The sequence below is a fragment of the Parvimonas oralis genome (genome assembly GCF_047608425.1).
GTDB lineage: Bacteria > Bacillota > Clostridia > Tissierellales > Peptoniphilaceae > Parvimonas.
On record NZ_JBLKRS010000006.1, the window covers coordinates 1 to 54,104 of the forward strand.

The 54,104-nt window shown below is 29.3% G+C and carries 48 protein-coding genes, 1 rRNA gene and 1 pseudogene; 5 read left to right on the top strand and 45 right to left on the bottom strand.

Features of this window, described 5'->3' with window-relative positions; all coding sequences use genetic code 11:
* The 6 genes and pseudogenes from ACMX2D_RS06415 to ACMX2D_RS06440 form a co-directional block, all read right to left on the bottom strand.
* Positions 1–2,987: Cna B-type domain-containing protein (locus ACMX2D_RS06415; RefSeq protein WP_414973198.1), on the bottom strand; the 2,987-nt coding region annotated here is incomplete at its 3' end.
* Positions 2,988–3,229: 242 nt separating this feature from the next.
* Positions 3,230–3,922: a cytochrome c biogenesis CcdA family protein gene (locus ACMX2D_RS06420; RefSeq protein ID WP_414973199.1), complete on the bottom strand. Its 693-nt coding sequence runs from the start codon at positions 3,920–3,922 to the stop codon at positions 3,230–3,232.
* Positions 3,912–4,217, bottom strand: a pseudogene (locus ACMX2D_RS06425) (thioredoxin domain-containing protein); the annotation flags it as partial. The gene ACMX2D_RS06420 and the pseudogene ACMX2D_RS06425, both read right to left, overlap by 11 nt.
* A gap of 12 nt (positions 4,218–4,229) precedes the next feature.
* A complete protein-coding gene (locus ACMX2D_RS06430) occupies positions 4,230–4,523 on the bottom strand; it encodes a hypothetical protein (protein WP_009447562.1) in 294 nt (97 codons plus the stop codon).
* A 1,141-nt stretch (positions 4,524–5,664) separates the two neighbouring features.
* Positions 5,665–6,450: a PfkB family carbohydrate kinase gene (locus tag ACMX2D_RS06435; RefSeq protein WP_414973200.1), complete on the bottom strand. Its 786-nt coding sequence runs from the start codon at positions 6,448–6,450 to the stop codon at positions 5,665–5,667.
* Positions 6,451–7,002, bottom strand: a complete 552-nt coding sequence (locus ACMX2D_RS06440) for an ECF transporter S component (RefSeq protein WP_414973202.1) — start codon at positions 7,000–7,002, stop codon at positions 6,451–6,453.
* 95 nt (positions 7,003–7,097) lie between these two features.
* On the opposite strand from ACMX2D_RS06440, the gene pdxR reads away from it, so the two are divergent.
* On the top strand, positions 7,098–8,420 hold the full coding sequence (gene pdxR / locus ACMX2D_RS06445; protein ID WP_414973203.1) for a MocR-like pyridoxine biosynthesis transcription factor PdxR: 1,323 nt from the start codon (positions 7,098–7,100) through the stop codon (positions 8,418–8,420).
* Between the two features lie 8 nt (positions 8,421–8,428).
* Positions 8,429–8,833, top strand: coding sequence for a GNAT family N-acetyltransferase (locus ACMX2D_RS06450; protein WP_414971781.1), 405 nt, complete (start codon positions 8,429–8,431; stop codon positions 8,831–8,833).
* Between the two features lie 72 nt (positions 8,834–8,905).
* Here ACMX2D_RS06450 and ACMX2D_RS06455 read toward each other — a convergent pair whose 3' ends face one another.
* The 36 genes from ACMX2D_RS06455 to ACMX2D_RS06630 form a co-directional block, all read right to left on the bottom strand.
* Positions 8,906–10,333 (bottom strand): carbohydrate-binding domain-containing protein, encoded by a 1,428-nt coding sequence (locus ACMX2D_RS06455; protein WP_414971779.1) that lies wholly within the window; start codon positions 10,331–10,333, stop codon positions 8,906–8,908.
* Positions 10,334–11,181: 848 nt separating this feature from the next.
* Positions 11,182–12,396 (bottom strand): sensor histidine kinase, encoded by a 1,215-nt coding sequence (locus ACMX2D_RS06460; RefSeq protein WP_414973204.1) that lies wholly within the window; start codon positions 12,394–12,396, stop codon positions 11,182–11,184.
* Positions 12,386–13,066: a response regulator transcription factor gene (locus ACMX2D_RS06465; RefSeq protein WP_009447592.1), complete on the bottom strand. Its 681-nt coding sequence runs from the start codon at positions 13,064–13,066 to the stop codon at positions 12,386–12,388. The genes ACMX2D_RS06460 and ACMX2D_RS06465 overlap by 11 nt, the downstream gene beginning before the upstream one ends.
* A gap of 190 nt (positions 13,067–13,256) precedes the next feature.
* Positions 13,257–14,126, bottom strand: a complete 870-nt coding sequence (rfbA, locus tag ACMX2D_RS06470) for a glucose-1-phosphate thymidylyltransferase RfbA (protein WP_414973206.1) — start codon at positions 14,124–14,126, stop codon at positions 13,257–13,259.
* Positions 14,127–14,148: 22 nt separating this feature from the next.
* A complete protein-coding gene (locus ACMX2D_RS06475) occupies positions 14,149–15,138 on the bottom strand; it encodes a hypothetical protein (protein WP_414973207.1) in 990 nt (329 codons plus the stop codon).
* A gap of 19 nt (positions 15,139–15,157) precedes the next feature.
* Positions 15,158–16,579 carry a lipopolysaccharide biosynthesis protein gene (locus tag ACMX2D_RS06480; protein WP_009447612.1) on the bottom strand — a complete coding sequence of 474 codons (1,422 nt, stop codon included), beginning with the start codon at positions 16,577–16,579 and terminating at the stop codon, positions 15,158–15,160.
* Between the two features lie 2 nt (positions 16,580–16,581).
* Positions 16,582–17,856 carry an O-antigen ligase family protein gene (locus ACMX2D_RS06485; RefSeq protein ID WP_414973209.1) on the bottom strand — a complete coding sequence of 425 codons (1,275 nt, stop codon included), beginning with the start codon at positions 17,854–17,856 and terminating at the stop codon, positions 16,582–16,584.
* 24 nt (positions 17,857–17,880) lie between these two features.
* On the bottom strand, positions 17,881–19,065 hold the full coding sequence (locus ACMX2D_RS06490) for a sugar-transfer associated ATP-grasp domain-containing protein (RefSeq protein ID WP_414973211.1): 1,185 nt from the start codon (positions 19,063–19,065) through the stop codon (positions 17,881–17,883).
* A 23-nt stretch (positions 19,066–19,088) separates the two neighbouring features.
* Positions 19,089–20,234 (bottom strand): tyramine oxidase subunit B, encoded by a 1,146-nt coding sequence (locus ACMX2D_RS06495; protein ID WP_414973212.1) that lies wholly within the window; start codon positions 20,232–20,234, stop codon positions 19,089–19,091.
* Complete coding sequence (locus ACMX2D_RS06500; RefSeq protein ID WP_414973213.1) at positions 20,227–21,531, bottom strand: ATP-grasp domain-containing protein; 1,305 nt, start codon at positions 21,529–21,531, stop codon at positions 20,227–20,229. The genes ACMX2D_RS06495 and ACMX2D_RS06500 overlap by 8 nt, the downstream gene beginning before the upstream one ends.
* Positions 21,532–21,544: 13 nt before the next feature.
* Complete coding sequence (locus tag ACMX2D_RS06505; RefSeq protein WP_414971764.1) at positions 21,545–22,384, bottom strand: sugar transferase; 840 nt, start codon at positions 22,382–22,384, stop codon at positions 21,545–21,547.
* A gap of 13 nt (positions 22,385–22,397) precedes the next feature.
* Positions 22,398–23,594, bottom strand: a complete 1,197-nt coding sequence (locus ACMX2D_RS06510) for an ATP-grasp domain-containing protein (RefSeq protein ID WP_414973215.1) — start codon at positions 23,592–23,594, stop codon at positions 22,398–22,400.
* Positions 23,595–23,616: 22 nt separating this feature from the next.
* On the bottom strand, positions 23,617–24,765 hold the full coding sequence (locus ACMX2D_RS06515; RefSeq protein WP_009447564.1) for an acyltransferase family protein: 1,149 nt from the start codon (positions 24,763–24,765) through the stop codon (positions 23,617–23,619).
* A complete protein-coding gene (locus ACMX2D_RS06520) occupies positions 24,758–25,864 on the bottom strand; it encodes a DegT/DnrJ/EryC1/StrS family aminotransferase (protein WP_009447641.1) in 1,107 nt (368 codons plus the stop codon). Before ACMX2D_RS06520 ends, ACMX2D_RS06515 begins: the two co-directional genes overlap by 8 nt.
* Before the next feature lie 37 nt (positions 25,865–25,901).
* Positions 25,902–26,495 (bottom strand): dTDP-4-dehydrorhamnose 3,5-epimerase, encoded by a 594-nt coding sequence (gene rfbC, locus ACMX2D_RS06525; RefSeq protein ID WP_009447609.1) that lies wholly within the window; start codon positions 26,493–26,495, stop codon positions 25,902–25,904.
* A complete protein-coding gene (gene rfbB / locus ACMX2D_RS06530; protein ID WP_414973216.1) occupies positions 26,495–27,514 on the bottom strand; it encodes a dTDP-glucose 4,6-dehydratase in 1,020 nt (339 codons plus the stop codon). Before rfbB ends, rfbC begins: the two co-directional genes overlap by 1 nt.
* 9 nt (positions 27,515–27,523) lie before the next feature.
* On the bottom strand, positions 27,524–28,207 hold the full coding sequence (locus tag ACMX2D_RS06535) for a polysaccharide biosynthesis tyrosine autokinase (RefSeq protein WP_414973218.1): 684 nt from the start codon (positions 28,205–28,207) through the stop codon (positions 27,524–27,526).
* On the bottom strand, positions 28,194–28,901 hold the full coding sequence (locus tag ACMX2D_RS06540) for a YveK family protein (RefSeq protein ID WP_414973219.1): 708 nt from the start codon (positions 28,899–28,901) through the stop codon (positions 28,194–28,196). The genes ACMX2D_RS06535 and ACMX2D_RS06540 overlap by 14 nt, the downstream gene beginning before the upstream one ends.
* Before the next feature lie 16 nt (positions 28,902–28,917).
* Entirely contained in the window at positions 28,918–30,387 is a 1,470-nt protein-coding gene (gene cpsA, locus ACMX2D_RS06545; protein ID WP_414971752.1) for an LCP family glycopolymer transferase CpsA, read from the bottom strand.
* 176 nt (positions 30,388–30,563) lie between these two features.
* Positions 30,564–31,292 (bottom strand): pyruvate formate-lyase-activating protein, encoded by a 729-nt coding sequence (pflA, locus tag ACMX2D_RS06550; protein ID WP_414971750.1) that lies wholly within the window; start codon positions 31,290–31,292, stop codon positions 30,564–30,566.
* A 73-nt stretch (positions 31,293–31,365) separates the two neighbouring features.
* Positions 31,366–33,612: a formate C-acetyltransferase gene (gene pflB, locus ACMX2D_RS06555; RefSeq protein ID WP_414973221.1), complete on the bottom strand. Its 2,247-nt coding sequence runs from the start codon at positions 33,610–33,612 to the stop codon at positions 31,366–31,368.
* Between the two features lie 425 nt (positions 33,613–34,037).
* Positions 34,038–35,411: an aminopeptidase gene (locus ACMX2D_RS06560; protein WP_414973223.1), complete on the bottom strand. Its 1,374-nt coding sequence runs from the start codon at positions 35,409–35,411 to the stop codon at positions 34,038–34,040.
* Between the two features lie 78 nt (positions 35,412–35,489).
* Entirely contained in the window at positions 35,490–36,752 is a 1,263-nt protein-coding gene (locus ACMX2D_RS06565) for a DUF4097 family beta strand repeat-containing protein (protein WP_414973224.1), read from the bottom strand.
* Positions 36,745–37,056 (bottom strand): PadR family transcriptional regulator, encoded by a 312-nt coding sequence (locus ACMX2D_RS06570; protein WP_004831954.1) that lies wholly within the window; start codon positions 37,054–37,056, stop codon positions 36,745–36,747. Before ACMX2D_RS06570 ends, ACMX2D_RS06565 begins: the two co-directional genes overlap by 8 nt.
* A 1,397-nt stretch (positions 37,057–38,453) precedes the next feature.
* Positions 38,454–39,065, bottom strand: a complete 612-nt coding sequence (locus ACMX2D_RS06575) for a class I SAM-dependent methyltransferase (RefSeq protein WP_414973226.1) — start codon at positions 39,063–39,065, stop codon at positions 38,454–38,456.
* Positions 39,066–39,190: 125 nt separating this feature from the next.
* Entirely contained in the window at positions 39,191–40,108 is a 918-nt protein-coding gene (locus ACMX2D_RS06580; protein WP_414973227.1) for a tRNA 2-thiocytidine biosynthesis TtcA family protein, read from the bottom strand.
* Positions 40,109–40,115: 7 nt separating this feature from the next.
* Positions 40,116–40,598, bottom strand: a complete 483-nt coding sequence (rlmH, locus tag ACMX2D_RS06585) for a 23S rRNA (pseudouridine(1915)-N(3))-methyltransferase RlmH (protein ID WP_414973229.1) — start codon at positions 40,596–40,598, stop codon at positions 40,116–40,118.
* A gap of 1 nt (position 40,599) precedes the next feature.
* Positions 40,600–41,388: an MBL fold metallo-hydrolase gene (locus ACMX2D_RS06590; protein ID WP_414973230.1), complete on the bottom strand. Its 789-nt coding sequence runs from the start codon at positions 41,386–41,388 to the stop codon at positions 40,600–40,602.
* 83 nt (positions 41,389–41,471) lie between these two features.
* Positions 41,472–42,545, bottom strand: coding sequence for an acyltransferase family protein (locus ACMX2D_RS06595; RefSeq protein ID WP_414973231.1), 1,074 nt, complete (start codon positions 42,543–42,545; stop codon positions 41,472–41,474).
* Between the two features lie 176 nt (positions 42,546–42,721).
* Positions 42,722–43,252 (bottom strand): C39 family peptidase, encoded by a 531-nt coding sequence (locus tag ACMX2D_RS06600; RefSeq protein ID WP_414973249.1) that lies wholly within the window; start codon positions 43,250–43,252, stop codon positions 42,722–42,724.
* 14 nt (positions 43,253–43,266) lie between these two features.
* Positions 43,267–43,431 carry a hypothetical protein gene (locus tag ACMX2D_RS06605; RefSeq protein ID WP_414973232.1) on the bottom strand — a complete coding sequence of 55 codons (165 nt, stop codon included), beginning with the start codon at positions 43,429–43,431 and terminating at the stop codon, positions 43,267–43,269.
* 351 nt (positions 43,432–43,782) lie between these two features.
* On the bottom strand, positions 43,783–45,951 hold the full coding sequence (locus ACMX2D_RS06610) for a hypothetical protein (RefSeq protein WP_414973234.1): 2,169 nt from the start codon (positions 45,949–45,951) through the stop codon (positions 43,783–43,785).
* A gap of 196 nt (positions 45,952–46,147) precedes the next feature.
* A complete protein-coding gene (locus ACMX2D_RS06615; RefSeq protein WP_414973236.1) occupies positions 46,148–46,372 on the bottom strand; it encodes a putative Se/S carrier protein in 225 nt (74 codons plus the stop codon).
* Positions 46,372–46,578, bottom strand: a complete 207-nt coding sequence (locus ACMX2D_RS06620) for a sulfurtransferase TusA family protein (protein ID WP_004831973.1) — start codon at positions 46,576–46,578, stop codon at positions 46,372–46,374. The genes ACMX2D_RS06615 and ACMX2D_RS06620 overlap by 1 nt, the downstream gene beginning before the upstream one ends.
* A gap of 17 nt (positions 46,579–46,595) precedes the next feature.
* Positions 46,596–47,699 (bottom strand): YedE family putative selenium transporter, encoded by a 1,104-nt coding sequence (gene yedE / locus ACMX2D_RS06625; RefSeq protein WP_414973238.1) that lies wholly within the window; start codon positions 47,697–47,699, stop codon positions 46,596–46,598.
* Between the two features lie 4 nt (positions 47,700–47,703).
* Positions 47,704–48,846: an aminotransferase class V-fold PLP-dependent enzyme gene (locus ACMX2D_RS06630; RefSeq protein ID WP_414973240.1), complete on the bottom strand. Its 1,143-nt coding sequence runs from the start codon at positions 48,844–48,846 to the stop codon at positions 47,704–47,706.
* Positions 48,847–49,561: 715 nt separating this feature from the next.
* On the opposite strand from ACMX2D_RS06630, the gene ACMX2D_RS06635 reads away from it, so the two are divergent.
* From ACMX2D_RS06635 to pcp, 3 genes are read left to right on the top strand one after another with little or no spacing between them, the layout of a single operon-like run.
* Positions 49,562–50,251 (top strand): DUF969 domain-containing protein, encoded by a 690-nt coding sequence (locus ACMX2D_RS06635; RefSeq protein ID WP_414973242.1) that lies wholly within the window; start codon positions 49,562–49,564, stop codon positions 50,249–50,251.
* Entirely contained in the window at positions 50,232–51,233 is a 1,002-nt protein-coding gene (locus ACMX2D_RS06640) for a DUF979 domain-containing protein (RefSeq protein WP_414973244.1), read from the top strand. Before ACMX2D_RS06635 ends, ACMX2D_RS06640 begins: the two co-directional genes overlap by 20 nt.
* 11 nt (positions 51,234–51,244) lie before the next feature.
* Positions 51,245–51,886, top strand: a complete 642-nt coding sequence (gene pcp, locus ACMX2D_RS06645; protein WP_414971727.1) for a pyroglutamyl-peptidase I — start codon at positions 51,245–51,247, stop codon at positions 51,884–51,886.
* A 181-nt stretch (positions 51,887–52,067) separates the two neighbouring features.
* Here the strand turns inward: pcp and ACMX2D_RS06650 are convergent, their stop codons facing one another.
* The 3 genes from ACMX2D_RS06650 to rrf form a co-directional block, all read right to left on the bottom strand.
* Positions 52,068–52,955 (bottom strand): GNAT family N-acetyltransferase, encoded by an 888-nt coding sequence (locus tag ACMX2D_RS06650; protein ID WP_414973246.1) that lies wholly within the window; start codon positions 52,953–52,955, stop codon positions 52,068–52,070.
* Positions 52,955–53,326, bottom strand: coding sequence for a nuclear transport factor 2 family protein (locus tag ACMX2D_RS06655; protein WP_414973248.1), 372 nt, complete (start codon positions 53,324–53,326; stop codon positions 52,955–52,957). The genes ACMX2D_RS06650 and ACMX2D_RS06655 overlap by 1 nt, the downstream gene beginning before the upstream one ends.
* Before the next feature lie 365 nt (positions 53,327–53,691).
* Positions 53,692–53,807 (bottom strand): 5S ribosomal RNA (rrf, locus tag ACMX2D_RS06660).
* Between the last annotated feature and the right edge of the window lie 297 nt (positions 53,808–54,104).

Below are 54,104 nucleotides of genomic sequence, written 5' to 3' on the forward strand. Positions count from 1 at the left end.
ATTGGTTTTCCACCTTCATATAATGGTAAGTCTGCAAACTCATATTTCCATTTGCCATCAGTATCCGGTGTAACATCTTTTCGTATTACTTCACTTGTTTTTCCATCTACCGTTTTCTTCAAGATTACAGTTATTTTTTCAGGTCTCTTTCCATCTTGGTTATCATTGTCATCCCAAGTCTTTTCTCCTGATACTTTTGTTTTTCCAGGTGTATATGAATTCTTGATATTAGTTCCATTTACACTTTTTGTATAGCCTGTTACTTCTTCTTCATCTATAGTGTATTTGATTTCTTTACCATTTTCATATTTTGGTAAATTCTTGAATTCATATGTCCACTTCTTATCAGGACCTTCTTTAACTTCTTTTCTTTGTACCTCTACAGGCTGTCCGTTTTCAACTTGTTTGATTAATTTAACTGTAATTGATGTTGGACGCTTTCCGTCTTGGTTGTTTGCATCATCCCAAGTTTTTTCACCTTTTACATCTATTGTCTCAGGTGTATGAGTATTAGTAAGATTATAACCGGATAATGCTCCTACATAACCTGCTACAGCTTCTTCTTCTATAGAATAAGTGATTTCTGTACCTTTTTCATATTTTGGTAAATTCTTGAATTCATAAGTCCACTTTTTGTCAGCACCTTCTCTGACTTCTTGTGTTTGTGCAACTACAGCTTCTGCATTTCCAACTTTTTTCATTAACTTAACAGTTATTTTTTCAGGTCTCTTTCCATCTTGGTTGTTATTATCATTCCAAGTCTTTTCACCTTTTACATCTACTGTCTCCGGTTTATGTGAATTCTTAATGTTGTTGCCTGTTATAGATTTGTCATAACCCGGTACATCTTCTTCATCTATAGTGTAAGTGATTTTTTTACCATTTTCATATTTTGGTAAATTTTTAAATTCATATGTCCACTTCTTATCAGGACCTTCTTTAACTTCTACTGTTTTTTCAACTACAGGATTTGCATCTCCAACTTTTTTCATTAACCTAACTTTTATTGTTGTTGGACGCTTTCCGTCTTGGTTGTCGTTATCATCCCAAGTCTTTTCTCCTGAGATATCTACAGTCTCCGGTTTATGTGTATTCTTAATGTTATTTCCTGTTATAGATTTGTCATAACCCGGTACAGCTTCTTCATCTATAGAATATGTGATTTCTTTACCATTTTCATATTTTGGTAAATCCTTAAATTCATATTTCCATTTATCATCTGCACCTTTTGTGACTTCTTGTCTTTGTGCTTCTACAGGTTCTGCATTACCAACTTTTTTCATTAACTTAACAGTTATTTTTGTTGGTCTCTTTCCGTCTTGGTTATTTGCATCATCCCAAGTCTTTTCCCCTAAAATATTTACTTTTTCAGGTTCTCGCGTATTTGTTACTTTGAACCCGTTTTCAGCTGAACCTGAAATAACACTAGTATAACCTTCTCCAACTGAAAGTTCCTTTATTGTGTATTTTATTTTCTTTCCGTCTTTGTATTCATCAAGATTGTCAAAACTACCCTTCCAGCCTTCTGATGCTTTTAAAGTAAGTTGTTTATCTGTTTCTTTATCATCTGCAAGTAACTTAACTGTTATTTCTTTTGGCCTTTTACCATCTTGGTCGTTTGCATCTTGCCAAGCTTTCTCAACATTAATTTTTACTTTTGATCTTTTATTCTTAACTGTATAGAATAGAGCTTCTCCTCCAACTATAGTTAAATCATACTCTTTTCCGTCAGGAATATAACCTGTAGGAGCTCCTATTTCTTTAATCTTATACTTACCGGGATCAAGTTTTGGAGAAACAGCTTCACCGTTAGCATCTGTAGTCAATTCAAAACTTGAACCGTCAGCAACTTTTGTAATTTTAAATTTCGCATTAGCTAATTTTTTTGTGTTATCTTCTTCATCAATTTTAATAATTTTGATTTTTTGATTTAAGTCACCTTGACCGCCACCACCGGCTTGTGCACTTAAAAAGTAACTGCTAGATGAACTACTCTCTTGAGTGCTTGTAAAACTACCTTTATTTTTCAATTTAAGCTGTGGAATATAAGTAGAATTATAGGTCATAATAAACTGTCTTCCGGATGTATTTCCAACAAGACCACTAAGATTAAATTCAAATTTAGTATCATTATCTAAAAATTTTATATAATTTTTTAGTTGCTCATAATTATAAGTTTTTATAAACTTCTTAATAGCACCATATTCATCAAACTCTACTTCATTTAAAACAAATGTCTCTTTCAAATAATGAATTCCCGGAGGAAGATTTCCGGAATCGACAAAGAGCTCATCTTTTACTAACACATTTGAGAAATTTCCTTTTTTATGGTTGATACGAAGAGTCCATTTTGCTTTGTTTACATCACCGGCTACTTTTTCTCCCCATTTAGTAAAAATTTCATTATTAAGTCCCGGTTTCGGTCCTATTGGAACTGTTATAGTAAAAGGAACCCCACCAATCGATACAGTAATTTGATTATCTTGTCCTGCATTTATATGATGATGTGCAAATGTAGCCTCTAAAAATAAATTTCCCTTTATATTTTCTCTATTTACTACATAGTCTGTAAAAGTAACTTTTACAGTGCCACCACCCGCTTGTCCGTTTGAATCAACATGTGCTTTAGCAATTACAGTATTTGTACCAGGTACATAAAGGTTGAAATCTACCGCTGATGCAGGTTCTGTAGGAAATTTAAACTGTTTAGGAAGTTGAATAGTAAAGTAATCCCCTGCTTTTAATGTCTTCTCATAAACACTTGCATCCCAATCCATTTCCAAACGGAACTTGCTCCAATAACCAAGCGGTTTCCCTGGTGGTATTGTATTACCATCTTTATCCTTAATTTCAAATCTAGTAATCTTTGTTTGTACACGGTCAACACCTTCTGCGAACAAATTTCCACTACTAAATATTGTTCCAAAAAATATTACACAGGCTAAAAATAAGGATAAAGCTCTGTGAATAATTTCTTTTTTTCTCATCTGATTTTTCCCTCCTATAAAATTTTGTAAATTTTAAAATTTTTAAAATATTTAAAATAATTAAAAACTCAGAAATTTTATTTTTTGTACTTTATTATACCATAATTATGACTAATTGTCCAATAATTTTATCAACAATAGTTTAATTTCCTTGAAAAATCTTTAATATTAGACCTTACATAAAAAAGAACCTATTTTATTATTAGGTTCTTCTATCTTTATATTTGTTTAAAATTTTCTTTTTAAAATCCAAGATATAGGAAATATAATCCTATAAGTAAAATTATTATTCCAAATGCAATTTTTACAATATCTGAAATTTTTCCATAAGATTTATTTGACATTACTTTTCCTACAAATCCCGTGCTTGTTCCTGCAATAATTACTAAAATACTGTTGCCTATTGAATAAAGTAAAAATAGTAATACTCCCCAAAGTAAACTTCCTTTTGAGGCAACAATTGCAAGTAATGCAACTAAAATCGGTGTTGAGCAGGGACTTGAAAACAGTCCTGCCATTATTCCGACAATTAAAGCTCCTATATATCCTGTCTTTTTGCTCTTATTAGTCAAGATTTTACTTGGGACTACATTTATTACTTCCCAAGTTTGTAATGCCATTAAAATCATTACTATTCCTAAAAATATATTCCAAAGTTGTCCTGATTGATTAAAAATTTTACTAAGTAGAGCGGCTAAAACTCCAAGCGTAGTATAAGTTATTGCCATTCCGATAGCAAAAACGACGGAAATTTTAAAAGCTCTTTTTGTATCATCTTCTTTAGTTCCTGTCATAAAACCTATGATTAAAGGAATAGAAGCCAGTGAACAAGGTGAAATTGAAGTTAGTACTCCCCCAAGTAATGCAAGAACAGGTGCAAAAATACTAAATGATTTTAAGCTTTCCCCAATTATGCTCTCTAAATTACTTAACATTCTTTAACATCTCCTCAATTACTTCTTTTAACTCATCATATTTAACCACACCTTCAGAACCACCAAATTTTAATTCACCGGACTTTTTATCTTCATAGGCAACATAGCTTATTTTTTTTGCCAGAGTTTCTGAAGCTTCAAAAGGAGTTCCATCTGCATTAAAGTAAAATAATGTAGGTGTTGCTCTTATAGGAAATTGTGAAGCAAATTCTCTTTGTTTTCTAATGTCAATAGTTTTTATGATTACCCTATCTTTATATTCTTCTCTCAGTTTTTCCAAAACCGGGTGCTGAACAGCACAAGCGCCTCAGCCGTTTTGGCTGAAATCCAAAACCATAACCTTTTTTTGACTTTTTAGACTTTCTAAAGTTAATTTTTCGTCTGAATTTGAATCTTTTGAAGATTCTTTATTCTTATTTGAGTCTTCTTTATTATTAGATTCTTTTTTTGAATCTGTATCTTTAGACTTGTTTTCAGTAATTGTATTATTTTTGGATTTTTCATTTTCATTATTTTTGGATTTTACATAAAAATTTTTAAAAATGAAAATTCCAAAAACTAATATTAAGACTGAACCCAGTGCAATAATTTTCTTTTTCATAGTTCTCTCTCCTTATAGATTTTGATAGAATTATACCCTACAATAAAAATAAATAATCATAATCAATAAGAAGTATGGTAAATAAATTTCTATTTTCTTTAAAATTAGTACATTTGACTGTAGAAATTTTATTGTTTTTTAGTCATTTTTTATTTTTAAAGTTTATTTCCTTTTAACATCTAGCCATTAAACAAAGATTCTTCTTTGATACGTCGTTTTGACTGAAGCGTTAGCGAGATGAATCTAGCCCTAACTTTGCTTGTTTACGAGCAATAGTAGGTCTGACGGAGTAATGTATGTTTAGATACAATTACTCTGAAAATCTTATTCTTTTGATTAAAGTGTAGTCAACTACAATCATTACATATATAATCACCGAGCTTTATGAGATCTCTCCACTTCATTCGTTTCACTCATTTCGGTCGAGATGACGTATTGGGGACATCTCTTCGCAAAGTACTATGACGTGAGTTATTTTGTTTTTTATATAATTTTAAAATACTATGATGTAGATTTTTATTTTTTCTAATATATTTATAAAGATAATTTGAAGTTTATTTACTGTTAACGTCTAGCTTTTGGACGAGAGTTATTATTTTATACGTCATTTCGACTGAAGCGTTAGCGAGATGAATCTAGCCCTAACTTTGCTTGTTTACGAGCAATAGTAGGTCTGACGGAGTCATTGTAGTATTGATACAATTACTCTGAAAATCTTATTCTTTTGATTAAAGTATAGTCAACTACAATCATTACATATATAATCACCGAGCTTTATGAGATCTCTCCACTTCATTCGTTTCACTCATTTCGGTCGAGATGACGTATTGGGGCCTTTTCTCTACATTGTGCTATGACGTGAAGTATTTTATTTTAATATAAAATTTTCAATAATTTTTTTGATACCTTTTATATTCTTCAAAACATTTCTTTTAAAATTTGAAGTTTGTTTACTTTTAACGTCTATCTACTAATTTAAAAAATTTTCCTTTATACGTCATCTCGACTGAAGCGTAGCGGAATGGAGAGATCTCATACTTTTGCTTGTAAACAAGCAAAAGTAAATGTATCTTAGATACGTACATTATAAAAATCTGATTCTTAATTGGACTTTAAAATTTTTTTCACAATAAAAAATAGGCTATTCGCCTATTTTAAAGTTTTCTAATTGTATTTCATTTAATCCATCTTGTTTTTCTTGTTTTATGATATTTTCAAATAATAGAGTTTGAATTTTTTGTATGGAGTTTTCTAATTTTTCTCCCTTTACTAACTCAGATGTTACAAGTGAAGAAAATACATCTCCCGTTCCACATATTTTTATATCTATTTTTTTGCTTTCAAACCATTTTATTGTATTTTCAGAAAAATATAAGGTATTTAGTAAATTATTTTTTTCAAAACTTTTTATTATGATTTGTTTTGTCCCCATTTCAAAAAGAATTTTCGCGATTTTTTCCACATCTTCTCTTTCAATTTCAGAAAATACTTTGTTGTAATCGGTAAGTAAAATCGCTTCTGTGAGATTTGGAGTCACAACATCTGCAAATTTTAAAAGTTCTTTGTAAAAAGTTATTTGTTCACTTTTAGTACCTGAATATTTTACTCCGTTATCTCCAAGTATCGGATCTAAAATAACTTTTCCTTTAAATTTTTGTAAAATTTCTTTTATAATTTCAAATGTTTCTTCATTGTCAATAAAACCTATATAAATAGCATCAACTTTTTTAATTTCAAAGATTTTTTTAGCAATTTCAGAAAAATTTGGCATAGCAAAACTTATATAATCTTTATAACTCATATTCGATGAAAATATTTTTGTTGGAAGCCCAAAAACCTCGTGACCATTTTGTGATAATACAGAAATATTTGCCTTTAATGCCATATTTCCAACAACACAGTAGTCATTAAAAACTAAAATTTTCATCTATCTTATAGCCTTTTTTAAAATTGGCTTTAAAGCCTTTACCAATAATACAGCAATTATTACACCTACAACCGCATTAGTTGTTGAAGCCCAAAGTCTTTGTACTCCTTTTGCAATTGCTCCCGCTTGAGGCAATCCCTTAACATATATATCTGTTATATAACTTTTTGTTAAATATAAAATTACATAAGTTACTGCTCCTATAATTGAACCGATTAAGTTTTTCTTAAAGTTTTCGGCATTTGCTCCATTAGAATAAGCGATTTTTCCACAGATAAAAGCCATTAAGAACTTGAATGTAAATGTAAATGGTGCAGATGGTAAATAAATAGGATTAATAAGGTCAAAAATTGCTGATCCCAAACCTGCTGAAAGTCCGCCTGCAAGAGGCCCTAATAGTAAACCACATAACAGACAAAATCCGTTTCCGATATGTACTCTAGTTGCACTTGCTCCAAGCGGTATTTGAATTTGAATTTGTGATGCAACAAAAACAACTGCCGCCATTACTCCTATTAAAGTTATTTTTTTAATACTTAATTTCCTTTCCATATAAATGCTCCTTTGATTAATTTAATTAAATATAGTATAATACATCTATTGATACTGTTTGTAGTGTCAAAATAATATTTTTTTATGGTGTCAGAATGTTAGTATTAAATAATGGCGTACTTTATATGCAAATTTACAAATATTTTAAAAACGAAATAATAAATGGAACTTACAAGGCAAATACAAAACTTCCGAGCAAGAGAAATTTGGCAAAGGAATATAAAATTTCCTTAAATACTGTGGATAATGCCTATTCAAAACTTTTAGAAGAAGGTTTTATCTATTCTAAAGAAAGACAAGGTTTTTTTGTTTCCGATGTTGGAGAACTTTATGTCCTAGATAACAAACCAATCCACATAACAAAGGAAGAAGAAAATATTGAATACGACTTTTCATACAGTGGTGTAAGTGAAGAATTTCCCTATAAGGTATTTAAAAAAATATCTTCAAATATTTTCGACAATAAGGATATTTTAGAGAAAGTTGATTATCAAGGATATCTTCCACTTCGAACACAGATATCGGAATATCTAAATAAGTCAAGAGGTTTTAAGGCAGAACCTTCACAAATTGTCATTTCAAGCGGATCCGAATATCTTTTTCAAATTATTTTTAAATTAATTTCAGGAAAATTCGGAATTGAAGACCCGGGATACAGTATGCTTTCCAATATAATGGATACAAATGATATAAAATATGAATTTATTCCGGTTGACGAAAATGGAATGGATTTAGAAAAATTAAAAAAGTCAAAATCGGATTTTTGTGTTATAACTCCTGCACATCAGTTTCCAACCGGAGTTATAATGAATATGCAAAGGCGTGTTGAGCTTTTGAATATGAAAAAGATAAAATATGTAATTGAGGACGACTACGACAGTGAATTTAAGTACTCAAAAAGACCTGTTCCTGCATTAAAATCAATTGATGTGAATGATAAGGTAATTTATATAGGCTCTTTTTCAAAGTCAATCTCTCCTAGTTTTAGAGTTAGTTTTATGGTTCTCCCTTTTAATTTGGTTGAAAAATACAATAAAATTTTTAAATTCTTTATCTGTCCTGTTTCAATTATGGTTCAAAAAATGCTTACCGCTTTTATAGAGACCGGAGAATTTGAAAAGCATCTAAACAGAATGAGAAAAATTTATTCTAAAAAAAGACAATTATTAATTGATATGTTAAGCGAAAGAAAAGATATCACAATAAGAGGGGCGGATGCCGGACTTCATATAGTTTTAGAATATCCTAAAAATTACTCGGAAGAATATATTGTAAAAAAAGCAAAAGAAAAAAAGATAAAAGTCTATGGACTTGGCTCTTATGGAACAAAAAGAGAAATTCCTTCTATTTTATTAGGTTTTGCAACACTTAGTGAAGAAAAACTGAAAGAAGGAGTAAAATTATTTTTAGAAATTTAGGAGGATATATGGAATTAAAAGAATTTAATTTTAATGAGTACTTTGATGATATAAAAAGAATCTTTAAATCTGCAAACTGGTCAGCATATCTAAAAGATGACGAAAAACTAAAAAGAGCTTTTGAAAATTCAATTTATCTTTTAGGTGCTTTCGATAACAGTAAATTAGTCGGCTTTATCCGTTGTGTAGGAGATGGCGAACATATACTTCTTATTCAAGACTTAATTGTAGATTCCAATTATTATAGACAGGGAATTGGAACAAAGCTGTTTAAGGCGGTTTCTGAAAAATATAAAGATGTTAGAACTTTTTGCCTTTTTACAGATATTCACGATATTAGAGATAATGAGTTTTATAAATCTGTGAAAATGGTAAAGATTGACAAAAAAGATATGCTTTCTTATATCAGATAATTTTTTCAATATAAAAGCTGTGATTTTCTCACAGCTTTTATATTCATCAGTTACTCTTTCCATCTATTTCAATTATTTTTCAACAAGTTCGGCAGATTTATAGTTAATTTTATCTAATAAAAGATCCAAAGTCTGTTCTCCTGCCACCAATTTATATTTTTTATATTCTTTAATATCTTTTGTACTTACTATAACGGACTTATATTCTGATTTTGGTTTATATTCCGCTAAAGTTTTTCCGTTTTCATCTAAAACTTTAAGATTTTCTTTAGTTTTTTTAGAAAAACTCATTAAAATACTTCCTTGAGTTGAAGAATCTCCAAAAGTCTTGGTCGTTGAACCATTACCAGTTGCGATAAATGTTCCTCCGGTTATTTTTGCAGAGCCTCCATAATTTATTGCTGATTTATCATCATTATTTGAGCTCTCAACAAAAGTTTCTCCTCCGGAAATGGAAATATCTCCTTTAGAGTTAAGTCCATTATTTTTAGAGTGAATACTAACCTTTCCTCCTACTATTCGTATAAAAAGAGAATCCATTTCGGTATTTTTCTCGCTACTTGTAATTATGCCATCATCTTTCGAAACAACCCTTGTGTTTCCGCCTCTTATGTCTATATTTTCGCTTTCAATACCATTTTCTTCACTCTTAATATTTATTTTCCCATTATTTATTGTAACATTTGAGTTTGAATTTATACCGTCTTTACCCGCTGAAATATCTAATTTTCCATTTGCAATAAATACTGTGCCTTTTTTTTCATTACCTCGCACTTTTAAGCCTGTACCTTTTTCTCCCGCTTTGATATCGTATTTACCATCAGCTATTGCTACAGAATTTTTTGCACTTATAGTATTTCCTGCAGTATCCATCGTATATTTTCCATCTACAAATACAACTTTATCTTGAGACACAATTCCTCTACCATAAGGTGAAAGGAGATTTAAAATTCCCGTACCATTAAAACTCAAATCACTTTTTGAAAAAATAACTGAATCCTTATTGTCATCTTTACTAAAGTTTCCCTTTAGTTCTAATTTATTATTACTATCAGAAGCAAGAGTAATAATAGTCTTTTTAGCATTTTCAACTAAAATTAAATTTCCCTTTGAAGAAGAAATCTCCACTCCCTTAAAAACAAGCCTAACTTTATCATCACTTTTTGCATTAACTACAATCTGTCCTTCATCAAGTTTACCGGTTAAAATATAAGTTCCACCTGAAGAAATTGTTACAACATTTCCTGAAACACTAATATTTTTCCCTTTTATATTTGAAATATCGCTTAAATTCAAAACTGTACTATTATTTTCATCAACCATTGCATCGTAATCATCATCTGAAAAAATATTTGACTTAGCATTTGAATTCGTTTTATTAATCTTCATATTTTGCATCGACTGTGTATTGGCTTCTTTAGTAGTTTTACTACAAGATATCAAACAACCGGACAATATCGCCAAGCTGAATAATTCAACTACCAATTTATTAGCTTTCATATGTCCTCCTTAATTCTATTTCAATACAATTAAACTTTTTACTTATTTTGTAATTATATTTTACAAAAGAAACCTTTGATTAACCTTAAATATATTTTTGTTTTAGAATTTTTTGAGTAAAATAAAAATAAAAAACGATTAAAAAGATTTACATAGCGGATGTATCTACGATACATTTCACTTTTGCTTTTACATAAGCAAAAGTGTGAGATTTCCACAGTAGATTGTTGATTGTTTACAAGTAAACAATCAAATGAGATTTCTCCACTACACTCAGCTATGCTTCGTTTCGGTCGAAATGACGTATTTGGAGAAATCTTCGATTAAGAGCTAGACGTTAAAAGTAAAAAAATTCAAAGATTATTATTAAAATTTCATAGAAAACAAAATGTTTCACGTCTTAGCACTTTGAAGAGAAACACCCCCAACACGTCATCTCGAGCGTAGACAATCTTGCCCTAACTTTGTTTACTTGTAAACAAAAGTAGGTCTGACGGAGTCATTGTGTACAATGACTCTGGAGATCTCATAAAGCCCGGTAATTATATATGTAATTATTGTAGTTGACTATAATTTAATCAAACAAAAATGAGATTTCCATAGTAATTGTATCTAGTGATACAACGACTCCGTCATACCTACTTTGTGTTTTTTAAGAGTAATAACACAAGTTAGGGCTAGATTAATTTCGCTCTGCTACAGTCGAAATGACTTATTTGGAGAAATCTTCGTTTAATAGCTGAACATGAATGGCAAATCAACTTAAAACGATTAGAAATATATAAAATTAAACTAGGTAAAACAAAAAGAGCTATTAATTTAATAACAGCTCTTATATTCTTTAATTTTTAAAATTTAACTGTAAAAATAATTCTTTCTCCGTCAAAACTGTCTGCAGAAATTTTTCCCTTATGTTTTAAAACTATTGATTGGGCTATGGAAAGACCTATTCCATATCCACCGGTTTTACTATTTCTTGAACTATCTGCTCTGTAAAATCTTTCGAATAATACATTATAATTCTTGACTTCTAAATTATCCGCTTCATTTTCAACTGTAAATACAATTCTTTTGTTTTGTTTTATAAGTTTTACATTTATATCACTTTTTTCTCTTGCATATTTTATAGCGTTGTCGAGTAAAATTCCTATAACCTGTCTAATTAACTTTTCATTTCCCTTAAACGAAATTCCTGATTCAATATCTGTAATAATATCTTTATCCAAACTTAAAGCATAGTCTTTAACATCCGTAACACAATCGGTTAATACATCTGAAAAAGAAAAATCTGTCTTTTCAAGATTATCGGACTCTTCAAGTTTTGTAAGAGAGATTAAATTTCCGATAAGACCATTTAATCTATTTACCTGCTTGTGAATATTACCCGTCCATTTACTTTCTCCGCTTTCCATTTCAAGTACATCGGCACTTGTCTTTATTATGGCAAGTGGAGTTTTTAACTCATGACTTGCATCGGTGATAAAAGCATTTTGCTTTTCATAAGCCTGAACCATCGGTGCAACCGCCTTTTTAGATAGAACAAATGAAAAAAGAGCAACAAATCCTAAAACGAAAACACTGATTACAACACTGTTTCCAAGATTTGAATAAAAGACGTCATAATCCTTTACAACATCTACAAAGGCAATTAATTTTCCATTGTCCGTATTTTCAACCATATATTTAAAGCCCTTATAATATCCACTTGTTTTTCCCTTTGCCAAGACAGTTTTGGCATATTCAACCGCTTCAGATGCACTTGTAAAAAAAACATCATCTGTATTAACTGTTACTACATTTTTCTTATTGTCAGTCTTAACAGTAAAAAATCTGTTAGAAAAGTTTTTAAGATAGAGTGTCTTTTTTTCATCCGAATTTTCATTAATTACTGCAAAACTTGGCATAACTCCGTTATTTTCTACCAATGTCTTAAGCAATTCGTCAGAGCTGTGATTAATATTATAAAAGTTTGCAATATTGACAAAAGCCATTATTGACAAAACTACAATCGATATAATTCCAACTGAAAAATAGATAAACTTTTTTCTAAGTTTAATTTCCATTTATAGCCTCCAAAGAATAGCCTACATTTCTGGTTACTTTAATTTCTGCATTGGCTTCCAACTTTGCAAGTTTTTTTCTTAAATATGAAATATAAACCCAAACAACACTTATGTCGGAATCCGTATCATAACCCCAGATTTTATCCATAAAAGTATCTGCAGAAATTATATTTGAAGGTGTTGACATAAGCATTTCAAGCATTTGAAATTCCTTATTTGTAAGTTTATAACTACCTTTTGCAGAAGATAATTCAAAAGTTGTTCTATTCAAAGTAATATTTCCAAATGTCAAAACATTATCCGTAATATTTTCTTTTCTTCTAGTTATAGCTCTAAGTCTTGCAAGAAGCTCTTTAACTTCAAAAGGCTTAGTAAGATAATCATCCGCACCACTATCAAGTCCAACAATCTTATCATCAAGTTCTGACTTTGCAGTAAGCATAATAACCGGAATACTGTTTCCCTGTTCCCTTATAGTTTTTAAAACTGTAATGCCATCAACCTTTGGCATCATAATATCTAAAACAACGGCATCATAATTTTCAGCTTCCAAATAAGTAAGTGCTTCCTCGCCGTCATAAACAACATCAACTGAATATTTATTTCCTTTCAAAATAGCAGAAAGTCCATCTGCTAAATCAATTTCATCTTCACAAATTAAAATTCTCATAAAATCACCCCGTATTTATATACTATAACATATTTATACTATAACAGTATAACCTTAAAACAACTTAAAATCAAGTACAAAAAAATGAGATTTAACATCTCACTTTTATCTTTTTACTCTTCTGTATCCTGTTTTTATATAATATCCAGTCAAGTAATATGACTAATTGTCAAATGAATAAAATGAATTTTTATTTTTCATTTGCAATTCTGATTAAATATTCTCCATAATCACTTTTCAAAAGTTGTTGTGCCAATTTTAAAAGCTGTTCTTTATCTATATAGCCCATTCTAAAAGCTATTTCCTCTATGCAAGATATATATAAACCAGCTCTTTTTTGTACAGTATGAACAAAATTACCTGCCTCAATTAACCCTTCGTGAGTTCCTGTATCAAGCCAAGACATCCCCCTTCCTAAAAGGTTTACTTTTAGTTTTCCTCTTTTTAAGTATTCCTCATTAACTGAAGTTATTTCCAACTCTCCTCTTTTTGAAGGTTTAATTTTCTTTGCAATTTCAATTACATCATTATCATAGAAATATAAACCCGGAATAGCATAATTTGATTTTGGATCTTTAGGTTTTTCTTCCAATCCAACAACTTTATGATTTTCATCAAACTCAACAACCCCAAATTCGCTAGGATTTTTTACATAGTATCCAAAAATTTCTGCACCTTCATCTAATGAAGCTGATTTTTGCAAAACATAAGAAAAACCTCTTCCATAAAATACATTATCCCCTAGAACAAGACAAACTTTATCATCTCCGATAAATTCCTCTCCCAATATAAATGCTTCTGCAATTCCATTCGGTTCTTTTTGAACCATATAGCTTATAGACAAACCATAATCTGAACCGTCCTCTAAAAGTTCTTGATAAAAAGGTAAATCTCTTTCAGTTGAAATTATCAAAATTTCTTTAATTCCGGCTAACATCAATGTTGATAAGGGATAGTAAATCATAGGTTTATCATAAATAGGCAATATCTGCTTTGATATTGATTTAGTTATAGGATATAGCCTAGTTCCCGCTCTCCCTGCTAAAATTATTCCTTTCATAAATCCTCCTAAAAATAATATATTATAAAGCTAATAAAAATTTTATATTATTAAAAATATAATCCATATCATCAAAATTATAACGTTGATCAACAGGTATTGGCAAAATATCTCTTGCAAATACAAATTCCAACATTTCCTCGCTACATTCCTGCAAAACGTTAGGCCAAAGAGTTGGAATAAAAATTTTTCTTTTTATTAATTCTTTTTTTAAATTTTCTGAAGATAATTTATACTTTTTATTATCAATCAATAAGGGATAAGAAAAAGCTCCCTTTACTAATCTAATATCCAACTCATTTATGCTTGATAGTTTACTATGTATATATTTAAAATTATCCGTTCTAATATTTTCTATCTCTCCAAAATTTAAAGAATAAAGTATATTCTCAGTTAATTTTGATATATATTTTATTCCTTCAGTTTCAAATCTTTCATTATTTTTGACAAAATCCGAATAAAATTCCGTACTTGAATTTTCAAATCTTCCGAGTAAAAAATTCATTTTATCAAAAGCTTTGTCAATTTCTAAATCTTCTTCCAACACAGTATCTGTATACAAAACAGCTCCGTCGGATACTCCAAAAAATTTTCTAAAGGTATATATAGTATCTGAATTTTCCAAAGGTTCATTAAAAAATGCTTGAGCATTGTCAATAATAATTCTATTTTTATATTTTTCAATAAAAAATTCAATATTTTTCAAAGATAACTGCCCATAAAAATTAGTAAGATAAAAAAACTCTCCATCTTGTAATTCTACATCCAATGGTAAAAAAATTTTATTAATATTATAAAACCTCATTTTTACATTATACTTTTTACAGATTTTTGTTATAGAATCACAATTAAAATACGGTAATAATATTTTTTTTATCCCTTTAGCCCTAATCAAATAAGCAAGTGCAGAACGACCGCTATTTAATTTTACAACATTTAAATTTTTAGGTGCTTTGTGAAAATCAAAACTTTTAAAATGTTCAAATTCTAAATATCCACCAATTTCTTTCATATACCCTCCTAAAAATTTTCTATCTTTTCAAAATCTCTAATACTTTTGATTTATTTTTATATGCGAAATATAATATCCCAATTCCGTAAAAAATAATTATAAAATATCTAATAAATAGCATTTTATAAACCAAATTAAATATAAATGAAAGAGTTGTAAATGTAATTAATACAACAAGTATATATTTTATATCATAAACAAATTGCATTTTCATAAATTTTACCAAATAATAATGTAAAACAAACAAAACAGCATATCCTACCAATGTTGTATATGCGGCAATGATATATCCATATTCAGGCAACATTGGAATAAATATAAAATTAAGTATTATATTTAAAATCGTTGCAATGATAGTAGCTACTGCAACACTAATTGTTCTCTTTTTATAAAACTCTATATTTACATACATTGTATAAATGAATTCAAAAACACAACTGGTTATAAGAGGTGGTAGACAGTAAACTGCTGCCATATACTGCTTTCCTCCTAAAATATAAATAAGTTCAGGAACTACCATAAGAACCCCTGTACTTATAATAAAAAATATTCCTATATATATTTTTGAAACTTTTTTAATTTCTGAATATTTTTCATAATGCAAGGATTCAAGTAACCATGGAGCCCATGCTTTATTCATAGAATCATATAAAATTGTAACTATATTATAACAACTATAGGCAATACTATAAATAGCCGTATATTCAGCTCCGCTAATTTTGGTTATTATAACTTTATCAGATGCACTTAAAAGATAAATTGACAACACATGTGGAACAAGCGGTAAACAAATAACCGTTGCATATTTCCAATATTTAAATTTTATCTTTTTCCCAATATATACCAAATAAATATAAATTATTATTCCGATAATAATTTGTGGAATATATGTTCCAACAAATCTTCCCAACAATTTGTCATTCATAAACAAAACCAACACTAAAGACAAAAAAGTTGAAACTACTATGGAAATTCCCGTTAGTACAACAAAAAATTTATACTTAAAAAATGCTCTTTGTTTTGTAATTAACATTAAGTATGCAGGATAAACCAATAAATATATAAACATAATATTTATATATTTCATTTCCATTTGAAATAAGTTTATAAAAAAACCTTGAAATACAAAAACAATAATATATAAAATTATGGTAACAAATGTAGTCATTGATAAAATAGACCAAATATAACTATCTATATCATCTTCATGTTCCAATTTTGAACGTATTATTGAAGAATGTAAATCTAATGCAGTAAGTACGCTTAATATACTAATCCAAGATGTCATATTACTGAAACTTCCAACTTCAGACTTTGTAAGCAATCTTGTAAAAATAGGAGTAGTAATAAAAGCCATCCCTCTAAATATAAAATTGCATATAGTATACCATATTCCTGCTTTTGCTACTATATTCCCACTCTTTCCTTTATTTTCTTCCAAGACTATTCCCCTAACTGTAAACTGAAATGTTTATAATTACGCTTTTTTCTTGTTTCCAGATAACAACCAACCATTATACCTATAGTTCCCCAAAAGGCATTATTATTCCAATAACTTAAAGATAAAAATAAACAGAATGAAGAAGACAGAAATATTAAAAATATTCCTCTCCACTCTTTTCTATTTTTGTTAAAAAACATAATTAAAATATTTATAAAAAATAAACTCAATATTATTAAACCAAAAAAAACTCCAAAATCAACTAAAATTTCCAATATAACTGAATGAGGATATCCTGCAAAAATTATATCAGTAATAATATGTCTAGTTCCCATGCCTCCATATCCAAGCGGATTTTGTTTTATCATTTCAATTGTTCTTCCCCAAATTATAGATCTTCCACTATCGCTCGATATTGTCCCAAGTAAAATTTTATCTATAAATCTCGACGAAAAACCGATCATATTTATTTGATTTGAAATAAGAACTAAAATATTATTTCTAAAATAATACAAAACAGATCCAATTGAAAAAAATACAATTAACTTATTTTTATATTTTAAAAAATTATTACGATTTGAAAATTCTAAAAGCCAATACATAATAATAAAAGTTATTATAAATATAAAAGGTCCTCTAGATCCCCCAATAAATAACATTACTACAAATCCCAGAGTTATAAGGATATCCAATGTTTTCTTATATTTAAAGGAAGAATATAAAAAAGCTATTAAAAAAAATAACAATTGATATCCAAATGAAACACTATAGCTCATCTTAGCCTGTCCGTTACTACCGACAACTCCATACCAGAAACCTCTTTGAGTATATAAATAAATTTCATTTAAAAAATAAAAAAACATTAAACAACCTGAAATCTTTATATTCCTTAACATTTTATTTGGATTATTGACCATTCTAACAAATAAATAAGTATAAATTCCATGTGTAGGAAAAAAAACTGTATCCCAAATACCGTATTCTCTTTTTAAATAGTATGGTGTATATTCAGGATGAAATAGCCATGTAATTCCAAAAAATAATATTAAAAAAATATATAATATAGCAAAATCCGCTTTTAAATATTTTTTTGAATCTACAAAAAACAATATAAATATCGGAACATAAATCATCAAAAGTGTAAAAAAAACACTTATCGTATTCGGTATCTTTAAAAAAGAAAAAAATGATATAAAAAAAGGATTAGCAAAATATACAATAAATGAAAAATTAATTAAGTTTTCATAACTTATATAAACAAGCTTTTTATTTATCATAATTTCCTCCTTTTCCAAATATCCTTAAATTACTAAATTCATTCTTTTTACAAGTTCATCAATTTCAGATTTTATTCCTCTTTGCATTACAATTTGCGGACCTATAAGTTGTCCAATTCCATTGACTTCAATTACAACCCAACCCTTAGATGTATAAGCCATATCCCAAGACAAAAAGCCCATACCTTGTACATCTTTAGCAATGCTTTTACAAATATCCAACATTTCTTTCCATTTTGGAATTTTACTACCTTTAAATTTAATTTTGGTATCGGGATGCTCAGTATAAACATTTTTATATTCATCAAAACCGTCAGTATTTACTATCCCTGTTTTTTCATCAACACCAATAATAATTCCTCCGGCACCTCCATTATCAACAAAAGAACCATCTCTTCCTGTTCTCATAAAACAATATGGAACTTCTACAGTACCATCTTCCATTACCATAGTCATACATCTTATAGTATTCACACTTGAAGTATTAAATCTTGCCATTTCTTCTGATTGAACAACAAGTTCTTCCAACAAAAATTTGCCTTTATTCTTCTCTCTATTAAAATATTCTTCAATATTTTTAATATTTTCTATATTTATTAATTCAATATTATTTCCTTGAGCAGAATTTATTTTCTTCTTTACAAAAATTTTATGCTTATCTATAAAATTTTTAAAATCTTCCAATTTTGTATGTCTATTAAAAATTAAAATATCCCTTTTAAAATACTTTGAAAATTGTTTAAAACTATCTGCTTTATTAATCACATATTGAAGTTTGGTAATATCATTTACTGAATATCCAAACTTAAAAGTATCTATATCAGAAACAAACTCCTTTTTTTCACCATAACTCTTCCCTTCCAATCTAAAACCGACATATTCGGAAGGCAAAAAACCATAGGCTAATCTGCAAAAAATCATATCATTCCTTAAAGATTCTTTATCTTCAATATCTTTATAATCAGAAACTTTTTTTATCATAATTTCCATTTCATCAATTATATGTTTAAATGAACTGCCACATTCTTTAAGATATTTTTCTACTGTAATTTTTTTGAAGTTTTCATCTTCTTCACACTTTTTTATTATATCTTTAGATAAAAGTTTATTATCCAATCTTTTTATTTTCAGTCTTTGAAGTGCTTTTCTAATCCCAAAGACTTTAGGATAACACTTACGAACTATATTACATAATTCACCTTTATTCAAAATTTTCTCCTTTAAAAATAATTTTATCTCATTGAATTCAATGAATCCCAAAGATTTAACTTAGTTCCTATATTATTTTCTATAGCTTTTTGATAACATTCATATCCCCAAGCAACATCTTCTATCGGCATTCCTCCAACGGCATAAATTAAAATTTGATCTTCATTTTCACGACCAACTTCTTCTCCACAAATTATAGCACCAAGATCAATAATATCTTCTCTTAAAATTTTATTTTCACAAACAGCATCATAAAAAGCCATTCCCAATAATGTAGAAACTGTCTTTTGTGTTGGAAGTTCTCTGCCTGAACCCCAACCGGAATACATCTTATAATTATCCGCAACAGCTCTAACAGCAGGTTTGTTTGAAATAAAATCGGAATCTACCAAAAGAGCAGATGCACTTATTATCAATGCACCTTTTTTTATCCAACTTTCATTTATATATGGATTATCGTTAAAATTCTTTGCATTGGTAGTTCCAAAATATATAATATCGGAATCTTTACAAGCCTCTTCAATAGAATTACAAACAATAAATTCCTTTATATTGGGATATTTTTCTTTAACATAATTTATAAATGACTCTATTTTTTCTTTTCCTCTACCTTTAATTTTAATTGTAGAAATACTTGGTTTAACCTCAAGAAATGCATCTAAAGAGTAAATACTCATAGTTCCCGGTCCGATAATACTCAAAATTTTCGGATCTTTTTTACTTAAATATTTTACTCCCAGTCCTGCAACTGCTCCGGTTCTCATAGAACTTAAAATATTTGCAGACATATACGCAATAGGTGCTCCTGTAACAACATCCATTAAAGACATCATCAAAATAGAACGTGGTAAATTCAAATTTCTATTATTCGGATTTGAACCGTAAGACTTAATTCCGAACATATGATATTTACCACCTAAATATGCGGGCATAGCCATAAATCTATAATCGGGAGCACTAAGCGGCATTCCTTCTATCTCAGATTCTTTAGGAAATGAAACTCTTATGCCATGTTCATTGGCATCATCTCCACCCATTCTGTAATCACCTTTGTGAAGCAACCTAAAAGTTTCATCCATAGCTTTAATACAGCCTTTCATATCACGAACTCCGGCTTTTATCATATCGTCTTCATTTAAATATAAAAAATCTATTCTACCATTATCCATTAATTTTCTCCTTAATTTTTAGCTTCATCGGATTGATAATTTCCATAATCATATTATTACCATTTTCATCTAAAACTACAAGTTTTTCTTTTATTAAATTTATTATTTCATCCAATTTTTCTTTATTCTCAGTAGCACATAAAACATAAGCTAAAACTTGTTCTGTTGTTCCTTTAACATTTATTTCATCGCCTATTGCATGAAGTAAATTAAACTTTAAAAGTCCGCTGTTTTTTTCAATTTCATCAATCCCGCCTATATATGAAATTTTTCCATTTGTTAGGGAAATTGTAACAATCATTCCAAATCCGTCAAAATATGGATTGCTTTTTTTTAGTAATTCAACATCCATTTCTCCTGTTAAAGAATATTTAATTAGTTGATGCATTTGATTATATCCTGAAAAATGCTCAATAATTCCATAAGTATATCCACCATTTAATCTATAACCCGTTTCGTGAATATAAAATTTTCCATTATCGTAAAATCCTTGAAAAAAAACAAAACCATTTTTCATATCATTATCTGAAATGAATTTTCTAATATGTTCGTCCATATTCTCAATCCATTCATCCAAATATACTGACGGATATAACATCCCAAGTCCGGAAGGTGCAATATTAGGGTCGGTAACTTTTACATATCTATCACCCATTGCACTTAAATAGGCAACACCATTATATATCATATAATACACACTGAATTCTTTATCAACTTCCATTAACTTTTCTATTAAAACTTTTCCAACTTTAGAATAAGTAAAAGCTTCTTCAATATTAGATTTTAAGTCTTCTTTTTTAAAACATTTGTAAACACCTTTAGAACCGCTATAATCCGCCGGTTTTACAACAACAGGAAGTTCTATTTCATCAATCTTTTCTAAATAATTTTCTTTATTTACAGAAATCCAAGGAACTATCGAAACTCCTGATTTTACACAAGATTTCTTGAATAATTCTTTATCTATACAAGTATTTATATTTTCTTTATTTCCACAAAACGGTTTATTCAGGATATTACATATTTCCTGATTATAAGGAAGCAGCATATCATTATATCCGGTAAATATTCCGTCTATATTTTCTTCTTTACATATAGAAACCAGTTTTTCAACATCTATTGCACTGACTAAAAAACTTTTATCTGCAATTTTTTTTGCCGGGGAGTTTTCGTAATAATCTGCAACATAAGTCTTAATTCCTAAGCTTTGTGATTCTTTTACTATCTCACTATGTTGTCTTGTAGCTCCTAAAATAAGTAATTTTTTCCCATCTAAATTTTTATATATATTTTCCAATTTTATCTATCTCCTATATGTTAAGATTTTCATTGATTTCTTTAATAGCTAAATCGAAATAATATCTTGAAACTTTTCTAGAATTTATACTACTTCCATCTTTATTATAACCAATAAAACTTCCTCTATTGGCAGCCCCTCTCATATTACTATTTTTCTTATTAAAAACCATAGAAATAAGTGCAAAACACATTTTTAAATCAAGCATAAAACTTACATTTTCAACATAGTAAATATCATTTTCAAATTGTCCTGTCCAAGTATTCCCATATTTTGTATTATGTATTCTAGGACATTCTAGACCAGGCTTAACGGCAGTTCTTTTTTTATGTCTCTCACTATAACGACTATTATATTGAATAGCCAAAGGTCTGGGGCCAATTATAGACATATCCCCTTTAAAGACACTCCAAAAATTAATTAATTCATCCAACGAAGTTTTCCTAACAAATTTTCCTAATTTGGTAACTCTTTGATCAGGTGGTAACAACTCTCCTAACTCATTTTTTTCATTAGTCATATTACGAAATTTAACCAAATTAAATAATTTTCCATCTTTTCCTATTCTTACCTGTTTAAAAATTATAGGTAAACCTACATCAAAATAAGTTAATATCATTAAAATAAAATTTATTGGTAAAACAAGCAAAAGAACCGTTCCTGAAACTATTATATCTAACACACGTTTTATATACCTTGTATAAAAGGTATCTTTTGAAATTACTATTTTATCATTTTTATTTACAATATTAATAGTATCTTCAGAAATAACTTTAGCAACAGCATCAAATAATAATTGATGGGGTATCCCTTCTACGTCACCCAAATCAATATAATCTTTTTCCTTTTCCATAAAAACTCCTAAATTACTTTACCAATATTTTTATAAGATTTTGTGAATTTCTGACAATTCTTTCCAATTCTTCCTTAGTTTTACAATTTATTATAACAGTACCGATAGTTTCATTTGCTCCTGTGAAAGAATTTACAAAGTCGCCTTTAGAAATCCACAAATCAACTTCTACAATGGCTTCTTTTACAACTTCATCAATAATCAACTCTTGAAAAATACCACTTTCGTTACTGTGTAAAATTAGTTCTCCCCAAAATCCATCATATTTTGGTTTAGTCAATCCTTCAATTTTCATTCCTAAAGATGCTTTAACCGATGCTGTAATGATATCTTGTCCGGTTGATAATTTAAGAATTTCTGCCAATCTGTTTCCTCCCGCTCTAGGAGTACATTCCATTATATACGGTTTTCCATTTTTACCAATACGCGTTTCAATATTATAAATTGATGATTTCAGTTTCAAAAGTTTCATCAATCTTTGTAATTCGGATTCTAATTCTTTCTGCATTTCAATATTCATACTGGATGGCCAAATATAAGCTGAAGGAGTATATGGATTATCTGCCTTTTCATCAAACAATTGATCGTTGAACGAGCAAAAAACCAAATTTCCATCAACGGAAAAACTATCTGTATCACTTGAAAATCCTAATTTTTCTATAAATTCTTCAACTATAATTTCTCCTGATGCTGAATATTTAAATGCATATTCAAAAGCCTCTTTAAAATCTTCTAAATTATTAACTCTTATAACTCCTTTACTGCCTGCAGAATCCACAGGTTTTACAATTATAGGAAGTTCAAATTTCTCTATATTATTAATGGCCTCTTCATAATTTTTATAAGTTTCTGATTTTGGAACATTGAAATTATTTTTTTCTAAAAATTTTCTAAATTTCCCCTTGTTTTGCAATATTTCAATAGATTCATAAGGACTTGTAGAAAGACCCAATTCAGTTGCAACATAACTTGCAACAACTACACCCGGATCGGTAGCAAATGACATTATACCATCAATTTTAAGCTCCCTAGCTAATTTTAAAACAGCTTCTTTATCTACAATACTAACATTGTGATACTCATTTGAATATTTATGAGCAATATTATCCGGTAAATAATCACAAGTTATTACATATACCCCTAAATCCTGTGCTGCTTTTATAGCAGGAATCAAATAACTTGATCCTCCTAAAAGTAATAATTTTTTCATAAAAACTCCCAAAACAAATATATTATCCAAAAATTTTCAATTTATATGCTTTATTCATAAGATTATTTACAATCCAAGCAAAAATTATTGATAATATTAAAGTAATTATAAATCTAGTCCCTGAATAGTAAATTAAAGTTTCTTTTAATGATTTACTCACTAGCCCAACTATTATAGGTAATCCTTCATAGACAAATGCATGAGTCATATATAATTCAAATGAAATATCTCCTAGAAATTGGAACGGTTTTTTCTTTAAAATTTTAGATACACAACCTTTATCATTTTTAAAAGCAATTAATAAAAACACAAAAGGAAATGTCCATATCCAGGCGCTGTATATATTTAGTTTATTAAAATTATTAAAAATATATACAATAAAAAATAAAGCTACCGCAAAAATTTCAACAATATTAGCTTTAAAAAATCTAACTTTCTTTTGAATTTTCGGCATATATTCACATAGCAAAATTCCCGCTAAACCTTCCCCAAATATTCTAAACCAAGGATTAACATAACGTAAATATAATGACCCCTTACCTATTATAGCCATAATTAGACAGATTAAAAGTTCTATTCCATAAGTTATAATGCAAATATTTAAAGATTTTTTTAACCAAATTTTTTTAACTTCTATATCTCCACTATTTATCTTTTTCAAAAAAATATATCCAAAAATATAAAAAGCAAATAAAACTGATATATACCAAGAAGGTCCATGAAATGAATAAAATGTGACTTCATAAGGTATAAAAGCCTTTATTAAAAATATATTTGCAAATATATTAAAAATCCAAGTTGAACTGCCTATAATAACATTTTTATTAATTTCAGCATTTTTAGAAAATAAAATACTTATTCCTAAAGCTAAAATAAAAACCACAATAACTAAAGGATAAATTCTTTTAAGTTTTGATACAATATAATCTTTAAAATTTCTGTCTTTCCAAGTATATGCCAAAAAAAATCCGGAAATCAAAAAAAATAAAGTTGTAAATCTAGACCCATATTGCATAAAATTTTTCCAAATAATATACCAAAAAGGATTTTTTGCATCTGATAAATAAGACATATGAGAAAAAAGAATAAATAGAGCTCCTATTCCCTTAAGGGCATTGTAAGAATATATTTTTTCTTTTTTCGTTTTTTTCATCTGTATTTTCTTAATCATTTAATATCTCATCACAGACTCTATCTACATCATCTATTGTCATATCGGCATACAGAGGCAATGTAAGCACTGTATCTGAAATGCGATTTGAAATAGGTAAATCAACTAAACCATACTTTTCTTTGTAGCATTCAACTTTATTTGTAATAGGAAAGAAATATTTTCTTGCATAAATATTGGAATTTCCCAATTTTTCTTGAACTTCATTCCTATTTAATTTATATCCGTCAAAAATCACCGGAAAATATGAATAATTCCATTTTGTATCTTTATCCGGTTTTGGAATTTTTATTCCATCAATTCCGTCTAATCTTTTATAGTAATGTTCAGCAACAACTTTTCGTTTTGCGATTTCTTCATCTATATGTCTAAGATTGCAGACTCCCATTGCCGCTTCAAACTCATTCATGCGTGCATTTGTTCCTATATGGCAAACTTCTTCATGTCCTCTAAATCCAAAGTTTACAATTTCTCTCATTGGAAGAAATTTTTCATTATCTTTAGTTTTATAAGATACTATTCCACCTTCAATTGTATGGAATACCTTTGTAGCATGTGTACTAAACATAGAAATATCGCCAAAATTCCCAACTCCTATTCCTTTGTAAGTAACCCCAAAAGCATGAGCTGCATCATATATTACATATAAATTATATTTTTTGGCGATTTTTTCGATTTTTTCCACATCACAAATAAATCCATAAACATGAGTTGCCACAATAGCCACTGTTTTATCTGTTATTGCTTTTTCAACCAAATCCGGATCAATAGTGTAATTATCTTCCTTAATATCCACAAAAACAGGTGTTAGCCCATTTCTAACTATTGAATGTGTTGTAGAAATATGAGTATAAGCAGTTGTAATGACTTCTCCTTCCAACTTTAATCCATTAATAGCTACCTCTAAAGCAACATGACCATTTGCAAAACAATATACTTCTTCAACATTCAAATATTTTTTTAATTCTTCTTCAAATTTTATAGATTCAACTCCCCTGTTTGAAAGCCATCTACTTTCCCATAACGGTTTAATTTCTTCACAATATTCTTCAAATGTAGGCATTGAAGATTTTGTTACATTAATTCTTGATTTTTCCATAAATTCTCCTAAAAAATAATAAATATATTAATAAAAATTAAATCGCTTTAAATGTTTCCCATTTTTTATCTTTTTCACTTAACAATATTTCCGTTCCGTCTTCTAAACAGTATTTTAAGTTACCTGAAACTTTATCAACCTTTTTTACAAGCTCCGGCCATTCAATTCCAATGCTTTCGTCATTCCAAAGTATTCCGCCTTCATCTCCGGGGTGATAAAAATCCGTACATTTGTAACAAAAAACAGCAGTATCGGATAAAACTAAAAGTCCATGGGCGAAGCCTTCAGGAACAAAAAATTGTTTCTTGTTTTCTTCTGAAAGTTCAACTCCGAACCATTTACCATAAGTTTTACTGTTTTTTCTTAAGTCAACCGCTACATCAAAAACTCTTCCTGATAAAACTCTGGCAAGTTTAGCTTGTGGATGTTGTTTTTGAAAATGCAAACCTCTAAGCACACCTTTTGTAGATGTACTTTGATTTTCCTGAACAAATACAGCATCTATCCCCTGTTCTTTTAAATCTCTTTTATTGTAAACTTCCATAAAATTTCCACGATTGTCGCCTATAACTGTCGGTTCAATCACATAAAGCCCCTCAATATCACATTTAGTTACTTTAATTTGTCCCATTATTTATCTCCATACATCTTTTCATAATAATTTTGATATTCTCCCGAGATGATATCTTCCCACCATTCTTTATTTTCTAAATACCAATTAATAGTCTTGATAATTCCATCTTCAAACATAGTTTCAGGAAACCAACCCAACTCATTATGAATTTTAGTAGGGTCAATAGCATATCTCATATCATGACCTTTTCTATCTTTAACAAATTTTATTAAATCTTCAGATTTATTCAATTCTTTACATATAAGTTTTACAATATCAATGTTCTTCATTTCGTTATGACCACCAATATTATAAACTTCTCCAACTTTTCCTTTATGAATAATTAAGTCTATCGCTTTACAATGATCATCAACATAAAGCCAATCTCTAACATTAAGTCCTTCTCCATAAACAGGTAAATCTTTATCCGACAATGCATTTGCAATCATCAGTGGAATAAGTTTTTCCGGAAATTGATAAGGTCCATAATTATTACTGCATCTGCTTATGCTAACCGGTAAGCCATAAGTCCTATGATATGCTGAAACTAATAAATCTGCGGCAGCTTTTGAAGAACTGTATGGTGAACTTGTATTAATAGGAGTTTCTTCTGTAAATAATAAGTCAGGTCTATCTAAAGGCAAATCTCCATAAACTTCATCTGTTGAAACTTGATGAAATCTTTTAATCCCATATTTTTTACAAGCATCCATCAAAACTGAAGTTCCAAGAATATTTGTAGTTAAAAATTCTTCGGGGCTTTCAATTGAACGGTCAACATGACTTTCCGCAGCAAAATTTACAACTATATCCGGTTTATACTCTTCAAAAATTTTATAAATTTCTTCTCTATTACAAATATCCTCTTTTATAAAAATAAAGTTAGGGTTGTTTTCAACAGTTTTTAATGTTTTTAAATTTCCTGCATAAGTCAATTTGTCAATGCAAATAATCTTATAATCCTCATATTTATTCATAATATAAAAAATAAAATTGGAACCAATAAATCCAGCACCACCTGTTACTATTAATTTCATAAAATCCCCCTATTGTTTTCCAAAATTCACATAATGTCCATAGGAACCATAGTTCATAATACTCATATCAACATCATTCAAAATAATTCCTAAAAAATTATTATTTACTTTTTTTAGTCTATTTACACTATCAATCAAAACTTTTCTTTTTATAGAATTTGATTTTACAACTATCATACTTGAATCACAGTACTCTGATATTACTATTGAATCTATACTGTCAGAAATCGGTGGTGATAATATGAATATATAATCATAATATTTTTTAAATAAATTTATTAATTCTTCAAATCTTCCAATTTTTAGCAATTCTATAATATTTTTGGTTTTTATACCTGAAAACAAAATATTAAATCCCTTTATACCTGTGTTGTATAATATACTTTCCATATTTACATTTCCTGTTAAGTAATTAGCCAAACCAATATTTTCTTCTGAAGGTTTAACAATTTTATATAACAAACTTCTTCTAAAATCAGCATCTATAATTAAAACTCTCTTTTCAAGTTTAGTTAAATAATAAGCAAGATTAATTATGACAGGAATTTCTCCTTCGTTTTTTCCGCAAGTTGTTACTAATATTGATGATTTATCATTTAGTCCGAGTCTAACATTTGTACTTGTTTCATTATAATATTCAACATTATCAGAATTAAAAATTCTCTTGTTTTTAAAAAGATCAATATTTTGCATTTTTATTTCTACCTTTTTTTGATTCGTTTTTTTGAACTGTTCCTAAATTTTTTGGAACTATTCCAAGCAAATTTATTCCTAAATCATATTTTATATCACTCGGAGTAACTATCTTATTATTTAAAATTTCTCTTAAAAACAAATATATAACCCCTAATGATAAACTACCTAGGAAAGCTATTACGACTGTCTTCGTTATATTTGGTGAGTAAGGTGTTGTATTTTCCTCCGCTTTTTCCAATATCGTAACATCGGAAACTTTGACAAGTTCTTTTACTCTTTCTATAAATTTATCCCTAACTGCAACAACTATGTCAAATGCTTTCCCCGAATCTGTACTTGAATATGTCATAGTTATAGATTTATTTTGGTCATCAAAATTAACCTTTAAATTTTTCAGTAATTCATCTGTTGAGATATTAAGTTTTTGACTTTCTATAACAGATTTTATGGAATCCTTGTTCTTTACTTCACTGGTTATCTGATTATTAAATTGATATTTCTCATTATAATTAGATAAATATATTGTTGTCGAAGATTTATATTTATAAGGCACAAATTCCATGGTATACAATCCAACCAATAATGAAATCATCAGTGAAAAAATTATAATTTTTAATTTGTTTTTCCATATAATCTTAATTAATCTAACTAAATCTACAGAGAAATAGTCTCCATTATTGTATTGTTCCATAGTACTCCTTTTTAAATTATTTTCCCTCTAATATACTTTGTATTTTACTTTTACAACTTTCTAAACTTTGTTTATTAATTTCCATCATATATAGTTTATATCCAGGCATAGCATAAGATGGCAATCCCATCTTACCTACTCCGTTAAGAGCTTGAGATTCTATCTTGAAATCTTCTCCGGAATCAAGTTGTTGATTTACCAATTCCATAATTTCACTAACCGGCATATCAGTTTGTACTGAAGAAGACAATTCATCTAAGATTGAACTGAAATTACTTAAAGCCGCTTTTGAAGTCATTTTCTTTATTATCGCAGCTATAACTTTTTCATGGTTTTTACCTCTATCTCTATCTCCATCAGCAAGTCCATATCTTTCACGAACAAATCCTAAAGCTTTTTTAGAATCTAAATGTACAGTTCCAACAGGGAAATGATATTTTCCATGATAAGAAACAAAATCCTGATCATTGTAAACATCAATTCCGCCAACTAAATCTATCAACTTCATAAAAGTGGTAAAATTAACTCTTGCATAATGTTCAATTTTTATTCCATATAAATTTTCTAAAGTTTTAAGAGATGTTTTTATTCCATAAATTCCTGAATGAGTCAATTTATCATATTGATTATTTCCTCCATTTGGAATTTTTACATAAGAATCTCTAGGTGTTGTAGTTAAAACAATCTTATGAGTCTTTTTATTAACTGTAATAAGAACATTTACATCACTTCTTGAAACTGTAGTTATCGGACCGTAAGTGTCTATACCGCTTACATAGATATTAAAACTGTCTTTATTTGTCAAGTCTTTATCTTTTTCCGTTTTGTCTTCTTTTACTTCTTCAACTATTTTGTATTCATAAATCTTTTTAATCTTTTCAAGATAATCAGGATGAGCATTTGCAATTAAATCTCCATAAGCGGCATTTAAAACCATAACTTGAGATTTCCCTGAAATTAAATCTTCATATGCCTGTAAATATGATTTAGTATCTTGAATACTTAATTTTACATTAGCTTTATTCTGAACTTCTTTAACTAATTTATCAATATTTTCTTTATCCATTTCAGTCGGAGCAAGAACTTTACTCTTAATATCATTGATACTGTTCATGTCACTATCTGCACGAACTACGACAACCATAGTCTTTTCTGTTATTTTTGCATTTTCATTTAATTTGTTAAATAAATTAAGACCTTTATTCATATAATTAAATGCAAAAATTGTTATAATTATAAAAAATACTGAACAGATAGTTGTAAATATTTTTCCTTTACGAATTATATTTAAAACCAACACCAATATTAAAACTCCTGCCATAAAAGCTAAAATTATGTAATTAATTTTTTTGAAATTTAACAGATTATATTTAAACATTATAAATAAGTCTGCTATCGTAAAAAACGACAAAACCGCAAAAAGAACCCAATTTATAATCAAAAAAACTTTTCTTCCTACATTTTTGCCTTCTATTTGTTTATTCATTATCATTCCTCCTAAATATATTAAATAAATATTCATGTTATTGTAGCATAAAATCAAGATTTTTTCAATGTTTTTACTATTTTAAAAGAAAATCACTGTAAAATAATAAAAACATAATTTCTATTTTCTAAAATTTTGTAGTTTTTTGCAAGAAAAAAGCCACCCTAAGCGATGGCTTAAATTAGATTTAATTTACTTCTTACATAACTTTCAAGCATTGAAGCTTTTTCTTTATTCATTGCAGGGACACCTTTAAGTTTGTAATCTCTTCCAAGTTCTTTATATTTTGCAACTCCCATTATATGATAAGGTAGTATTTCAACTCTCTCTATTTTATCTCGATAAGGCTTAATTATTTCAATAAATTTATCCATTGATTCCTTATTATCTGTAAAACCGGGAACCATAACATGTCTGAACCAAATTTTACCTTTATAATATTTTTCAATATATTCCAAAAATTTATAAAAGCCGTCCATCTTTTGCTTTACCATTTCTATATAGCCTTGGTTTGAAAAACTTTTTACATCCAAAAGAATTGTATCTGTATTTTCTAAAATTTCTTTAAAATACTTTTCATTTCCATAACCGCTTGTGTCAATACAAGTATTATAGCCATTTTCTTTTAAAAGCTTTAGAGTTTCAGCAAGAAATTCACCTTGTAAAAGAGGCTCTCCACCTGAAAAAGTTACTCCGCCATTATCTCTATAATATGTCTTGTATCTTTTGGCTTTAGACAGCACAAAATCAGGTGTTATCTCCGTACCACCTTGCAATGCTTGAGTATCCGGGTTGTGACAGTAAAGGCATCTAAGGGGACAGCCTTGTAAAAAGAAAATTGTCCTTATGCCCGGTCCATCAACAAGCCCCATTGTTTCAATCGAATGTAACCTGCCTATTACCATAAAATCTCCTTAACAAAAAATATGTAGAAAAAACAAAGCAGGACAACCTGCTTTGTTTTGTATTATCATCTTCTTAACGACTTTCGTGGAAAGTTCTGTGAATTACTTCCATTTGTTGTTCTTTTGTAAGTCTATTAAATCTAACAGCATATCCTGAAACACGAATTGTTAAGTTTGGATATTTTTCAGGATGTTCATAAGCATCCATTAAAGTTGATCTGTCAAGTACATTAACATTCAAATGGAATGCCAATTGTTCAAAATAACCGTCCATTAAGTTTGTTAAATTAACTTTTCTTTCATCTTCACTCTTTCCTAATGCTGTAGGAACTATTGAGAATGTATTTGAAATACCGTCTTGACAACATCCTGCAAAAGGAATTTTTGCAACAGAGTTAAGTGATGCAATTGCACCTGTCTTATCTCTTCCATGCATTGGGTTAGCACCCGGTGCGAATGGTTCGCCTTTCTTTCTTCCGTCAGGAGTTGTTCCTGTCTTCTTACCATATACTACATTTGAAGTTATAGTTAAGATTGAAAGAGTATGTTCAGAATTTCTGTAAGTAGGAGTTTTTCTAAGTTCTTCCATAAATCCTTCGATAACTTCTACTGCAATTGAGTCAACTCTGTCATCATCATTTCCGTAAGTTGGGAAATCTCCTTCAATTTCAAAGTCAATAGCTAATCCGTTTTCATCTCTTATAGGTTTAACTTTTGCATATTTAATAGCACTTAATGAGTCTGCTACAATTGAAATACCTGCCACACCGAATGCCATATATCTATGAACAAAAGTATCGTGTAGAGCCATTTGTCCGGCTTCATAAGCATATTTATCGTGCATATAGTGAATTGTATTCATTGTATTTACATAAAGTTTTGCAACTTTTTCTAAAACTAATTTGTAGTTAGCATAAACTTTGTCGAAATCTAAAACTTCATCTTTAATTGGTTCAATACCATCTAATACTTTGATTAAAGAACCGTCTTTAGCTCTCTTCATTTCATCAACGCCACCGTTAATAGCATAAAGAAGTGATTTTGCAAGATTTGCTCTAGCTCCGAAGAATTGCATTTGTTTACCAATTACCATTGAAGATACACAACAAGCAATCGCATAGTCATCTCCGTGAACAGGTCTCATTGCATCATCATTTTCATATTGTAATGAACCTGTTTGGATACTCATCTTTGAACAATAATTTTTCCAACCTTCCGGTAAATCCAAACTCCAAAGAACTGTCATATTTGGTTCCGGTGAAGAATCTAAATTAGTTAAAGTGTGTAAAATTCTAAAAGCAGTTTTAGTAACTAATGTTCTTCCATCAACTCCCATACCACCTAATGATTCAGTAACCCAAGTAGGATCTCCTGCGAATAAATCATCATATTCAGGAGTTCTTAAATGTCTCATCATTCTAAGTTTCATAACGAATTGGTCGATTAATTCTTGAGCTTCACTTTCTGTTAAAGTTCCTTCATCAATATCTCTCTTGATGTAAATATCTAAGAAACCACCATTTCTACCAAGACTCATTGCAGCTCCGTTATTTTCTTTAACCGCTGCTAAATAAGCAAAGTATAACCATTGAATAGCTTCTCTAGCATTTGTGGCAGGAACAGAAATATCATATCCATATTCCAAAGCCATTTTCTTCATTTCGTCTAAAGCTCTGTATTGTTCAGAAAGTTCTTCTCTAAGTCTGATTATATCTTCTGAAGCTAATTCGCTTTCTAATTTTCTATATTCATTTAATTTATCTTCTCTTAATCTGTCAATTCCGTAAAGAGCAACTCTTCTGTAATCTCCGATGATTCTTCCACGTCCATAAGCATCAGGAAGACCTGTTAAAAGACCTACAGTTCTTGCTTTTCTCATTTGAGAAGTATAGGCATCGAATACTCCTTGATTATGAGTTTTTCTGAATTGATTAAAATATTTTTCAATAGTTGGATCCATCTTTAATCCATAAGCGTCTAAAGAATTTGTAACCATTCTGTATCCGCCATAAGGATTTACGATTCTCTTCATTGGTTCATCAGTTTGGAAACCTACAATCAATTCATTTTCTTTGTCTAAATAACCAGCAGGAAAATTGTTAATTCCTGAAACTCTTGTAGTATCAACTTTTACAGTCTTTGTTCTAACTTCTTCTAAGATTAAGTCTTCAGCTTTTTTCCATAAATTTTTTGTTCTTTCAGTTGGTTCAGCTAAAAAACTTTCATCTCCTTCATAAGGTGTATAGTTTAATTGAATGAAATCTCTTGTGTCAATATTTTCACTCCAATTTCCTTTTTTAAAACCTCTCCATGCGTCCATAAAATCATCTCCTATTTATATTCATTATCTAAATTTATTTTCGTACATATAGTATATACCCAACAAATACTTTCGTCTGTGATTGTAATCACAAAAATATATATTTTTTTGATTATTTTTATATTTTTTCAAACATTTTCATGAAATTTTTAAAAAATTTATTAATATCGCGAAAATATATTTAAAATACTAAATAGTTTGTAACTAATAAATTTTCTAATCGTTTTCACAGAAGTGTAAAACATATTAATGTTTTTAACAAAATTACTATATTACGATAAAGTTTTTGGACTAAAAATTTTTTATAATACTATGATTTAATATGTGTTTTTTCATAATTTTAAAAAATATATACTTGCTATTTAATAAAAAAAACACCTACTCGATGTAAATATCTTGTAGGTGTAAATTTTAAAAAATATTTCTTATAACATAAATGCCTTATATGCTTTATAACTCATATAAACATCTATTTTGCTTGTAACTTCGTATGGTGAGTGCATACTCAATGTAGCAGGACCTGCATCTAAAACTTCCGCACCGTATTTTGCAAGAAGTAATGCTATTGTTCCGCCACCGCCTTGATCTACTTTACCAAGTTCAGCAGTTTGCCATACAACATTATTTTCTTTGAATACTTTTCTAACTTCTGCTAAAAATTCAGCATTTGCATCACTTGAACCGAATTTTCCACCGCTTCCTGTGTATTTGCAAATTGTAATTCCTGAACCGATTACGGCAGAGTTCATAGCTTCACAAGTATCTGCAAAATCAGGGTCTAATCCCGCTGCAACGTCAGCTGATAACACTTTAGAATTCTTTAATGAACGATTAACTTTTAATTGGCAAAAATCTCCTTCAAGATTTACAAGTTCAGTCATTGTATTTTCCCAGAAATATGATGCCATACCTGTATTACCCATTGAGCCTATTTCTTCTTTATCCATAAATAATCCACAAGCTGTTCTCTTTGGATTTTCAATTTCAAAGATAGCACGCATTGTTGTAAAAGCACAAACTCTATCATCTTGTCCATATCCAATAACCATTGATCTGTCAAAACCTAAATCTCTAGCTTCCCCTGCAGGTACAATTTCTAATTCTGCAATTCTGAAATCTTCTTCTTCAAAATTGTATTTTTCTTTTATTAATTTTAGAACATTTTCTTTAACAGCATCTTTTTCTTTATCTTTTAAAGGAATATTTCCAACTAAAATATTCATTTGTTCTCCAACTAATGCTTCACGAGCAGTTTTAGCTAATTGATTTTTAGATAAGTGAATTAATAAATCTGTTACACAAAATACTGGATCGTCCTTATCTTCTCCAATGTGGATTTCTATTTTTTCTCCAGCTGAATTGTAAACAACTCCGTGAATTGCTAAAGGAATAGTTGCATATTGATATAATTTAACTCCACCATAATAATGAGTTTTCATTTTTGTTAAATTATTTGCTTCATACAATGGATTTTGTTTAACATCTAAACGTGGGCTGTCAATATGTGCTCCAACGATATTTAGTCCATTTTCCAAAGGTTCAGTTCCCATTACAAAAAGAGCAACTGACTTGTTTTTATGATTTAGATAAAACTTATCTCCAGCTTTAAATTTTTCTCCTGATTTATAAAGTTCTTCCAAATCTCTAAAGCCCTTTTCCTTTGCTTGACGAATAATTTCTGCACAAGCAAGTCTTTCAGTTTTTGATACTGATAAAAACTTTTTATAATCATCACAAAAATCAAAAACTAAATCTTTTTCTGCATCTTCAATTTGCAACCATGCACTCTTATTTTCCATAACATGCCTCCTATTATAATACATTTTTTTCACAAGACCATTATAACATAATTAAGTTTACAATTAAAGCTCTAAAACTTATCTTATAGTAACTTTACCCGCTTCACATTTTATCTTCATATTCACTTCTGAATTTTTATTCTTTCTTCCATGTTTCCCAAAGCCTGAAAAAGATTCTCCAAAAATTCTCACACTTCCCATTCCAACACTGTATTCGTATTCTATTTCTCCATATAATTTTTCAACTTCAAGAGTAGCATTCCCTGCATTAACATCAAGTTTAAACATCTCTTGATATTCTACTTCACCTTTGATATTTCCTGCATTGACTTCTACATTAAAATTCTTAACTTCAAAATCAAATAAATTTACATTTCCTGCGTTTACTTGTAAATTGAAATTTTCAAGTTCCAATTCGTTGATTCTGAGATTTGTAGCATTGATTTCCCCTGAAATTGAAATATTCTCCGGAATATAAATTGTAAGGGAAGAATCCTTAATGAAATCATCATCTACCATAATTCCGTTTCTATCAAGTTTCCCAACCAAGCCTTTATTGTAAATCTTTAATCTATTTAGATTCTTATCGCAATATAATTTTGTTCTCTTTACATTTCTTGCCTTTACTCTGACAAGTTTATCATCGCTTCTCTCAAATTTTACATTTAATGCATTTAAGTCAACATCTATATAATCAATACCCTCAAAAAAGGTATCCATATTTTCATTTGAATAGTCCATTTCATCCTCATCATAAATTTCATAATCTTCATCTTCACTAGGTTGATATTTAACTCTAACATACTTTTTAGTATATTTTCCCGGATTTTTTGAAATATCATTAACCAACATTCTATATAACCATTTTATTAACCATCCGAAAACATATAATAAAATGATAAATAATACTAATCTTCCGCCCCAAGTAATAATTAAGTCCGGTCTAAAAATAATTGAAAAAGGCAAAGTAAGTAAAGAAATTATTAATCCCACAACGGAAAATACAATCCAAATTACGAAACAAAGAATTGCTATAATAAAAATTGGAACCAACAATGGAAAAGAAAAAATTCCAAGTCCGACAAGAGATAGTTTTTTCCAAAAACTTCTTTTCTTTTTACCGCTTCTTTCGCTATCCTCTTCTTCCATTTCAATATCTTCAGCCAAAATTTCCATTGCAACTTTTCTCGGATTCCCAAAACTTTCAGGAACTTCATCATCAAAGTCAATTCCCTGCTCATCAAACATCTCATTGTAAAAACTTTCTATATTTCGTCTTTCTTCTTTAGAAATATTTTTTAAATAAGACATCAGCTTTCTCATAAAAGTCCTTCTATTCATCATTACCTCCAACTATCTGATTTACTTGCTTAACATATATATTCCATTTTTCTTTATTAAAATTTAAAACATCTCGACCTGCCCCGGTTATACGATAATATCTTCTATTTCTACCGTCAAAAGCGACATCATAACTATCCAAGAGACCATTTTTTAGAAGTCTTCTCAAAACTGGATAGAGTGTTGACTCTGAAATCTCAATGGTAGCCATAAGTTTCTGAGTAATCTCATAACCATAAGTATCACTTCGATTAACTATTGCCAGAACACAAAAGTCTAAAATTTCTCCCTGAATTGAAAACATAACTACTCCTTTCTCAAAACATTATTAACTTACTTATATTATATAACGTATAGTATATAAAGTCAATATATTTTTTGGGATTTTTTTGTTTTGCTGTTTCTAAAAATTTTTTAAAATCTTTCGACTTTTACTTTCTTTTAACGTCTAGCCACTAAATTAGTTATTCCACTTATATGTCATTTCGACCGTAGCGATAGCGAAGTGGAGAAATCTCACACTTTTGTTGAAAACAAAAGTGAATGTATCGTAGATACATATATTACATAAGCCAAAAAATCTTAGTCATTGATTTGATTTTCAATTTTAATAAAAAATAATTTTAGTTCTTTTATGATTTCTTTCAGAAATATTATTGTTTGTAAACAAACAATAATTGAGATCTTTCGACTTCGTTTCACTTCGCTCGAGATGACGTGTTAGGGGCTTTCTTCGCAAAGTAATATGACGTGAACTATTATGATTTATAAATTTTTAGTAATTTCAATTTTATTAAACTATTTTAAATTTTATCAAATATAGCTTTTTGAAGTTTATTTTCCATTAACGTCTAGCACTTAAATAGCATCTCTTCCCCTATACGTCATTTCGACCGAAACGAAGCGTGCTGAGTGAAGTGAATCTAGACCTAACTTTGCTTGTTTACAAGCAATAGTAGGTCTGACGCAAAGATTGTTCAAATCTTTGATTTGAGTACAATCTACTGTGGAAATCTCATAGTTTTGCTTGTTTACAAGCAATAGTAGGTCTGACGCAAAGATTGTCCAAATCTTCGACTTGAGTACAGTCGACTGTGGAAATCTCAGACTTTTGTTGCAAGCAAAAGTGAATGTGTCGTAGATACATAAATTACAGAAAAAAATCTTAGTCATTGATTTGATTTTCAAATTTAATAAAAAACTAATTTCTAATTCTTTTTAGATTTCTTTCAGAAATATTATTGTTTGTAAACAAACAATAATTGAGATCTTTCGACTTCGTTTCACTTCGCTCAAGATGACGTGTTGGGGGCTTTTCTTTGCAAAGTAACATGACGTGAACTATTTTTTTATACAACATATTAATAATTACCGTTTTATTAAATTATTTAAATTTTATTTATTTTACTCTTATGCTTTTTAACGTTTATTTCCCATTAACATCTAGCCACTTAACAAAGTTATTCTCCTTATATGTCATTTCGACCGGAACGGAACGAAGCGTAGCGAAGTAGAGTGTAGTGGAGAAATCTCATAGTTTTGCTTGTAAACAATCAATAGTAGGTCTGACGCAAAGATTGTCCAAATCTTTGATTTGGGCACAATCGACTATGGAGATCTCACACTTTTGTTGCAAACAAAAGTGAATGTGTCGTAGATACATAGATAAAAAAAGGAGCATCTTAAAACGCTTCTTAGTTTTTACAATTTTTTTGCAATTACCACTATATGCTTTTTTTCATCTAGATGATATTCAGCAGAAAATCCTATTTTTTCAAGAACTTCAATCAATTTATCTCCTGTATAGACATTAAAATCTAACATATCAGCCCATTTTTTTATATTTGTATTTTCTCTTGCACTTCCTTCATTACAAATTAGAAATGTTCCTCCCACAACAAGAATTCTATGAATTTCTTTAAATGCTTTTTCAATATCTTGCCAAAAATATATAGTTTCAAATGCTGTTACAATATCTAAACTTTCATCTTCAAATGGAATTTCAGATACATCCCCTTCAAAAATCTTACATCTTCCATCTTTAATTTCTTTTTCATTTAATTCCCTTGAAACTTGAACACTCATCTTTGAGTAATCTAGTCCATATACATATTTTGCCTTAGTTAAAAAATACTGAACATTTCTTCCGCCACCACAACCTAAGTCTATTATTTTATCTCCTTCTTTTATATCTAAAAATGACCTCGCCCATGATGCCAACTTTTCATGTCCTTTATTCATTCCTTTAACCATAATCTTTCCACCCAAATTTTCTTTTGGTTTTATAACATTTTCAAAAAATTTTTTAAACATAAATACCTCCGATATATTTGATATTATTTATCAAATATATCTTATCATTATTTAATCCAATAATCAATATTCTTATATAAAAAACAGCGAATTTAAAAATTCACTGTTTACTTTTTTGTGTTTATTTACTCATAAAATGGATTGTCATTTTCGTATTTTTCATTGAAATCAACTTTATGTCCATTTATTTCGTAGCCTAATAGTAAATTTATATTTACATTTTCGGCTGCTCTAAATATAGAACTGTCAACATTTTTAAAGTCTTTTTTCAAATTTTCGATTAAATCCTTTATTTGATATCTTTTGTTTCCGATTTTTTTCGCTGCAACCATACAGGCACAATTTAAAGGCATAAGTCCTGTTGACTTCATCCACCTTATTATATATTCTTCTTCTATAAGATATAGAGGCCTTATTATTTCCATATCTTCAAAATTTTTCGCATTTAGTTTAGGTGGCATTGTCTTAAAACTTCCAGCACAAAGCAAGTTAAGCATTGTTGTTTCAATGACATCATTAAAATGATGACCTAATGCCAATTTGTTACATCCAAGTTCTTTAGCTTTTGCATAGAGTGAGCCTCTTCTCATTCTTGCACACATATAGCAAGGGTAATCCCCTGCAATTTTGTCCGCAACTGCAAAAATATCAGCAGGATAATATGTAAGGGGAATTTTAAGATAATTTGCATTTTCTAAAAGCAACTCTTTTATGGACGGATGATAACCCGGATCCATTGCAATAAATTCAAGTTCAAAATTATCTTTTCCATTCTTTTTAAGCTCTTGAAAGAGTTTTGCCATAATCAAGCTATCTTTTCCGCCTGAAATTGCAACCGCAATCTTATCTCCGTCTTCTATTAAATTGTATTCTTTAATCGCCTTTACAAATTTTGACCAAATATGTTTTCTATATCTTTTTATCAGCGACCTTTCAATATCTTTAAGCTCGGTTCTTTCGTTTTCAGGAAAAAGAACAGGACAAGTCGCCTGTAAGTTATTTTCTCTATTTTCCATTATATCTTTTATTTCCTTATTTTCCATATTTCTCCTATTTATGATATATTTGATTGTTCATAATTTTAAAAGCTCTGTAGATTTGTTCTAATAAAACAACTCTAAATAGTTGGTGTGGGAGTGTAAATTTTGAAAAAGAAAGTTTAAAATTACTTCTTTTCTTTATTTCATCTCCTAGTCCGAAACTTCCACCGATTACGAATATAAATTTTGAGTTTCCGTCATTCATTTTATCTTCTAAAAATTTTGAAAAGTCTTCACTGCCTATTGTTTTTCCTAAAATTTCAAGGGTTATAACAAAATCGGAATCTGAAATTTTATTTAAGATTCTTCCCTCTTCTTTTTTTAATACATTTTCAATTTCCAATTTACTTGGATTTTGTGTCAAAATTTTTTCTTCAGGAATTTCTATAATTTCAATTTTTGAAAAGGCTGAAATTCTCTTTTTATACTCATCACAGGCATCTTTTAAAAATTTTTCGGATAGCTTTCCTACACATAAAATTTTTATATTCATATTACACTTCCGTTATACTGCTGTTTTCAAATCTCTTTGTAACTTCCAAATTCGTATATTTAATTACATTTTCTTTATCTAAAATTCTAAAAACTTCGTCATAAGCAAGTTTTTCTTTATTATTAGTTTCACTTAAATGTCCAAGATATACCTTTTTGCATTTATCCGTTACAACTTCGGAGAGTACATTTCCACTTGTAACATTTGAAATATGACCGAAATCCCCCAAAATTCTCTGTTTTAAATTGTAGTCATAAGGTCCGTTTTTAAGCATTTCTAAGTCGTGATTTGCCTCAAAATAAAAAATCTTTGAACTCTTAATCTTTTCTTTCATGTGGTTTGTAATAATTCCCGTATCAGTTAAAAGGCTGACTTTCCCATAATCCGTATTAAAAACAAAGCCCATTCCTCTCGCACAATCGTGAGAAATTTCCAAGGTATATAAATCAAAAAGAGAAAATCTGTGTTTCTTTTCAGTGCCGATAACAACAATATTTTCATCTTTAATTTTACCTAGTTTGGATGCTCCAGCCTTTAGTGTTTCAATATTAGAACAAATTTTGATATCATAACGTCTGGAAAGCACTCCTGCCCCTCTTATATGATCAATATGTTCATGAGTTAAAAATATTAAATCAATCGTGCTAGGATCAACTCCCAAGCATTTAAGATTACTTTCAATTTTCTTGCCACTAAAACCTGCATCTATTAAATATCTTCTATTATCAACTTCTAAAAAGCAACAATTTCCATCACTCCCGCTAAAAAGCGGACAAAATCTTAAACCCATATTTCCTCCATTCGTACAAGCTTTATTTTATCATATTTTTGACAAAAAATCCAAAATTTTACATAAAAAAATTAGGCTTTCACCTAATTTTTATCAATAAAACTTAATCTTTTTTTAATTTTTAATTTTTTAAATATCAATTCTCTAAAATAATCTACAAATATACATACTACAAATATCACAATATCAGTTATTAAAATATAAAGTAGCATTTTTAAAGTTGAATGATTTAAAAATGTTGCAGATCTTCCAACTATAAATCTTTTGCTAAACACTTCATGTTCATGGATTAAATAAACCGAAAAACAAAGCGGTGAAAGAAATGAAATTATTTTTCTCCACGATTTTACTTTCAACTTTGAAAATATTATTAGTAAGGATATTCCTGATAGAAGCATAGTAGAAGATGTGTAGGAGATTAATGTAAATTTAAAATCTGTAACTCCTTTTAAATCTAAATAACTTGTCAAATATGCACTTCCTAATTCTAGAATAATACAAAAAGCAAATAGAATAATCATAGAATTATTAGAAAACTTATTATGCAAATTGTATTTTTTGATAAATCCACCAATTAAGTATAATACCATTAGCCACACAAAACTTGAACCATTTCTTGTAAGGAAAATGTCCCCTGCATAAATAAAAGGTAGTATAGAAATTATAATTATAATCATAATAATTGAGTTTCTAAGAAGCTTGTATTCCATATTTTCTAATGCAGAATTTAATATTGGCATAAAGAAGAACAGACAAAAATATGCTGTAAAATACCAATATTTTGAATTTACAACTGGAAAACAAAATGTTACAAGAGTTTTAAAATTAAAATCTACAATTCCAAAAATACAGCCAATCAAGTAAAGAGAAATAGAATAAAAAACAACTCTTACCCATAATAAAACTATATTAGAATATTTGTATCTGGATCCTATTCCTACAAAACCTGAAATTAAGGCATAACAGTTCACAGCCACATAACAAATTATCTCTAAAATCCATACAATATTGTATTTTGCACTTAAGAAATATAGATTCTCACTTCTTAAAATTCCACCATACCAAAAAACATGCAAATTTACAATCATAAACATTGTAACAATTCTAAGCAAGTCAATTCCATAATTTCTGTCTTTAATTTTCGGATTTTTTATCAAAATTTCTACCTCACCATAAAGACTACTGATAAACAGTAGTCTTATATTTATTTTGAAACAACAAGATTCCCGGGCACCCCCATGCGAAGCTTCGTCCAAGGGTGGCGTTCTTATTGCAAAGCAACAAGGTTCCCGGGCACCCACCCGATGCGAAGCATCGTGGAAGGGTGGGGTTCTTATTTATATAAAATTGCTTTTTTATCAAACCAATTGTAGCCACGTTTCAATTCATCATATTTCATATGGTAAATATGATTAGGTCTAACAGATTCTATATGGTAAAAACCTGTATTATCATAACCTATCAATAAAATTGAATGATAATCGGAACTTGCTAAAATCAATTCCCCTCCAACATCAACTTTTTTGTATAACATCTCTCTGGTAAACCAAACTTGAACAGTACGTCCTTTTGCTAATTGTAATTTTATATCTTCAAAGGATGCTCCTGAATAATCTTCGATGCTTGGAACTAACTTTTGTAATGTTGGAACCATACCACTTGGATAACTAGCTGGAAAAACATCACGATAATAATGTTCTTTAGGATTTCCCATAACTCCAGTTCTTGGATCTCCAGTTTTTGGTAATAAATTTAATAAATCAGTTGGAGTTATATATTTTCCTTTACTATAAAGTCCACTCGCAGCAGAATATAACCAACAGCCTGTATAAAACTTATCATCAGAAAATTTAAAAGCTCTAATTCCATTAGTTAGTCTTACAGTTTCAGGAAGGTTGAATTTTTCACCTTCATTATAATAAGTTCCTTCATAATATCCATTTGCATATTTTCCATTCGCAAAATATCTTTCACCATTGCCATCTTTTCCAAAGCCAGAGAATTTTTTACCATCTTTGAAAAAATACCAAGCCGTACCATCATCATACCACCAATTCGCAGGTTTTCCGTTTTCATCATAAAAAATATTTTCTACATAAATTGATTTTTTCCCGTTTTCATTTGTTTTTTCAGCAATAATTATGCTACTAAATCCTAGATGAAAAAATTAATAATAATGAAAAAAACATTAAAAATATTTTTCTAAATACTTTCATTTTTTCCTCCTAAAATAATAATAAACTAAAGTTAATTATATAATAATTAGTAAAAATTGTCAAAATTTATTATTAATTTCATTAGTTATTAGATTGTTATAATAATTTTAAACATTCAAAAAGTTCATCTTGAATTCCAAGATGAACTTTAATATATTTTTAACTCTATTTTTGTTTTTTATTTTTCTACAGAAGGTGGATAACCGAAACCAACAGGATGATGTTGACAATATGTTGAAATCCAATTGTCCAAAGTGATAACCCTCTTGTATCCAACACTTTCCATTACTTTTCCGTCTCCGATATAAATTCCGACATGTCCATAGATACGTCCCATTCTACTTCCACTACTACTGCTTTCAACAGCTACAATCATTCCTATTTTTAATTTACCAATATCTGAAGTAAAAGTATAGTTTCTATACATATCATTGGCATTCCCGCCTAAATATCCAAGACCGGCATTTTGATAAACTCTTGAAACCCACTTTGCACATAAGTTTCGACCGGGAGAACTTGTATTATATGCCGCATTTAAAATCCTCATCTGAATTTCTCTTGAAGCCATATAATATTTTCTATTATTTTTGTATTTCCCGTTTACAAAATCCATTTCTCCGTTGCCGTCAACAGCTTTTCCGGTATGCTTTTTACCATCTTTAAAGAAAAACCAGTCATATCCATCATCATACCAACCATTTGCAGGAAGTTTATTTTCATTATAATAAATTCCGTTTATATAAGTCTTTCCGTTGGACTCTAATCCTTCTTTATATAATTTTTCTTCATATATTCCATTGGCGTATTTTCCTTCTACAAAATATCTTTTTCCATTGCCGTCAATTCCGTGTCCTGTAAATTTTTTTCCATCTTTAAAGAAATACCAAGCACTTCCGTCGTCGCACCACCAATTAGCAAGTTTTCCTTCTCTGTAAAATATTTCATCTATATAACAATTTGCGTATTTTCCATTTGCAAATTGCATTTCTCCATTACCATCAACAGCTTTTCCGGTAAGTTTTTTACCATCTCTAAAGAAATACCAAGTACTTCCGTCATCATACCAACCATTTGCAGGAAGTTTATTTTCATCATAATAAATTCCTTTTATATAAGTTTGTCCTTTTGACTTTAAACCTTCCTTATATAGTATTCCTTCATATTCTCCGTTAGCATATTTTCCGTCTACAAAATATTTTTTCCCACTAAGATCAATTCCATATCCGGTATATTTTTTCCCATTTTGGAAAAAATACCAAGCACTTCCGTCATCGCACCACCAATTGGCTATTTTCCCTTCTCTGTAAAATATTTCATCTATATAAGTATTTGCGTATTTACCATTTACAAATTGCATTTCTCCGTTGTCGTCAACAGCTTTTCCGGTAAGTTTTTTACCATCTCTAAAGAAATACCAAGCACTTCCGTCATCGTACCAACCATTTGCAGGAAGCTTATTTTCATCATAATAAATTTCATTAATATAAGTTTGTCCTTCTGACTTTAAACCTTCCTTATAAAGTATTCCTTCATATTCTCCGTTAGCATATTTTCCGTCTACAAAATATTTTTTCCCACTAAGATCAATTCCATATCCGGTATATTTTTTCCCATTTTGGAAAAAATACCAAGCACTTCCGTCATCGCACCACCAATTAGCTATTTTCCCTTCTCTGTAAAATATTTCATCTATATAAGTATTTGCATATTTCCCATTTACAAATTGCATTTCGCCATTGCCATCTACTGCTTTTCCGGTAAATTTTTTACCTTCTTTAAAAAAATACCATGCAGTTCCGTCATCATACCACCAATTTGCAAGTTTTCCATTTTCATAAAAAAGTTTATTTACATACCCATTTACATACTTTCCATTTACAAAATACCTTTTCCCATTGCCATCTACTCCATAGCCATTATGTTTTTTACCGTTTTGGAAAAAATACCATGCTTCTCCGTCTTTGTACCACCAGTCTGCTGGCTTTCCATCTTCTCCATAGAAAATTCCATCTACATAAACTCTTCCCTTTGATTTTGCTCCATTTTCATAAAGGACATCTTTGTAAATTCCGCTACCATACTTGCCATTTAAAAAGTATTTAGATCCCCCTTTATCAACTGCAAGCCCTGTAAATTTCTTTCCGTTTTGGAAAAAGAACAAATCTTTTCCATCATCATACCAGCCATTTGCAAGATTTCCATTTTCATCATAAAAAATATTTTCTACATAAACTAATTTTTTCTCATTTTCATTTATATTTTCAGCAAAAAGTTTATTACTAAATCCCAAATTAAAAATTAATAATAAAGAAAAAATCATTAAAGATATTTTTTTAAATGCTTTCATTCAATCCTCCTAAAAATATAATAAATCTATTGGCAATTATATAATAGATGAACAAAAATGTCAAATGTGATTAATATTTTGATTAAATATCTATAATAAAAATTTTTTTCATAAAAAAGTCATCTTGATTTTCAAGATGACCTTTTTAATAGTATTTAATTTAAAGATTTCCTAAAGTTATTAAATCTTTTTAAATCTATAATTCTTCACATTCTTCCCATTCTATATCTTCTTTTTCCAAAAGTTCTAAAAGACTAGCTTTTAAATCCGGACTACATTCCCAAGCAATTCCACATCCTGCTGATAGAACTCTTGGTACAGGGACAAGTTTTCCTGAAAGGTTATTTTCTTTACATACGCTTTCAGTTGCCATTGCCTCTGCCGTCGTATAGAATGTTGTATACAGCTTAGTCTCTTTCATTATTCTACAATAATTTCAAAGTCTAATCCAACTTCTTTTACAGAAGTTTTTTTGCCTTGACTGTTTGCAAAATGTGTGATATTTTTTACAACATGAGCTTCACTGGCTAAGACTTTGTAAGTTTCATTTTTATTTTCTTTAAGGGCATCTTGTAAAATTAAAACCGGTTCCGGACAAGATAATCCTCTAACGTCTAATTCTTTCATATCAATCTCCTTAATTCTTATTTATTTTTTTCTTTTCTCAATCCGCAATAAGCTACTATAAATAAAGCAACTATTGAAATAATAACAAATACTTGTCCGTTTATTCCGGGACCGCCGGCTGCCGCTTTAATTCCTTTTGCTGTATTTTCAACTGCTGCTGCACCACCTGCTAATTTAAAATTATGAGCAAAAGCTGCTCCAACGAACATTCCAAGTACAGTTATAACTGAATCTGATGATCCTGTTCCTGCAAGAACTAATTGTCTTAAAGGACATCCACCAAGTAATACTGCACAGAAACCTACCGCATACATTGACAATAGATTCCAAATAGTTTGAGCATGAGCTATAGGTCCAAAAGCAACAAATTTAAAGTTGTTTGTAGCTAAATTATAACCTAACATTACGATAAAAATTCCAGCTATTACAGAGAACAATCTGAAATCTTTAACTAAGATAATATCTCTAAGTGAACCGGCAAAACACATTCTGCTTCTTTGTGCAATTACACCAAATACAAGGCCTACTGCAAGAGCCGCATACCATACTGCATGCATGCTTCCAGGTCCTTTTTTACTAAATGCATAAAGTGATGGAACAGCAATAACAAGAGCGAATAATCCTGCTACAACTATTGGTAAAACATATCCATTTTCTTTCTTTATCGGATAGGCTCTTCCTAAACTGAAGCCTTTTCTTAAGAAGAAAGCTCCTGTCGCAACACCGGCTGCAAAACCAACAAATCCTACATAAGAACTTATATCTCCGGCTGACATTCTTAAAATCATTCTTAAAGGACATCCTAAGAATACAAGAGCACAAACCATCATTATTACACCTAAGAAAAATCTGATAACAGGTGATGAACCGGCTGTTGATCTATATTCTTTTGTAAATAATGAAACTAAAAATGCACCTAAAATAATACCTACAATTTCCGGTCTAAAATATTGAACAACTTCTGCATTATGGAATTTCATAGCTCCTGCAGTATCTCTAATAAAACAAGCTATACAAAAAGCCATATTTTTAGGATTGCCTAAATATGCAAGCAAAGCTGCTCCAAGACCTGCGATAATTCCCAAAGTCAACAATCCCTTTTTTGTGTTAAAAAAACGCATTTTATTACCTCCTATCGTCTATAATTTTTTTAATTGCGTTTATAGCAAGCTCTACCTCATCAAATGTATTTGAATGAGAAAAGCTAAATCTAACCATACCCTGTTCAACAGTTCCAAGTGCTTTGTGTATTAGAGGAGCACAGTGAGCTCCGGGTCTTGTTGAAATTTTATACTCTTCATATAAAATATTACTAACTTCAGAAGAGTCCATATCTGAAATATTTAATGAAACTATTGGTGCTCTTAGGTCTGTTTCAAAATCTCCATAAACCTTAACTTCAGGAAATTTAATTACTCCATCATAAAATTTCCTTGCAAGCTCCATAGCTTTATTAGTTAAATTTTCCATTTTATTTCTTAAAATATAGTCAATAGATGCGTGAAGCCCTGCAATCCCATGTGAATTTAAAGTCCCTGCTTCAAGTCTAGTCGGCATCTTATCAGGTTGAAATTCATCATAGCTATGAGTTCCGCTTCCGCCAACCATAAAAGGTCTTATATAGACTTCTTCTCTAACACATAATGCACCCGTTCCTTGAGGTCCAAGCATTGATTTATGACCTGTAAAACAAAGCACATCAATATTCATCTCTTTCATATCTATATTAAAAGCTCCTGCGGTTTGAGATGCATCTACAACAAAAAGAAGATTATTATTTCTACAAAAATCTCCATACTTTTTTAAATCTGTAATATTTCCTGTAACATTTGATGCATGAGTTATAACTATAGCTTTAGTATTCGCTTTAATTAAAGATGGAATCTCATCAAAATTAATAACTCCATTTTCTAAAACTCCTATGTAACTGACTTCAACACCCTTTTCTTTCAAATAATGTATAGGTCTTAAAACGGAATTATGTTCTGCAACGGAAGTGATTATATGATCATTTTCTGAAAATAGACCATTTATTGCAATATTTAAACTTTCAGTTGCATTTTTTGTAAAAACTACCTGACGAGAATTTCCAACATTAAACATCTTCGCTATTTTTTTTCTGGTTTCAAAAACAATCCTATCTGCACTTAAGCTTTCTTCATGAACTCCACGAGAGGAATTTCCAAAATTTTTCAATGCATTAACAACTGCATCAATAACTTCTGCAGGTTTGTTTTTTGTAGTCGCTGAATTATCAAAATAAATCACTATAAACCCTCCTTCGTGAAAAAATTTTTACATATTAAATATTTCAAAAATAATATTTCTTAAATTTATCATAACAAAACAATTTTCTAATAAGTTTATCATAAGTCGTGAATCTATCATTACTATATCATAACTCCTTTTTAATAATTAAATTAAGGTAATTATGATGAAAGAAGAACCTCACGCTTCCTCGATGCTTTGCATCGGGTGGGTGCCCGAGAACCTTGTTGCTTCGCAATTAAAATATGTTTACCACAAGGTGTAAACATATTATAATTATATCAAAACTTCAATTTGATTTTGATATTGTTGTTTTGATGAAATAGTAATAGCTTTATCATAGGGCATAAACCTATTACTATTATATATCAATATTACAATATTGTCAAATTTTAGATAATTTTCAATAAAAATATCTATATCGATTATGTTTCTTAATAATTATTAATAAAGAATAAAAAATATTCTTAAATATATTGAAAATACTGGATTGTAAATCCACAACATTTTTTCTTTTTAAATAATTATATAAAGATTATTTATCGATTTTCTTTTAACATCTACTTATAACTTTAACAAAGCACTATTTAAAAATATAAACATTTATGATATACTATAATTAATTACTTATATATTATTAAGAACAGTTTCTTTATAGTATTAAAGAAAATCTTTTTAATAGTAAGTAATAAAAATAAATTTATAGGAGGAAGATATGCAAAATTATTTAGTTTTAATCGGTATTGTAATTATTGTTGTTGGTTTTGTATTAAAACTTGATGTAATTTCTGTAGTTTTAATTGCAGGCTTCGCAACAGGTCTTGCCGGTGGAAAAAGCATCGTAGAAATATTGGATATTATAGGTAAAGGTTTTGTATCAAACAGATATATGAGTTTGTTCTTTACAACACTTATAGTAATCGGCATTATGGAAAGACATGGTCTTAAAGAAAAGGCGGCTGATGGAATACGAAAAATTAAAGGTGCAAGTGCAGGTTTAGTTATTTGGTTATATTTATTCATTCGTTGGCTTGCAGCAATATTCTCATTACGTCTTGGTGGACATGTTCAATTTGTAAGACCTTTAATTTTACCAATGGCAGAAGGTGCTGCAACTAAAACAGTTGACCTTACAGAAACTAAACTTGAAGATTTAAAAGGTTTAGCAGGTGCCGTTGAAAACTACGGTAACTTTTTCGGACAAAATGTATTCCCTGTTTCTTCAGGTGTTTTACTTATCGTTTCCACACTTAAAGACAAGGGACACACTATAACAGGAGCTCAAGTAGCATACTATTCTTTATTTACAGGTATTGCAATGATACTTTTATCAATAATTCAATGCTTCTTATTTGAAATGAAACTTAGAAAGGTTGGTGGAAAAGATGTTAAAATGGATAAGTAGTAATACATTTTTTATTGACGAATTTATTTACATTCTTTGCGGATTGATTTCAATTTTAACAGCTTTTAGAGGTTTGAAAAATAAAGAAGCAAGAATAGGTACATTTTTATTCTGGTTTTTAGTTGGAATTATCTTTGCATTCGGAGGATTCTTGGTTAAGTATCTTCCAAAGCAAGGTGGAGTTATTGTTGGAGCAATGCTTGTTGTTTGTGGAGCTCTTACTCTTACAAAACAAGTAAAAATTGGAGAATTTACTCCTCCATCAGATGACGAAAGAAGAAAAAATGCAGATAAAATCGGTTGGAAAATTTTTATTCCTGCATTAATTATGGCAGCTCTTGCATTTTTAATGTCACAATTTAGATCATTTAAAATTATAATTGGAACTGATGCCAAAGGTAAAGATATAATTTTCGGTTTTTCAACAGCTCAAGTTTTAGGATTTTCAGCTATAATTGCATTTATAATAGCTTTATTAATAGCTAAACCTAAGACAGAAGATATGAAGGAAGACACTACAAGACTTTTAATGCAAGTAGGTGCGTCAAGCTTATTACCTCAACTTTTAGGAGCACTTGGTATCGTATTTACAGCAGCAGGTGTAGGTAATATAATTGGAGAATTTGCAGGAAGCATCGTTGGTGGCGGTGGAAGAGTTGCAGGTGTTGTAGCTTACTGTTTAGGTATGGTAATCTTTACTATGATTATGGGTAATGCATTCGCTGCATTTACAGTAATCACAATCGGTGTTGGTATTCCTTTTGTAATAGCTCAAGGCGGAAATCCTGCAGTAGTAGGAGCACTTGGAATGACTTGTGGTTATTGCGGAACTCTATTAACCCCTATGGCTGCAAACTTCAATATAGTTCCTTCTGCAATACTCGAAACCAAAGACAAATATACAATTATTAAAACACAGGCCCCTATGGCTATCGCAATGATTCTAGTTCATATTGTGCTTATGTTAGTAATGGCATTTTAGGAGATGATTATATGAAAATTTTAGTTAGCGGATTTGATCCATTCGGTGGAGAAAAAGTTAATCCTGCGATTGAATCAGTAAAATTGTTACCTGATGAAATTAAAGGAGTAAAAATAATTAAAGTAGAAATTCCAACAGTTGCTAGAAAAAGTTTAAAAAGACTTGAAGAAGTTATAGAAGTTGAAAAACCGGATGTTGTAATAAATGTAGGACAAGCAGGTGGAAGACCTGATATAACTGTTGAAAGAGTTGGAATTAATATGGATGACTTCAGAATAAAAGATAACGAAGGAAATCAACCGATTGATGAAAAAATTGCTGAAGATGGACCAGACGCTTATCTTGTAACAATTCCTATAAAAGCAATGGTTCAAAAAATGATTGAAAACAAAATTCCTGCATCTGTTTCAAATACAGCCGGAACATTTGTTTGTAACCATGTTTGCTATGGAATGGCACATCTTGCAAGCACAAAATATCCGAATATGAGAACAGGATTTATCCATATTCCGTTTTTACCTGAACAAGTTGTAGATAAGAGAAATATGCCATCAATGCCTCTCGAATTAATTGCAAAAGGTTTAGAATATGCAATTGAAGCTATCATTGAAAACAAAGAAGACATTAAAGTAGAAGGCGGAGCAACTCATTAGTATATAACAAAAAGGTTAGAGTACCTAAAAACTCTAACCTTTTTTATATTGTATAATATCATTTTTATATAAGTCCTTTACAAGACTTACTAGTATTTGAAACCAAATAATAGTAATAAGACTTTCTCAGTCGATTGTATCATTAGATACAATTGCTCTGGAAATCTCATATATTTTAAACTTACACTACTTTTTTATCATAACCAAGTCTTTCAAGTTCTCCTTGCAAAATTACTTCTCCGGTATATTTATAACCACAGGAGATAATGAAATTTCTCATCTTTTTATTGTCTTTATGAGTATCAATTCTTAAATCCATTCTCTTCCTTTTTGCAAAATTTTCAATATAGCTCATCATTTTTCTCCCAAAACTTTGCTTTTTATATTCATTTGAAGTCGCTACCTTATGAATACTAATATAAGGAAGTGAAGTATTCCATTTTCCATTTATATTCTCATAATCTTCATCTATTCCTTCAACCAAACAAGCTGTGGAAACTATCCTTTTATGATATTCTAAAACATATAGATCAACTCCTAAATGCTCATCAACATCTTTAAAACTTGGAACATATTGACCTTGCCATTGATCAACTCCATCTTCTTTTAAAGCATTTGCTCCTTCAAGATATATATTTAAAATACTTTCTCTATCTAACTCATTAGCCATTCTAAATGTCAAAACTTCATATTTTAAATTTAAAGAGACAAAAAAAGAAAAGAAAATTATACTCATAACTAAAATACTAAAGATAATTCCAACAAGATACTTTATATTAAATTTAAAAATCGAATCAAAAAACAAATATATAAACAAAAAATCAAACTCAAAATTTATAATATTCAACATCTTTAAAATATTCTTATAAAATTTATTTGAAATAGTATAACTTATAGAATTAATATAATTAAATCCTATCTTAAAAGCAAATTCTATTAATACTAAAACAACAAGCAAAATATAATCTCTAGTAGATGCTTTAAATACCAATCCAAATAAAAACATAATTAACAAAATAATTAATTTAAAATTATCTGTTATACTCTTATTTTTATAAAACGAATTCATTACTTTATTTTAACTCCTATATTTTTAATAATTCTCCATTGAGGAATTTTCCCATTATCTCCCCAATATTCATCAAGTTTTGAAATTTTCCCATTTTCTAGCAATATAAAGGAATTAACATAAAATGAAGATTTATCAAAAACATTTATTACTTTTGCAACTGCAATAATTAAATTTCCGATTTGTTCAACCCTTTCAACTTCTCCACCCCATTTATCAGGATAAGTGCAATTAACTTCAATAAACTCATCAACAGTAAATCTTTCATTAGTATTATGCCAATCAATATAAGCATCTTCATTAAAAAATTTTTTAATCTCCAAAGCATTTTGACTTAAAACAGCATTATAAAACTTATATATATTAAACATAATTCCTCCTTTTTCTTACTTATAATTATATATTAAATAATTATTATCTACAATATTTTTACACAAAAAAATCACTCTTTCGAGTGATTTATACTTTGTTTGGCTATTTTCTATTCTCCCAATACGAGATGTACTAGTACCTTCGACGTTTAAGAGCTTTCGCTGTCGAAACTTGCCATTTGTTTCACAAATGGAGTTTCTTAGCATCTGACCTACGACGCAATCATAGATTGCTGTTAGGTCATTAACTTCTGTATTCTATATCCAATAAGCCTTAATAACCATTCTTGTTTATTTATTTTTGCTGTTAAGCATTGTGTTTTTACTAAAAACAAAAAATCACTCTTTCGAGTGATTTATACTTTGTTTGGCTGTTTTCTATTCTCCCAGTACGAGATGTACTAGTACCTTCGACGTTTAAGAGCTTAACTTCTGTGTTCGAGATGGGAACAGGTGTATCCTCCTAGCCATCACAGCCATACTTATTTATTTACTTTTCTTTGCCGTTAAGCTCTGAGCTTTCACTGTCGAAACTTACCATTTGTTTCACAAATGGAGTTTCTTAGCATCTGACCTACGACGCAATCTCAGATTGCTGTTAGGTCATGAACTTCTGTGTTCGAGATGGGAACAGAGTAGCCTCTTAAGCCTTACAGCCATACTTGTTTACTTTTCTTCTTCTTTTCAATATATTTCTGTTTAATACCCTTCCAACTAAAGAGTATATATTTCTGGTCAAGCTTTCGATTTATTAGTATCAGTTAGCTTTGATGTTGCC

Coding starts and splice junctions, on each gene's coding strand:
- ACMX2D_RS06420 (WP_414973199.1), bottom strand. CDS start 3,922: ATGTTAAGTAATTTAGAGAGCATAATTGGGGAAAGCTTAAAATCATTT.
- ACMX2D_RS06430 (WP_009447562.1), bottom strand. CDS start 4,523: ATGAAAAAGAAAATTATTGCACTGGGTTCAGTCTTAATATTAGTTTTT.
- ACMX2D_RS06435 (WP_414973200.1), bottom strand. CDS start 6,450: ATGAAAATTTTAGTTTTTAATGACTACTGTGTTGTTGGAAATATGGCA.
- ACMX2D_RS06440 (WP_414973202.1), bottom strand. CDS start 7,002: ATGGAAAGGAAATTAAGTATTAAAAAAATAACTTTAATAGGAGTAATG.
- pdxR (WP_414973203.1), top strand. CDS start 7,098: ATGTTAGTATTAAATAATGGCGTACTTTATATGCAAATTTACAAATAT.
- ACMX2D_RS06450 (WP_414971781.1), top strand. CDS start 8,429: ATGGAATTAAAAGAATTTAATTTTAATGAGTACTTTGATGATATAAAA.
- ACMX2D_RS06455 (WP_414971779.1), bottom strand. CDS start 10,333: ATGAAAGCTAATAAATTGGTAGTTGAATTATTCAGCTTGGCGATATTG.
- ACMX2D_RS06460 (WP_414973204.1), bottom strand. CDS start 12,396: ATGGAAATTAAACTTAGAAAAAAGTTTATCTATTTTTCAGTTGGAATT.
- ACMX2D_RS06465 (WP_009447592.1), bottom strand. CDS start 13,066: ATGAGAATTTTAATTTGTGAAGATGAAATTGATTTAGCAGATGGACTT.
- rfbA (WP_414973206.1), bottom strand. CDS start 14,126: ATGAAAGGAATAATTTTAGCAGGGAGAGCGGGAACTAGGCTATATCCT.
- ACMX2D_RS06475 (WP_414973207.1), bottom strand. CDS start 15,138: ATGAAAGAAATTGGTGGATATTTAGAATTTGAACATTTTAAAAGTTTT.
- ACMX2D_RS06485 (WP_414973209.1), bottom strand. CDS start 17,856: ATGATAAATAAAAAGCTTGTTTATATAAGTTATGAAAACTTAATTAAT.
- ACMX2D_RS06495 (WP_414973212.1), bottom strand. CDS start 20,234: ATGGATAATGGTAGAATAGATTTTTTATATTTAAATGAAGACGATATG.
- ACMX2D_RS06505 (WP_414971764.1), bottom strand. CDS start 22,384: ATGGAAAAGGAAAAAGATTATATTGATTTGGGTGACGTAGAAGGGATA.
- ACMX2D_RS06510 (WP_414973215.1), bottom strand. CDS start 23,594: ATGAAAAAATTATTACTTTTAGGAGGATCAAGTTATTTGATTCCTGCT.
- ACMX2D_RS06515 (WP_009447564.1), bottom strand. CDS start 24,765: ATGATTAAGAAAATACAGATGAAAAAAACGAAAAAAGAAAAAATATAT.
- ACMX2D_RS06520 (WP_009447641.1), bottom strand. CDS start 25,864: ATGGAAAAATCAAGAATTAATGTAACAAAATCTTCAATGCCTACATTT.
- rfbC (WP_009447609.1), bottom strand. CDS start 26,495: ATGGGACAAATTAAAGTAACTAAATGTGATATTGAGGGGCTTTATGTG.
- rfbB (WP_414973216.1), bottom strand. CDS start 27,514: ATGAAATTAATAGTAACAGGTGGTGCTGGATTTATTGGTTCCAATTTT.
- ACMX2D_RS06535 (WP_414973218.1), bottom strand. CDS start 28,207: ATGCAAAATATTGATCTTTTTAAAAACAAGAGAATTTTTAATTCTGAT.
- ACMX2D_RS06540 (WP_414973219.1), bottom strand. CDS start 28,901: ATGGAACAATACAATAATGGAGACTATTTCTCTGTAGATTTAGTTAGA.
- cpsA (WP_414971752.1), bottom strand. CDS start 30,387: ATGAATAAACAAATAGAAGGCAAAAATGTAGGAAGAAAAGTTTTTTTG.
- pflA (WP_414971750.1), bottom strand. CDS start 31,292: ATGGTAATAGGCAGGTTACATTCGATTGAAACAATGGGGCTTGTTGAT.
- pflB (WP_414973221.1), bottom strand. CDS start 33,612: ATGGACGCATGGAGAGGTTTTAAAAAAGGAAATTGGAGTGAAAATATT.
- ACMX2D_RS06560 (WP_414973223.1), bottom strand. CDS start 35,411: ATGGAAAATAAGAGTGCATGGTTGCAAATTGAAGATGCAGAAAAAGAT.
- ACMX2D_RS06565 (WP_414973224.1), bottom strand. CDS start 36,752: ATGAATAGAAGGACTTTTATGAGAAAGCTGATGTCTTATTTAAAAAAT.
- ACMX2D_RS06570 (WP_004831954.1), bottom strand. CDS start 37,056: ATGTTTTCAATTCAGGGAGAAATTTTAGACTTTTGTGTTCTGGCAATA.
- ACMX2D_RS06575 (WP_414973226.1), bottom strand. CDS start 39,065: ATGTTTAAAAAATTTTTTGAAAATGTTATAAAACCAAAAGAAAATTTG.
- ACMX2D_RS06580 (WP_414973227.1), bottom strand. CDS start 40,108: ATGGAAAATAAGGAAATAAAAGATATAATGGAAAATAGAGAAAATAAC.
- rlmH (WP_414973229.1), bottom strand. CDS start 40,598: ATGAATATAAAAATTTTATGTGTAGGAAAGCTATCCGAAAAATTTTTA.
- ACMX2D_RS06590 (WP_414973230.1), bottom strand. CDS start 41,388: ATGGGTTTAAGATTTTGTCCGCTTTTTAGCGGGAGTGATGGAAATTGT.
- ACMX2D_RS06605 (WP_414973232.1), bottom strand. CDS start 43,431: ATGATGGTACGGCTTGGTATTTTTTCAAAGATGGTAAAAAATTCTCTG.
- ACMX2D_RS06610 (WP_414973234.1), bottom strand. CDS start 45,951: ATGAAAGCATTTAAAAAAATATCTTTAATGATTTTTTCTTTATTATTA.
- ACMX2D_RS06615 (WP_414973236.1), bottom strand. CDS start 46,372: ATGAAAGAGACTAAGCTGTATACAACATTCTATACGACGGCAGAGGCA.
- ACMX2D_RS06620 (WP_004831973.1), bottom strand. CDS start 46,578: ATGAAAGAATTAGACGTTAGAGGATTATCTTGTCCGGAACCGGTTTTA.
- yedE (WP_414973238.1), bottom strand. CDS start 47,699: ATGCGTTTTTTTAACACAAAAAAGGGATTGTTGACTTTGGGAATTATC.
- ACMX2D_RS06635 (WP_414973242.1), top strand. CDS start 49,562: ATGCAAAATTATTTAGTTTTAATCGGTATTGTAATTATTGTTGTTGGT.
- ACMX2D_RS06640 (WP_414973244.1), top strand. CDS start 50,232: ATGTTAAAATGGATAAGTAGTAATACATTTTTTATTGACGAATTTATT.
- pcp (WP_414971727.1), top strand. CDS start 51,245: ATGAAAATTTTAGTTAGCGGATTTGATCCATTCGGTGGAGAAAAAGTT.
- ACMX2D_RS06650 (WP_414973246.1), bottom strand. CDS start 52,955: ATGAATTCGTTTTATAAAAATAAGAGTATAACAGATAATTTTAAATTA.
- ACMX2D_RS06655 (WP_414973248.1), bottom strand. CDS start 53,326: ATGTTTAATATATATAAGTTTTATAATGCTGTTTTAAGTCAAAATGCT.